Below are 57,671 nucleotides of genomic sequence, written 5' to 3' on the forward strand. Positions count from 1 at the left end.
TCTACTGCCTTGACCGGGTTCATTTTTGGTCTGAAACTTCAGTGATGCTGAATATATTTATTGATGCTGACGGATGCCCAGTTAAAGAAGAAACCTACAAAGTGGCTGAGCGCTATCAACTGAAGGTCTTCGTCGTCGCCAACAAATACCTCAACGTCCCGCAAGATTCCCGCATCGAAATGATTGTGGCCTCGAGCGACTTTGATGCCGCCGACGATTGGATCGTAGAACACACGCAAGCCGGTGATATCGTCATTACCGCCGACATCCTGTTAGCTGAAAGATGCGTAAAAAAACAGGTTCGAGTCATAGGAATCAAAGGTATCGAATTCACCGAAGACAGCATCGGCTCTGCCGTTGCCACCCGCGAACTAATGCAAAATCTAAGACATATGGGAGAAGTTCGCGGCGGTCCGGCACCCATGGACAAAAAGGACCGTTCAAAGTTTCTAAGCACTCTGGATCAGGTCATTCAACAGCTTAAACGCAAATAAATGAGCTACTCCAGCACGTCCAGAGCATCACCCAGCTTAATCACGCCGGTGTTTTCCGGAATCCACAACGTACCGAAAAATACGGAAGTTCCCTCGCGACGATAGCCAGCCAGGGTTTTCAAAGGCTCAGGCCCGTTGGCAACACCTGTCGCCTGATCAATCGTGGTGATCGTGCAGCGCGAACAGCGCTTGGGTTGCGAAAACACCACGTCCCCGATGCGGATCTTTTTCCATTTGTCTTCCTCGAACGGAACGTTGCCGGAATAAATGATGTTGCCGCGGAAGCGATCCATGGTGACCGGGGTTTCCAGTCGAGAATTCAGTTCATCCAGACTTTTGGTGTTGATCAACTGAACAGGTCTGCCGTCAGCAAAGCGCACTTCCGGTTTCCATGCCTTGTCAGTAGAAAGCACACGGCGCTGGGAATACGGTGCATAGCGCACCAGACGGCAGTTCACCCCCAGATACTGGGACAGGGCCTGGGAATACAAGTCCGGCTCTAAAGCCGCTTCAAAGGTGTCGTTCCAGACCTGCACCTTGACCTGACGTTTGAAAGAATTGTTGGTGGAAATTTTAAAGAACATCTTTTGAAATCCAACGGTCAGGGCGGTGTCTTCATAAAACACCTCGACAGTCGCAAGCTTTGGAAGCGTGCGCTGGGAAATAAATTTACCGTTTTCATCCACCAGCATCCACTGACGATCCCCAACCGGCCCCTCATGGGTCATGGTCATCTGGTTGATCTTTTGCGCACGAGCGGATTTCAGAGGATAGATGCAAAGCTGTTCAATTTTCATGGGACTATGCTTTCTCTTTGCAGTCCTTATTGCAAGCCATGACTACCCGCCGCCATGTATGGAGCCATTCTGTCCCCTGAAAGGCTGGCCCCGCAGTTGCAATAAATCCTCTTCGCCACTGGGAGGGGCAAAAAAATGAAAACCATCATTTTCACATTGATCCTTGGAATCTTTCTTCAAGCCACAGCTTTTGCACAAAGTGAAGGCACACTGGAACAACGTATCGCCGACCTGCAGGCCCGCATGGAACAGGCACAGAGCACGGATGAAATGCTGGCTCTTAGTGATGAGCTGATCGCCTTGACGGATGAATACATCGCCCGACACCCGGTCAAACCCGCCCCCGTTATCCCCAATGAAGTTCGCACAGTGAAGGCCGACAAATTCGGCGCCAGCCGCCACACGCTGGATGTCTGGGGTTCTTACCGCAAGATCATCATCCGCTGCGTGGAAGGACAAGTTGTCTTTGAAAACACTCCTCGAGTCATCGCCCAAAGCGAAGAGCGCGTGACCATGAATTATATCTATAAAATGAGAGCCGGTGAAACCGTGGAGTTTGATCTGGGTCACTACACCTTTGATCGCCACTTCGGCCAGAGATACTCTGAAACCCTGGATGTGCGCAGCCTGATTCTGGATATCTCCAGCCCGAACATCATCGGCAGCCGCGGCCGTCTGGAAATCGAATTCGTTCGCTAAAAAAGAAAAAGGGCGCCGCTTCCGGTGCCCTTTTCTTTGATTTCAGAGATTTTCCAATCCCCAATTTCTAATTTTTAATCTCTGCAAACTACTTACCCATTACATAAGCGAAGATCAGAGGCGCAACGATAGTTGCATCGGATTCAACGATGTAGCTAGGAGTTGTCGGAGCCAGTTTACCCCAGGTGATTTTTTCGTTCGGAATCGCACCAGAGTATGAACCGTAAGAAGTTGTAGAATCAGAGATCTGAGCGAAGTAGCTCCACAATGGAATGTCTTCGTGACCCAAATCCTGTTCCAGCATTGGAACAACACAGATTGGGAAGTCGCCGGCGATACCGCCACCGATCTGGAAGAAGCCCACTGGTGCTTTTTTGGAAGCACTCATGTACCACTCAGCCCAGGTTTTCATGTACTCGATACCACCTTTAACAGTGGTGGATTTTTTGATGTCACCTTTGATGATGTGACCAGTGAAGATGTTACCCAAAGTGGAGTCTTCCCAGCCTGGAACAACCATTGGAAGGTTCTTTTCAGCAGCCGCCAGCAACCAGGAATTTTTTGGATCGATCTGGTAGTACTGGTTCAATTTGCCGGAAAGAAGGATTTTGTACATGAATTCGTGCGGGAAGTAAGACTCACCTTTGGAGTCAGCATCCTGCCAGTATTCCAAAACCACGTTCTCGATACGACGGATAGCTTCTTCTTCAGGGATGCACGTGTCAGTAACACGGTTCAAGTGCTTCTCAAGCAATTTTTGCTCGTCAGCCGGAGTCAGATCACGATAGTTCGGGATGCGCACGTAATGATCGTGAGCAACCAGGTTGAACACGTCTTCTTCAAGGTTCGCACCTGTGCAAGAGATCGCGTGAACTTTACCCATGCGGATCATTTCAGCCAAAGAAAGACCCAGTTCCGCTGTAGACATGGCACCTGCCAAAGTCACCAGCATCTGGCCACCGTTATCCATGTGAAGTTTGTAGCCTTTAGCAGCATCTTTCAATGCAGCGGCGTTGAAGTGACGGTAGTGATGATCGATAAACTGAGTAATTGGACCCATGAGTTCTCCTTGTAGCTTTATTCAAGTGGCAAGGAAACTACCAGAAACAAAGCAAAACACAAGTCTAAAAACTTGAGTCCTTTTGGAGTGTTACCCCGTTTCCGGGATTTGAAAACATCAATTCAAAAAAACGACACTACTCTGAGGGTTTACGCGCCAAAAGGGCTTTGGCAAAAAATCCCTGATCCTTATGCAGCCCCTCAAAACCGGCCGCGATCATGAGGCCTTCCATCGGATTTTGGGTGTAGTTTTTGTAAAACGGCTCATGGAAATCCACGGGGAATTGCTCCAAAGCCCACTCAAATTCGTGAGTGTCCTCTGCCTGCAGGGAATCCACCAGCCCATAGGCCCCGCCCGGTTTCAACACGCGGAAGCCTTCGGCAATCACACGACGACGGATTTCATGAGGCAGTTCATGGAACATAAAGCAGGAATAAACCAGATCAAACCTGGCATCCTGGAACGGCAGCTCTTCCGCCGCCCCTTGCACAAAATCCAGGCGGTCAAATTCATGCAGATTATCCTGGGCTTTTTTCAAGTACGGATAACTTAAATCCAACACTGTGATCTTGGCCTTTGGGTATGCAAGCTTCATGAATCTTGTCAGGCGCCCCGTTCCCGCTCCGACTTCCAAAAAATGCAGACCAGCGCCGTCACCAGGGTGAGTCTGTTTTGCCAAGGGGATAATCAGGCGTCTCATGGCATCGGCAGAACCCGAGAACAGGATTTCAACCTGATGCTCGTACAGTTCGGCGGATTCCCTAGTCAGATAGCCTCCGGTTTGAAAGTGGAAGTTTCGCTGATAGTACTCGGGCAGATCCTTCATGAAGTTTTCAGCTTCGCCATCAAAGTCATGGGCGGACTTGTCCTTGCGGCGTTTGGCGATGGAATACCCATCATAAATGATTCGCGGATAGCGCATGAAGTGGCGGGCGACGGTTTCAGGTTTTAAAACCTCCACCGGGTAAATTCCTTGAGCGATATTTTCGCTGTCTTTTTTTAAAAGCCGGAAAAGCTCGCGGTACGCCAGGCGCAGCTTGTGCGGATCGATGTTCTTGTGAGGCTTCTTGCCACCCGTGGTGATAAATTCAAAAAAAGGCAGTGTCCACTGCTGGGCTGCGAACCCCGCTGAACGCGCCAGTGAATACCCCAGAGTGATTTTGTCCTGATAAGGAATCTTGATCTTCATAGACAAGGCCTCCATCCACTATTTTACCGCCGGAGTTTGGGAAAAAACAAGAATCCCCCAGCGTGATTCCCGGTGTCACTTTGGTTTGGCACAAAGGTTGTAAGGCACCTATTGCCCGTCTGATTGTCACCACAAAGGAGATACCTGTGCTTACCAAAACCGCCGCTGTCATTTTGCTGTTGTCACTGTGTTGTACCGTTTCCATGGCCGCCGACGATTCCAAAGTCAGCCGCAGCCTTGATGAAATTTCTGTTGCTAAAGAGCAAACCCGACTGGTCATGGGCCAAGTCTCCAGCCCTGATCAAAAAGAACGCCTGCGCTATGTGACGGACCGACTGAATTCCGCTGAAGAACTTCTGCGTCAGGCTCTGGGTGGAGCCGGCGGCTCCACTCCTCCCCCACCGACTTATGGTTCTGTCGAACTCTTCCGCTCTGACTCTTGTTCTGGCAGCCTGATTGGCACCGTCAGCGCGGCCTCCAGCTGCGAAAGATTTTCTTCTGCCGGTGACACCTGGGGAGTTCGCATCAACGGTCAGTGCCTGAACATCTCGGACACATCATCCGTGAAAGCCTGTGAATCATTCAAGGGTGGCGCAGATCCTCGCGCTGTGACCATTTACACTTCCGACTCGTGCTCAGGCAATGCGATCGCCGCAATCAGCGCCGGTTCTCAGTGCGAAAACTTTGACAGCACCGGCTCCAGCGCTTGGGCTGTAAAAATCGATGGCAAGTGCCAGAACATCAGCGACACGGCACCAGCCAAGGCGTGCGCGGCCTTCAAGGGTGCCAGCACTCCGGGCACAGTGAAAATCTTCAACTCGGATTCCTGTTCTGGAAACATGGTGGCGGCCGTAGACTACAACACTCGCTGCGAAAGTCTAAGAGGCCTGCCTGCTGCGTGGGGAATTGAAGTCAACGGCCGCTGTGAAAATATCAGCGACCTGGATATCGTTTCAGCCTGCGAACGTTACAGACCGTAATTTTTCATCGCCCGAACTGACGACTCCAGTCTTGTTGACATCATCATGATGTCTCAAGCTGGGTCGTTCCCCAACCTGCTGGGAACGAAATACCCGGAAATCTTACGGGTTATTCTAATAAGGCCTCGGATTTAATCCGATAAAATATACCGGAGGCCTTATGAACCATCGGTACGTTCTGCTCTGTCTGACGACAGCGCTATTTTCCACCGGCTGCGTGCTGCAAGCACACCTGACTCCGGCGATTGCCAATGTTGAAAATGAAGTCAATCTGGGATCTTCGCAAGCCGGATTCACCGCCGTCTTCAAAGCGAACAACACACCGCTGTTTGGAATTTATGATGAAAACACGACATCAGCAGTGCTGACCGGCGTCTGTAAACCCGGCGATCTGATCGTGATCCTTGGGGCCGGCGAGGTCGTCAAGAACCCTTCCTTGTTCTGTCCTGAAAATGGTGTGTGGTCGACCAGCATCGACTTGACGATTTACCCTGGCTACAGTTCATCGGACTCAACCCAACCCATTTCAGCAAGCACACGCGGAAGCTCAAATTCTTCTGTTAACATTCATCTGACTTATTCACCGACGGCTATCCCTGCCGCGGGGGCTGGTTCCTACATCTACTTCTCCAACGGAAAGACATATCTCAGCTCAATAGCCGGTGGCGGAACTCAGACCGGAAGTTTTTCCCAGCGCATCTCGCACATCGGTCTGACGCAGAAAATGCAATATCAATATCGCATGGAAATATATAGAGCAGGCTCTCTGCATCTGACTCTGGGTACCAGCACAAGCCTTACCAGCCCCCTAGAAATCACCGCGCCCTACACATGGCAAAATGGCGACACAGTGAAGGTGACACCATTTGATTCTTCCGGTGACAAATCCAGTATCAATGTCGCGATACCGGATCCTGCAGGTGTCAGTATATAATTGAGTTGGAAGTTAGTTTTGAACAGAAGCGGCGGCTGCAGTAGCGGCCGCTTTTCTTTTGGCTTTGCCTTCCTTGTACCAGTGCCAGAAGGTGACACCCAGGAAACCAAAGCTGAACAGAATAATCAAAGTCATCAGAACGAACCAGGCAAGTACAATCATGCTTTAGCCTCGTTCTGCGCCTGAGCGTGGATTTCATTCACGATGTGGGAAGCCATGGCCAAACCAAAAGCCCCCGTCACATAGCTTGCAGTCCCCCAGATCACGTTACGGCTGTCACAGTTGTGCAGATCGTTCTGACCTTTAGGGCATACACATTTGAAACCCTGACCGTGGTCGTATTTCAGCTCTACCGGCTGAATCGGAGTTTCATCAGAGAAGATGCAAGGAATGCCGAAGTTCTTTTCCGGGAAATCATATTTCTGGCGCAGCATTTTGCGCACTTGCGCCGCCATTGGATCAACATACGTGTCGGCCAAATCGGCCTTCTTGATACGAAGTGGATCCATCTTCGCCGCAGAACCACCGGAAGTGATGACTTTGATACCACGCTCACGGCAGGTCGCCAGCAAGTGGGTTTTCGCAGTCAAGTTATCGATAGCATCCACGATATAGTCCGGCTTATGGGACAACATCATTTCAGAATTTTCAGCGTTGTAGAATTCCGGAATCACCGTGACGTTGTTCTGCGGATTGATTTTGCGCAGACGTTCGCCCATCACTTCGGCTTTCTTTTTACCCACCAGGCCTTGTAAAGCATGCAACTGGCGATTGGCGTTGGTGATGCAGATTTCATCAAAATCAATAATGGTCAGCTTGCCGACGCCGGAACGAGCCAGGGACTCAGCAGCCCAAGAACCCACGCCGCCCAATCCAATCACCATCACGTGAGTGTTGAAAAGGCGCTTCATCACCTCATCACCCACCAAACGACCCATACGATCGAAACGGCGGTGCAAAACGTACTCAGTTTCCTGAGGTTGAGGCAAATTAGGTGATTGTGTGGTTTCCATGAAAAAGTCTCCGAAAGTTTGCAGTAGTGATATCTAATATTTCCAGAGGATCAAGTGATTTTAGCTCCCCTATAGTTCTTGCCACCTCCCAGATGCTTTCTGGGGGATTTAGGCGGCCTTTATAGGCAGGAGGCCCCTGATCCGGGCTGTCACTTTCAATTAAAAGCATTTCCAGCGGAACTTCACGCACCGCCTGATGCAGCTTCTGATTGTCCGGGCGACACACCGGGCCCCCAACGGACAGCATAAGGCCCCTTTGCAGGAACTCCTGCGCCTTATAAGCACTGCCGTTGAACGAGTGTACCATGCCTTTTTGCTTTGGCAGCCCCCACACGTCCATGATCTTAAGACCTTCCTCGTGAGCCTGTACCAGATGCAGAACCAACGGCTTCCCCGTGATATGCCCCAGTTCCAACTGTTGCTCAAATACGCCAATCTGGCGCTCCATCGAGTCTTTCATGATATGCGGGCGAAAATCCAAGCCAAGCTCCCCCAAACCATCGGCTTCAGGCAGGGCCTGCGCCAGCAGATCCAGAGCCTGCTCACATTCATCGTCTTCATGAGCCGCCACCCAATACGGATGCAGTCCAAAGCAAAGACCGATATGGCGGGGATGGCGCGCTTTGATTTCACGCTGGCGCTGCCAGTCTTCGGGGTCCACGCCCCCTTGCATAAAGAAGGCGATGCCCTTTGTGCGGGCTTCATCGATAATAGTATCCACCTGTCCCTGCCATCGCAGGTCCGCAAGGTGTCCGTGAGCATCGATCCAATAGCCAAATCCAACCATAGGTCTAGGTTATATCCCGAAAACCCGGACTCGAACAAGGCCGCAGTTCAACCGATAACAACAGACATGTAGGAGTATGTATGAAGCATAAAAGCTTGCGTTTGGGTTTTGACGTTACCATGGAAAAGGGTTCCACCTGGAAACCTGTGAAGGTTCAATTCTGGAATCAACCATCTGCTTACGATAAATTCAAAGCGTCTGAGCCATTCAAGTACATGTCTGACGCCTTGGTGGGATTGTCTCTGGTCAAATTGAATCATTACATCAAAAGCCCGGTGGCAACTCCCCACCTGGATTATAATTTTGCGAGCGAAGCCTGGAAGGCCCTGGATCCTCACACCGAGCTTTACGAACGCTCTTTGCCACGCGTACGTGCATTGCAGTCTCACATCGCCGTTGTGAATCCGGATCTGTGTGCCGAGTTTGAAGCTAACTTCAACGAACACTTTGAAACGGCATTGAAGCCCTGGGGCGTGGACCTGACGGCTTTGTGGCCGCTTCTGGACAGCTTCAGCTGGTTTGAAACAAAAATGGGGCAGCCGTTGATGTACAACTTCGGTTTGAACTTCTCTAAACCGTTTGTCGACAAGCTTCAGTATCTTTATTCCTTCCTGTACAACCTGCGCAGCCTGGTGGCGGTGGATCACAACGCTCACGTTGAAGACCCATCCCATGAAGGTGTTAAAGTGGATGCCATCACGGACTATCTGCCGCGCGCGGAATACGTGGTGAATGATGCTTTGCTGTACTGGAACTTCAAAAAGTTCTCTCAGCCGTTTGCGGGTCCTAAAACTCCGGACAGCCGTGTTGAAAAACTGCTAGTGAACCCGATGGAAAAAGCCTTCCATAAGTATTCTCACAATGCCTGCCACCTGGTGGACAATCTGCCGAAAAACTTCATCGAATCTTTAAGCCCGATGGAGCTGGAAGAGGCCTTCTATCTTGTTCAGATGGACTGGTTGCTGGGTTCCCCTGCCGGTTTGTTGTTCAAAATCCGCGAAGAGATCTTTGCCCTGCAAAGTGGTTATGAGAAAATCTTCTGGAAAGATGTCGAGCCTAAATTCCACTCGAAACCAGTCAGTCTGCACCTGTGCTGTGAGGTGACTCCGGAAGCGGTCTTCGGCAGCAATGCTGCTTAATCTGAGTTCATGAATTAAAAACTAAAAAGCCCAGCTTCGAGCTGGGCTTTTCTTTTTAGCGACTGGCAGCGCGGGTCGACCAGCGCTGATGGATCTTCTTGGCAACAAAGTAAATAACTAAAAGACCGATGATTCCGAAAAGAACCAGTTTGAACTGACGCAGGTACTTCAGGATCGGCTCCCCGTAATGCGCCAACAGGTAAATCTGGGTCGGCACGCTGATCAAAGCGGCAATACCGTCGATCACCAGGAACTTCCACACAGGATATCTCAGCATCCCGCAAGCCAAGTGACCTGGGAAACGCAAACCCGGAGTAAAACGGAAGATACCACAAGCATAGGCGCCGTATTTGTGAGTCCATTCTTCCACACGTTTCATCATGTGCTCAGGGAAGAACTTGTGAACTCTGGGGTGATAAAGAAGCTTTCGTCCAAACACCCTGCCTATCACATAGATCAGGGTGTCACTGGCCACGACGGCCGTAAAGGCTATGATGGCGGCGGTATGAACATTGACGACGGGAGCGCCCTCATAGGGGGGCGGAAAATGCGCAGGGTGGGCACCCATAAAGGCCAAAATACCCACGCTAATAAGGGTGACTTCTTCCGGCAGCGGGAAACCAACGGCAGACAATGCCATCATCGCGATCAAACCGGCGTAAACCATCCCCGGCTGATACGCAAACTGAGACATCCATTGAAATATTGGCTCGTTAGCAAACTCCAAACTGCATCTCTCCTTGAGGACCTTACTATGGATGAAACTGTCTCACTTGAACACCCTTGCTACACCGTGCTATGAGTGTTTCTAACAGAAGATTGAAATATGCAGAGTGCCAGAGGATTTGAATACGGAGTTAGACATATATTAAGCCCCCAGGCTGGTGGGCTTTGTGATGTATTATTAGGCAATCTGGAACTTGATCGTGAACAAATTGAATTTCTTCTGCATCTGGGTGCCATTTACCACAATCATCAGCGCACGACAGAAGATTCCTCGGTTTCTGTTGGCGACTATATCAGGGTCCATACAAAACCACGCCGATTCACCGCCAACGACGGTCAATGGAGATCCCGTATCGTCTTTGAAAACGAACACTTTGTGGTGGCCAACAAAATCTCGGGCCTGCCCGTTCACGCCAGCGTTGATAATCTGCATGAAAATCTTCAGTCGTATCTGCAACAGACCTTAAATCAAACCGTGTACGTGACTCACCGGCTGGATGTTCCCACGCGCGGGTTGATCGTCTATGCAAAGACGCCCGAATTCCAAAGCGAATTCAACAAACTGCTGATCGCGCGCGAGATGAACAAGATCTATCGTGCCCGCGTGCAAGGACAGAATCTTTCCACCGGATTGTTGCAGCATTATATGGAACCGTCCCCGCGCGCCCCGAAAGTGGTCAGCAAAGAAATGCAACCCAAGTGGCAGGAATGCCTTCTTGAAATTCTTGAGTTTTCAAAACTGGAAAACGGTCTGGGCGAAGCGCGCATCAAACTTCACACCGGGCGCACGCATCAGATTCGTGCGCAGCTTTCAGCAGAAGGTCATCCAATTGTGGGTGATGTGGCGTATGGAGCTTTGAAAGTCTGGGAAGAAGAAAGAATCGAACTTGAAGCCTGTGAGCTGGCGTTTAAAAACCCGCTCACAGGGGAACATCACGAATTTAAAATCTAGAACAAGAACGCATTCGTCATTACGAAGTACTGAGTGTTCTCTGGCTGACCGAAGGCGATGTCTTTACCGCGATAGGAATTCAGAACTGTTGTATTCGTCGCGCCCACCAGGAAGCTAACGCCACGAACCGGACGAATGCCCACACTCACCTGATAGAACGCTTTGGTCACGTGACGAGGCTCGATGCCTTCGATCGTGGAAGAATGGTACCAGTCTTCTTCAATACCGATACGTGGTTTGAAAGAGAAGTACTTGTTGATATCAGCAACAACCTCTACGAAATGCTCCAAGGAAGCCTGTTTGTTCGCCTGACGAGGATCGGAAACATAGTTCCCGTCATCAAACTGAGGCATGTCATAATTGAAGCTCGCGGTGCGGCTCTGCCAGTAGTAATCAGGTTTGATACCGTAAGAGATCGAAGAGAATCGGCCGATGGAATATTCCAGATAAAGTTCCGCACGGAATTTTGCGATCAGACCGGAGTCTTGAGAGAACGTGCTGGTTGGAAGATAAACTTTCGCGTTACCGGAAAGATCGATGTCACCGATGTAGCCCAGATCGTACATGGAATAAACCGCGTGCACATCAGACAGCATCGTTTCAGATTTCACCTGGTCGCCGTATTCGTTCTGACCAGCAGTATTGAAGATGAACGGAACACGCAAAGAGAACTTTTCATCTGCATTCACTTTATAGTTCATGCTGATGTACGTGTAAGAGTCCTGAGAACGACCGTCAGTCTGTTTTTTACCCGGCTTCATGTTGGCTTGAGAAACCACGTTGAACAAAGTGAAGTTCCAGTTTCTGCGCAGGGAATCACCTACGGACATGACCAGGCTTTCTTCACGCTCCTGAGCTTGAGCGAAAGGGGCAAGACAAGAGAAAACAAGGGACAGTGCCAGGGCCTTTTTAAACATGGAAGCTCCTTAGGGATCAAAATTCGCTGGAAATATGCCATAGTGCGCCACGTTACACAATAGCCAATATTTAGACAGTATGAGTCTCAATAAATTCCTAAAACTCTTTCAACTTGAGTCCCCTGTCCCCATCCCTTACAACTGAGGACATGAAAAATTTACTGCAACTTAAGAACCTGACCCTTGCTCTTCTTCTGTCCCTGCTAGTTGGTTGTGCCGTCACCTTCAAAAAGGCCGAGTTTAGCCTGCCACCGAAGGCCGCTGACGAGGTTTCCGTGATGTCGTTCAACGTCGAAAACCTGTTCGACACGACCCACGATGAAAACCGCAACGACTACACTTATATGCCTTTGGCGGTGAAACAGAAGGATCCAAAAATCGTTCAAGCCTGCAAAGACACCAACGACAGCGCTTACCGCGTGGGCGAGTGCCTTTCCACGGACTGGAGCGAGGAACAGCTGGATAAAAAGCTGCAAAACCTTTCCAAGGTGGTTCTGGGCGTTGACGGCGTGGGCCCTGACGTTTTGATGCTGATCGAAGTCGAAAACGAAAACGTTCTGAATATCTGGAACAAAAAATACCTTCAAAAAGCCGGCTACAGCACCGTGATCCTGATCGAGGGCCCGGACAAGCGTGGTATCGATCTGGGCTTGATGTCCCGTCTGCCTGTGGTTGGAAAACCGGTTCTGCACCCCATCCCTTGGAAGCCTAAAAACGACGAAGACAAAAAATGGATGGAAGCATCCCGTGGCGTCCTGGAAGTGACCCTGAAGGCTCCTAATGGCGATCCTATCACCTTCCTGACAGCCCACTTCCCGTCCCAGGCCAATCCGACTTACTGGCGTCAACAGGCTGCGGAGTTCGTGGCTAAATTGATCAAAGACAAGGGGCCGGACACCATGGTTATTGCCGGCGGTGACTTGAACATCACCCACGAGGAAGAAAGCAAAGAACACATCTTCCGTGACACCTTCAGCCCGGTGGGTGACGTTTCCCACTTTGTAGGCTGCAAAGAGTGCCCGGGCACACATAACTATCGTAAGAGCTGGTCTTTCCTGGATGCGCACATCTATTCCAAAGCGCTTCTGGAAAAAGGTTCTGGCAGCTATAAAATGGAACCAAACACCATCGATGTGATCCGCTACGACGACGTTCACCTGAAAAAGGGCAAATACCCTCTTCGTTGGGATTACGACCGTCAGATCGGCGTGGCCGATCACTTCCCGCTGTATGTTCGTCTGAAACAGCGTGGCCCGGCGAAAACTCCTGTTAAGGATGAAGCCGCCGCAAAAGAAACAAACCCCGCTAAAGACGCTAAAAAGACGAAAAAGAAGTAGTCTTCAGACGCTCAAAATAAAAAAGCCGCTGATCAAAGATCGCGGCTTTTTTTATTGCCGAATCACGCACCATTCTGCTCCCCAAATCGAATCTATTCTTCCTCGCACTTCCCCCACTTCTTGCAAAATCTCCTTATTGAAAAAGTATATACATTGTATTACACTAAGGAGGTCGCTTTGGAATTCGAGTGGAACTCGTCCAAAGAGAGGATTAACCACAAAAAGCACGGCATCTGGTTTGACGAAGCGAAGACCTGCTGGTCAGACAGCCATTCACTGGAGTTCTATGACGAGCCTCACAGCCAATCCGAGGATCGCTTTTTAAAGCTAGGGTACTCATTAAAAGGACGCCTGCTGATGACATCCTTTTGTGAGCGTGTACATGGCAATACAATTCGTCTTATCTCGTCCCGCAGGGCCACCGACAAGGAAAGAGGATTTTATGAAGAAAGAATATGATCTTAAAAATCTGAAACAAAAGAAAAGCCGTACTGTCTCCAAAGACGAGGTGGGCAAGACACTTATCAGCATGCGCATCAACACCAACGATCTGGTTGATCTTAAAACTGAAGCTGATCGGCTTGGTATCCCCTATCAAACTCTTATGGGAAGCATACTGCATCGATATATAACCGGAGAGCTCCTGGACAAAAAAGGCGCAGAAATCCTAAAGATGATCAAAGACGTCTCTTAAAAATAAAAAGCCGCAGATCAAAGATCGCGGCTTTTTTTGTTCAGACTCTATTCCCAGCGAACCAGACTATTGAGTTCTTGTATCGCCTTATTTACTGCAACCTGTAAATTTCCAGGTAAGGTATTAATATCAAGCGACTTTAAGACCACTTGAGCTTCGCCAACCAGTTCGCCCCCGGTTGAGGCTCCTTCAATGGCGTCCTTAAGAGACCGGGCTTCTGTCGACATCCCGGCCTTTTCCAGCAAGTCCACTATTGTGTAGAGATTCTTGATATGTTGCACGGACCTAGTAGATAAGCATCAAAGAAAGATCAATCGTCGGACGCGCGCCACAAGCACCGTAAGTGGACTTGAAGCTGGACTGAGTTACTTCAATGCCTTCAGCTGTAGAGATCATGTTCTTCGGGTTTTTACCCTTCATCACGGTATCAAAGATCGCCACGTTACAAAGACCCTGAAGCTCAACAGACATTTTTTCGGCCTTCATGGAGGAAGTCCAAGGTTTCTTGCCTTCTTCTTTGATGTAGTCCAGTTTCGCATCAGCCTTTTTAACTGTGGCCTTGCCCGCCAGAAGTTCTTCCAAAGAAACTTCCAGTTTTTCAGAGAACTCATACTGCTCGCGTGTCGCCGCGTTTTTCAGACGACCATTGATAACACCTTTAGCAGTGATGCTGACTTTCAGAACACCGTTTTCATTCAGGGCTTCAACAACTGCTTCGTCTTCGTTCATGTTCACGAAGGTTTTTTCCAGATTCTTCTGATCCAGAGAATTGCGGGATTTTTTGGAAACAGCTTTCACCGTCGCCACCTGACCATCAACATAAGTCACATCGATGTCCCAGGTTTTAGTCAAAGTATTCGCGAATTCACCTTTGGATGTCGTGTAAGCTGTAACCACTTTATCAGCCACCAGTTTCACAGTGTCGCCACCGTCATCACGCTTGGTCACTTCCGCCTTGTAAACAGACTTGTTAACGTCCTGGGAATCCAGAGCGTAACGAAGCACTTCCAGACCTTCCAGCTGCTTACCTACGATAAGTGTGGTGCTGGAGAAAGAGCCGAACTGGAACTTGAAGCCCTGTTGGCCGGCTTTTTTGTTCTTATTGTTCTTGCGTTCGTTCTGCGCGATGATTTTTTTACGAACGGCATCAGAAGTAACCGCTTCGTCTTTCGGCGTACAGGCTGTCGTCAAAAGTGCAGATGAAATAAATAGGACTGAAAGTAGTTTGGCTGTTTTCATGGAAAAGGAATGTAGCCGGAAAGGACCTTTTCCGCCAGTGGGTCCGTCGATTCCTTCAATAATTCTAACCAATTCCTGAAAATTTACAGACGTGTCAAAACAGTGAACAGGCAGCGCAAGCCGCCATTGTTGATTTTAACCTCTTTAAGCAGTTTATAGCCTGCTGGCACCGTCCCAAGGCGCTCTTTTTCAGGGTAAAGAATACCCAGCTTCAGGGGATTATGACGCTCACAGAGAAGCTTGGCCAGGGCCTTCAGGCCCCCGCTTCCAGCCACCGGAAGACGTTCTCCGTAGGGCGGATTTACCACCAGCCACGAAGCCCCGACATCCTCACTGACCTCCAAAGAATTGCCATGGATGAACTTGTGAGGCGCTTTCACAAATGCCGCCTTTTGCACGGCTTGAAGCTGACGCTCGACTTCACTGAAGTTTCCTTCCGCCGCCGGAATCATGTCGGCATCAATATCCAAGCCCACATAAGCCCTAAAAGGATGCGCTGCTGGCAGCTTGTAATTCAGAGCAAAACTGGAGGACTGGAAAAGCTTCGGGGCGCGCTTCCATTTTTTGAAAGCAAAGTCCCGGACAAACTGACCGGCCCACAGGGCGCGCGCCTCGCACAGGAAGGTGCCTGAACCCATCATTGGATCCAACAATGTGATCTGAGCTGTTTCCGCAGGGCTGCTGTTACCGATGATTTCTTTCAGCAGGATCGCCGCCAAAGTTTCACGCAAAGGAGCTTCACCTTTAAGTGTCGCCCAGCCGCGCTTGTGCAGATGCTCGCCCGTGGAATCAAGGCTGATCGTGCAGGTGTCATCATCCATGCGGATATAAATGCTGGCGCAGGTTTCTTTGCCTTTAACACCTTTGAACAACTCTGTCAGGGCCGCTTCGGCACTTTCCTGCAGACGCTTTTCATTATTCAGACGACTTTTTTGCGCAGCCACTTCCCACTCGACATGGGCGTGCGGCAGGAAATCAATCCACGGCAGGGATTTGAATTTCTGATAGAACTTGGGCAGATCTTTCGCCTTAAACGAAGTCATGCGCAGTAAAATACGATTGGCCGTTTTCAGGAAAAAATTCAGCTGCAACCCAATGAACAACTCCGTCTCGAACTCGAAACCACCCTCAAGCACAGTGACTTCCGGGAACGGCAAAGAGTGAGGTTTGGCGTCTTTCCCCAACAGGAACGGCCAAACTTCTTTCATTTCAGCCAAAGCCAACTTTTCAAAATCCAATGGTGTTGCAACGAAAAATCTCATGGGATCAACCTACACTGGCCGACGCACCATCGCCAGAAAAAACAACCAGGCACCTTTTCAAGGCCCCAGATGCAAGGCGGAGGAGGCCCGCGCAGCGAAGGCGTGCTTTCGGCACGTCGTAGCGAGCAGGCCGAACGACAACGCCGTCAGATGGGGTCTTGGCTGCACTCAGAAACGCCAGTAGGCATCGAATAAAAGGTAGTAGCCGTCTTCCGGGGCGTATTTTAGCGAGGTGATGTCGGTCGAGTTCAGCGAGAAGCTTAGATGGAACTGGTCCCAGATCTTAACATAGCTGAGATAACCCCCGACAGCTTTGGATTCGAAGTTGTACGACGGCCCCAGCAAGACGCGATCCCAGTCGTCGAGAATAAATTCATAGCCCGTCTGGAAAGAGCTTGTTCCCAGGGACTTGATCGCGGTGGCATTGGCGGCGTCTTCAAAGCTGAACAGGGCCACGGACAAAAGCGTGTGCGAAACCACACTTTCGGAAGAAATCGAATCCCAATAGATATTCAAGTTCAAGGTCGAACGGTTTTCATTCGGAATGCGCGCAAAGTTCAAACCGCCGGCAAAGTTGTTGGAAGCGGACTGATACAAGCGCGTTTTGATCGTGGCATTGTAGGCACCCAGAATGTCCGCCGGGATGATGGAAGAAACCGTCAGCCACTCTTTCCAGCCATAGTTCACCTGACCAAACCACGTGATCAGGAATTCATCCTCCCACAGGGTTTCGGCCGTCTCACCCACCGCAATACCTTGGGTGAACAAAGGCTTGTATTTGGACGAGGTTTCTTTCGTGCCCTTTTTGATAATCAGGTCGGTAGTGCCTTTATAACGATTGTTTTCAGAGCTTAAATCCAAATGCATGACCTGATCGCCAATCTGGATAAAGTTCATGCGGGACTGGCGCTGAAGCTCGCAAATCAGCTCATAGGTGCCGTCTTGCTTGTTTTCGATACCGGTCACTTCAACAAAGCCCACGATGCCCACAGAAGGCGTCTGGGATTCAATGGCCACCATTTCACCGATATACCAGTCACTGGCGGTGGTAACCACACGCAGGGTCTTATTATCTATGAAGGAATCAATGCGCCCGCGGGCTTCGGGCTGGGGCTTTGGCATTTCCATCGCGGGTTCGCGCAGAATAATAGGAACCTCTTCATCCATCGAGGATGAAGCCTGTGCCATAAAGGACACAAAACAGATTGTCAGCACCAGAATAAGCCGCAGCATGTTCCGGAGCCTAACCTAGTTTTCCACCTTGTTCAATTGGTCCTTGAGGGTGCCGAAAAGACGGGCGATTTCCATGCGCTGGGCATCGTCGATGCCCCACATCTTTTTAAACTGGAAGCCAGCAATGCCGCCCGCCCCCGGAATTTCGCCATAGAACACCAAATGCGCAAAACCTTCCTTGATCAGGAACTCGTAGGTGCCCGGATTCACCTTTTTAAAGAAGGACATAAATCTTGGCGCCGAGGCATAAACTTCGTCGACGGACAGGCCCTGGTTGTTGTCAGTGTCGTAAATCACCATGATGGTTTCAATGTAGTGTAAAATCGTGACCATCGTGCGCACATTGGCGGTTTCAATAAGGCCCGGACGCTGAGTTGGCGTCACTGAAGCTGCCAGGACATAGTCAAAGAACTGCTTCCATTGCGCGGCATTCAATCCGCGCACATAGTTCACCATGCCCGGCATGTTCGCGAAATACACGCCAATGTGTTTGCGCAATTGTTCACGGAAGCAGTCTTCTTTGTAGTAGTTAAATCCAAAGACGTCTTTTTCCTCAATCGCGCACTGAGCCAGCTTCATATGATCAGACACGGCATTGGACGTTCCAAGACCGGCCGAGAACAGCGTCGTCACAAATTCAAAGGTCTCTTTCTGGTCCATGCCGTCGTTGCCGTTACCACTGAAGGTGAAGAAATTCGCCTCCAGGAAGCTGCGAGAACCGGAATTCGCTGAGCGCGGGTCAAAGGCCTTCAGATCCAAACCCAGTTCCTGGAAGTCTTCATACCAGGACACCAGACCTTTTTCGCTCATCTGGGACTGGCTAAGGCGGCCGCCGACATTATCGGCATAACCCAGCATCAGCATACGCGACAAAACACGCATCAAGTTGAACTTGGTCAAAGCGGCCCAGCTTTGTTTTGTCTGATTGCCCGTGGCAGAAATGATCAAACGGCCGTCACCATTGAAATTCACCATGGTCGGATTCTTGATCAGGTCGCCAATGTCAGCCCACGCGTTTTCCAAAGCCTTTTGTTCAAAGGCGTCGTCGGTCAGACCTTTTTCAATCACATAGGATTTATTGAACTTGTTGTAGTATTCAATCAACTGCTTTTGCGTGACTCCACCACCCAGCTCTGCCATCGGAATATTGTCGATAAAGCTCTGATGCAGGCGGAAGATATTCAGTTCACGCTGGATGCTCATAATGTGCTTTTTCTCAAGCCCCAGCAAGCTGCGGGAATCCGCCACGCGCGCCGGATCCAGAATCTTCATCAGCACGGCTTTATAGGTCTTAATCAAAGACTTCGGCTGAATCATGTCGGTCGCGGAAGGCAGTATCTGATTGATCAGATTGTCGATGTCTTCCACGGGAATGCGGCCCGAGGCCTTCATCTGGTGAGAGTTCAACAACAATCCCAGCCCTTGCGTCAGGAACTGGCTGGTCTGACGGACTTTGGCGGCATTCGTGAATTCAAAATCACCAATGACATAATGATATTTCAAAGCCAGCTCGTACAGATCCAATAAAGTATCAAGACTTTCACTCCACTGATAAAGGCCGGCGAAATGCGCACGACGACCCATCAATACGACTTTAACGGATTCCACCATCGGAACCCACTGACTGTATTTCTGGTAAGGCGCAAAGGGTTCTTCACCGCGAATGAATTCGGCAAAGCCAGACAAGGCTTTTTTGGCATCTTCGAAGCTGTAATCAGACTTGGCGATCTGGGTTTTTTCCAGCAGACGCTGCAAAGATCTGCGCAACTGATCCACGGCCGCGGAAATCTGTTCCCACTCGGTTTTGTCAGACTGATTTTGATTCAACAGCAATTTTACGTGCGGCGACAGCTCGATGGATTCATCACGCAAAAGCCCCAGGATTTCAACCAGACGCACGATCTCGTCTTTGGTGATATGACTGGTGGATCCACCCAAAAGCGCACGTTTGATTTTCATCAGCTCGGCCGCAAATTCCGGGGTCACGTTGTTCTTTTTCAGGAAGTACTTGCCAAAGAACCGGCGCATTTCCTCGACGGTATAAGCGTTTTCCAAAGAGCCAAAAGTTTTTTTATTAAAGTAATTCAAAGCATCCGTCATACAGTCAAAGCCCTGACGAATTTCTGATTCCTTGGCTTCACCGACCGAGAATTTTTCCAAATGCTGTGGAATCACCTGAAGACAGGCAAAACGAGTATCCGAGAATTCAATCACTTCCGGCTCAGCCTTCTTCCCATTCAAGAAGTCACTACAGCCCACAGAAGACAGACCAAAAGAAGCAACCAAAACAAAACCAACCACACGCCAAGAAATGGCCATAAAGGCCTCAAATCCAAGGCGCAAGGAGAAAGCCGTACTCTTGTACGGCGCCGACGCAGCAACGCCGGAGTTGAGGTTTTTAGGACCGTTTCGCTTAGAAGACATAAGCGGCTCCTAACATCAGGCGGTCGTTGTTTTCGAATTGGGCGATATCGTTTTGATTTTCCTGGCTTGCGGGTTCCGCCTTCACCATCTGCATTTCGCCAATGAAGGACCACAGGCCTGACAGGCGGAATCTGGCGCTGACACGGATCAGATCAAACTTGTTTTTCTCGGAATGAGTATAGCTGACCTTGGTGATCAGCTTCTTCGTGCGTTTGAAGCTGAAGTTCCCCATCAACGACAACTGCGTTGCCTGCTGATACGGGTAACGGGTCATCAATGGCGCGCGGTTTTCATTGGCAAGTTCACCCTCTTCAGTGACTTTGCCGCCATAGATTTCCAGGTGCTGCAAGGCCACGCCGAAATAAGAGTTCGTCCACTCGACAAACGGGCTGACCAAAACGGCGTCTTCAAATGTCGGATGGGTCCACTTTTCTTCAAAAATCTCGTCTTTACTTGGCTTGTCGTACAGGCCGCTGATACCCACGCGCAAACGGTCGGACTTATAACTGATATCGCCACCCACCAACGAGTGATAGAAGACCTGAGGCTGTAAATTCACCGCACCTTTAAGTTCGGCGACATTCAGATTTCCTTCATAACCGATGGCCAATTGATTGGATGGTTTATAGGTATAAGCCAGCTGTCCGCGCAGCCCTTGCGGGTCGCCAAAGGCCAGCTTCAGACCAAAGGAATTTTGCAAGACCACTTCAGTCTCTGACGGTTTTTCGAAAGTATAATCAATGGCGGTGGCTTCTTCCCAGATACGGATGCTTTCTGGCGGACGGCGGAACCATGGGTTCCCCTTCACGAAGCTGCCATTTTCAATATCAAAGCTAGGCCCCTGATCCGGAATATAAATGGGTGAAGCAAACAACAACAGTGTGTAATACGGCTTATCAACCTGCCAGAATATTCCGGTCAGACCCTGGCTTTCGGCGTTCAATGGATTCCACTTGAATAAAGGTTCCCACACACCCAGATCCCAGCGGGCATCCAGCTCATTCCACAGCATTTTTTTGCGACCCATATAGAAATTCTCAGTTTCACTGAGTCGCGTTTCCAGATAGAACTCGGAAATATTCAGGTAATTCAACAACGGAGCACCGATTGCCACCCCACCAGAAACGTCCATTTTAAATGGCGCTTCGCTAAAGGTGTCGCTTTTTAACTGGGCTCCAACAAACTGATAATTGGTCTTTTCCGCGGCCTCAAAGGTCGGGCTGATGAAAGAATCCGAGAATAAACGCATCTCGGTCTGCACCTGCGCAGACGCAAAAAACGGGGTCAAAACCAGCAGCATGAACCCGATTAAAGATGTGTTAAGGGTCCCCAAAACGGGGACTTGTTTGAAAGCCATGGGCCTCCCATCAATGAGCTTTACTTCAATGCCCATGCCCGGCCAGAACGCCTATAGGCGAATACCCTTTCCACCTTTTAAACAAGTGACCTTTTTCGGCGCCTTTGATAGATTAGTCCCATGTTGGTACGGGACCCTAATAGTGCTAAATTTTTAATCATTCGCTTTTCCAGCTTTGGAGATGTCGTTCAGACTTTGAGCGTTCCTTCGGCTATCAAAGAAACCTATCCGAATGCAGAGATCCACTGGGTCACTCGCAAGGACATGGCCCCTTTGCTAAAAAATCATCCCAACATCCAACGCATTTGGGAGTTTGACCGCAAGGCGGGCTTGTCAGGCCTGATCAAACTGTGCCTGCAAATGCGCAAGGAAGGCTTCACGCACATTTACGACGCTCACAACAACATGCGCTCACGCGTGATTTCCTGGATTTTGCGTCCCCTGGGAATCCTGGGCGTGGGTCCGAAATTCATCCGCCGTTCGATCCGTCGCTGGAAGCGTCTGCTGCTGTTTAAATTCCGCATCAACACTTTCGAAATGCCCTTCAATGGCCAGCGCGATTTGCTGGAACCACTTCAACCCTGGGGCATTTCTCGCAAAGCTCCGGCGGCTCCGCAAATCTTCCCCAGCGAAGAAAGTTTTCAAAAAGCGCGCGAGGTTCTGGGGCACTATGCCGGTTCCGTCGCATTAGCTCCGTCAGCGGCGTTTTTTTTAAAACGCTGGCCGAAAGAATACTGGCAGGAACTGATTCTGCTCTGCCCGGATCAGCGCTTTGTTCTGTTGGGAGGACCGGAAGATTCCTTTATCGAGGACATCAAAGCCGCCGCCCCGGAAAGAGTTTTGAATCTGGCCGGCAAATGCTCTTTGCAAGTCAGCTCCAGCGTTGTGGGCTTGTCTGCCGCGCTGATCAGTAACGACACAGGTCTTTTGCACGTGGCCGAACAACTGGGTCAAAAGACCATTGCGCTGATGGGCCCGGCTCCGTTTGGATTCCCGTCACGTCCATCCACCAAGATTCTTGAAATTGAACTGAAGTGCCGTCCATGCAGCAAGCACGGTCAGGGCCCTTGCGTGAATAAATTCAAATATCACCAGTGTCTGGTCGACATCACACCACAACAAGTGGCGATGGAACTAAAACAACTGCTGCAGCGGAACCAGCCATGAGCGTTTTGATTTTCTATTTCTATAAGTTCGCCATCGTGCCTCTGGCTTATTTGCTGTTACAGCTTTTGCGCCCGTTCCTGCAGGGTAAACTGCGCGAGATGATCGAGGACAAGAACAAAGGCTTTTACAAAATCAAGATCAGCGGCAATGAAGCTGAAATTGCGAAACATCGCCCTTTCTGGATTCACGCAGCCAGTGGCGAAATCGAATACGCCCGCCCGGTGATCCGTGAACTCAAGAAACAGCATCCCAACATTCCGGTGCTGGTGACGTATTCTTCCCCGTCAGCAAAAAAGATTCTGGAAAGCCTGCACGACGTTGACGTATGGTGCGCACTTCCGTGGGATCTGGATTTCCAGATGCAGGACTTTATCAAACGCTGGAACCCGCGCGTTTTGCTTTTCTCGCGCACGGACGTGTGGCCCGTACTGGTTTCTGTGACTCACAAAATGGGTATTCCATCGGCGCTGTTTTCGGCGACCTTTGCGGATAACTCTTCCCGCCTGAAAGGGATCACCCGTTATCTGACCCGTTATTCTTTGAATCATCTATCCGAAATTCACTGTGTGTCGGCTGAAGACATTCAGAATCTGGATACGCTGGGCCTGAAAGTCCCGATGCTGGTCAGCGGCGACACACGTTTTGATCAGGTCTTTCACCGTCTAGAAAATCCAAAGGCCCTGAAAAACCACCTGATCCCAAGCCCTGAAGATTTCGTCTTTATCGCAGGTTCCACCTGGGGTGAGGACGAACTGGTTCTGCTGCCAGCCCTGGAAAAGATGAAGGGCATTTACATGCGCGTGATTCTAGCACCGCACGAAACCACCCCGGCTCACATGGAACATCTGGAAAATCAGATGAAGGCTTTGGGGCTTTCCTATGTCCGTTATTCCCAGGCTGATGAATGGCCGGCAGGCAGTATTTTGCTGGTGGATCAAGTGGGCATTCTGGCTGAACTGTACACCTGGGCGGACATTGCCTTTATCGGCGGCTCTTTCAAAAAACAGGTGCACAGTGTGATGGAAGCACTGGCCGCAGGTTTACCTGTGATGGTTGGACCACACCACCGCAACAACCGCGAGGCTTTGTTCTATCAGAAAAAGAATTACTCCTCAGGCATGATCGTGCAGGTGGTTCATTCCTCAGCAGACATCGCAGTTCTGCTGCAAAGAATGAAAAAACAGCAGGAACAGATCCCGCACATCAAAGAGGAAATCAGATCCGAAATCGGCAAGAATCGAAACTCCACGCAACGAGTTCTTTCCGCCATTGAAAAAGTCATTTCCTGATAATCACACATTGACCACAACGCAGTCCGCCCTCGTAGCGATGGCGGACCGCAGAATTCACTCATCACGAACCGGCTAAAATCAGAATTAGTACATCAAAAACAAAAAAAAGACCGAACATTGCTGTTGGTCTTAGTTTGTTCATGCATTTTAGAAAGACCCCAGTAAGTGGGGTCTATTACTTAATTTACGCAAGTCTATTCAATGTCGATAGCTTCGAAATCAATCGACAAGCCAACGCCCGGCCCCTGATAGTCCCATTTGATACCTTCAGCCAGTAAAATGGAACGAGTCGCAGGTTCGTAAACCCAACCTTCCGTCACACTGTTTGGAATCACTTGAGTCCCGTATTTCACCACGATGGTTTTTTCATTCGGCGTGCGGCTTAGCTTCACAGTGCCCGCTGTACGGCGAACGATATCACGGGCGAATTCCGCCAGTTTCACACCATAGTCCGGAGCACAAAGACTCAGAACATTGGTTTGCGCTTTATCGCCGTTCACAACTGAACCCAGGAATTCTTCAAGTTTCCCGTCAAGATCCTCGCTGGAACGACAGATCTGTTGTTCAGCCAGTTTGTTGATAGCACCGTAAGCAAGAACTTTGTTCGGATCACCCTTCTTGGTGTTCAGGAACTGCTGGAAGTCCTTCGGCGAGAACGTCGACTGTTCTTTCGCATCCGTGATAAAGATCACCGCAAGGAAAGCGTCCTGACGATAGAAACCCGCATTGATGCCGGTCTCAAGTGGCGGGCTCAAGGCCGAGATCACCGGCGAGAACATCATCTCGTTATAATCCCCGTCTGTACCCACCATGATTTTGCGCGCCAGCGTGCTGACAAGGTCCGGCGTCGTGTTTTGCACGAAGGACGGAATCCCCACCAGTTTGCCGCAGGCATTGGGCTTATTGGTATAACTGCAGGACATGTCTGTCGTCAGAACACCGATGTGGTAATCCAGGATGGACACCTTGGAAATACCATCAGCAAAGGCTGCGGCATTTCGGCTTAAGTTATTCTGAGCCCCGTCCATACTGCCGGAGTTATCAATGACAAACAGAATATCAACCTTCGGATTGAAGATCGCAAAGTCCGCCGGTTTTTCAGAGACTTCCTCTTTGTTGATTTTGGCCCTGGGCACCAGCTTCGTGGATTCGTTTCCACAAGCTGTTACCATTGCAAAAGCCATCAGCAGGCTCAAAGCCTTGATTGAAGACTTCATCCTTACTCCTTCACGCTGTCTTTAGCACAGCCCTTTTTCACGTCGACTTTGAAATTGGAAAGTTCGTCGAACCAGATTTCCTTGTCGTTGGAGAAGCTCATCGCGTACTTGCCAGAAGCACCAGTGGAACCTTTTTTGGTTTCAACTGCACCGGCGTGTTTGATGAACTTGCTGGCAGAATCCACCTGCTGGATCATCTCAACTTCCACAATGCGCAGACGCTGCATCACTTGTTTGGAATCTTCAAGCTCGGCTTTAGCCAGTTCCTGCACGCGCTGATAACCCGCACCCTGGGTCATGTCTGCACGGGTTTTTACCTGATTTTTCAGGGTTTCAAACTGACCTTGCAGATTTCCGAAGGTCAAAGAACGCGCATACAGCTTTTCCGCCAGATCCGCCTCTTGATTCATGTACTGATGTCTTTTCACCAAAAGGTTCAAAACCTCATCGCGCGATGCCACTGATGGCAAAAGATGAGCGTCTTTACCCAGTTTCGCTGTACCCACCGGACCTTGCGCCAAAGCCTTCATCAGGTTTGCCACAGCCGGTTGATGAGGATCGGCACTTAGTTTTTCAAGTGCGATCAGGTGTTCGCCGAACTGACCTTTGATGGACTTCATTGTCGCCAGAACGCCCGTATAGTCACACACCTTCAGACTGGTGAAAGAGTTCAGCAGGTAAGACTCAATACCCACCCAGCCTTTGAAGTGCGGGTAAGTCAAAGTCTTGGTCAAAGCCATTGCGTTTTGCGGCTCGCCTTTTCTCATGTAAGCCCAGGCCATTTCTTCCTGTGCCTGGAACCAGTAATCCGATTTCTTGGTGATCTTTTCGTAGTACTTCAAAGATGCATCCAGGAATCCGTTTTGATAAAGCAAACGGCCCGCCGTCAGGGTCATCAGATCCTTGTCGATCGGGTTGTTTTTGGCTTTCATCAAATGTGCCAGAACCTGTGCGGCCTTGGAAGAGTCCCCTTTGATCCCAAGATTCAAAACCAGCTGCCATTGCAGGATGTTTCTTTCCTTGGAATCAACCGGGGTCTTCTTGATCAGCTCTGTCAAAGCTGCGATGTCTTCGGTGACATAGCTTTTTTGCAGAACCACAGCCATTTCCGCCGCCTGACCGAAAACTTGAGTCCAATAAGGGTTCCACGTCACCTGAGCCATGCCCCAGACCGGATCCTTGTCGTTCAGATTTTCTTTCCAAAGACTGATCACGGTGGCATCAATCTTTTCAGGATTGGAAATTGCCAAAAGGTTTTCCACGCCTGTCAGCTTCAGACCGTTTTTGTAGTTCAGGAAAGCTTCAAGCGCCTTGCCTGTTTCCGTCATCTGGAAAGCGGACTGATTGAAAGCCTGGCTCCACTGGAACAGGGCTTTTTCATAATTCTTTTCAACCAGGAACTGGAAGAAGATGTTCTGCTCAGCTGAAGACGGGTTCACCGCTTTTTTCAGCTTGGCCACTTCTTCGCTTTCCACGAACTGAGCTTGGGCAGTGCTTGTTTTGCCTTCAAGGATGCTCATCAGGTCGTCTTCAGCAAGAGCGACGCTGTTCACACCCACCAGCAAAGAAGCCACTGTCAGGGATTTAATCAACATCATAGCATCCAACCCATTTGCACAGAGGCAACGTTTGTCATCATGTTTTCTGTTTTGTCGTAGTACTCAGCTTTGTACTGTTGAGCACGGTACTCGATACGAGTCGTCAGGTTGTTGCTCAGCCAGAAGCCGAAGCCCACACCCAAAGTCGCCGCTGGAGAAGTTCCGGTGGAAAGCTCCATCTGGCCATAACCCGCAGTCAGGTAGGTGTCGAAGTGCGCCACACCCAATCTTCCGAAGCTCAGCTTCCCCACAACCGGATACCAGTTCACAAGACCCAGCGTTTCAGACTTTGGATAAACAACCTGAGGGAACAGGTATTGTGGATCCTTCGGGTTGGCTGCCGCCGCCTGGTCGGCTTTGGAAACCATCGCCTTGCCTTCCGGAGTCAGAGTGTTGAAGGAATAGTTGTATTTCACACCCACACTCCAGCTTGGATTGATGTGGTAGTGAGCGTTCAGACCCACGTTGTTGGTTTTATTGTAAGAATCCCCGCCGAACACTCCGGAAAACTCCGGCGCCAGTTCCACACGCTTGGTGCGGTTGATGAAACGGTTTTGCACCACTTCATTTTCAACTTCCGGGTTCAGGGCTTTGGCTTTCATGTACAAAGCCTCGTTGCCACCAAAAGAATCCACTTCCTGCTCGACCTGAGCATAGGAAACAGAAGACAAAAGAAGAGCAAAGATAATGCTTACTGATTTCATGGATTAGCCGCCTTTACGTTGATACGAAGATTGTGAGTGTTGGTTGCGGTCTGGATGGAGCGCGGGGAAACACTTTCGACCTTGATAGTCACAGTCAAAGTTTTTGCTGCCGTCGTCGCATCCGTTTTGATCAAACCAGCGCAATCCAGCTGAGAGCTGCTGCCATAAGCTTTTTTGCAGGTCAAAGAGCTGCCAGGCAAAGATGTTGCCACATCGTCCATGGAAACCAGGCGGATGTTGGCAAAGTTCGCCGGATCATAGATAGAGAACGCCACCTGCATGGATTCACCCGCAGTCAGGTTCGGAAGTGTTTCCATGGTCATTTTTGTCGGACGCAAACGCGGCTCAACAGTCACTTCACGTTTGTAGAAGTCAGACGGCACGCCGTGCTTGGAAACCGCCACCAGGCCAAAGCAGTAAGTACCGTATGCCAGAGTGTCTGCGTTGTTCAGATTCACAACCACAGTGCCGGTGTACTTGCCAGTGGAACCAGTCACATCCCTGATGTTCTTCACTTCAACAAAGTGAGAGATGGAATCAGTGGAATAGCTGACGGCACAGTCACGCACCTGTACGGACACGTTTTCTTTTGCGTAAGCGTCGATATCTTCAAGGGTCACAGTCATTTCGTAGGTTTTGCCAGCGATCAAAACGCCCGTGCTGCCTTCGATCGTGTTCACGATCGGCTTGGTGTAAGTGTTTTCGATGAAGAAACGAACTTCATGATTTCTTACTGACACAGTCGGATGAGTCGGAGTGGAGTCGGTCGCCAGAACCACCTTCAGGCTCATCGCCAGATTCGGCAGGCTGCCAAGCAAAGCTTTTGATGGAGTCCAGAAGAACTCTCCGGTGCTTTCATCAAATTTTGCACCCGGGAAATCCGCCAGATTCAGAACCATCATTTTGAAAGTCACGCCCGGAACCATCACGCGGCCGCCGACTTTGAACTGAACTTCAGAACCCACGCGAGCGTTCACACGTTCTGGCGCATCCACCAATAGTCCATCCTGCGGAATTGGTTTTTCCGGAACCGGTTTATTAGTGTCCGGCAGGTGTCCGTTACGAACCTGATCGGAAGCATTTGCCAATGGATCCTGCTGCATTTCGCAAGCAGTAAGGAACAAAACGCTGGTCAATAGTGCCAACAATACTTTCATTTTTTACCCCTGACCTTGTCTGCGCAAAACAAATGGATAAGTTACTTTTACATCCACGCCCCCTTGAGGCAGTGGGAACTTCCAGGTTTTCAAACGCATGGTAATACAATCTTCAACACCTTTATTCGCCATGGAAGAGCTTTCCACAGACGCGGACTTCACCAAACCGTTGCCGCCGATGGTAAAGCCCATCGCCACACGACCACTTAAGCTTGGAGTCCCCTGCAGGGCCTGCTCGTAACAGAAACGAACCTGCCCCAGGTTGCGACGGATGACTTCATCAATCGCAGAACGATCCAGACCTTGTGCCACTTCAGCTTCGGCACCCAATGGAACCGGAGCACCGCCCGCAGATCCCACCAGAGACAAGCTGCCGTAACCAGCCTGACCGCCGCCTTTACCTTTGGTGCCGTAACCGCCACCACCGGCAATGTTAGCTCCAGGGCCCAACGGAGCCGACGTGATGCCTTTGCCGTACAAAGACGTCTGCACACCACCGCTGCCGCCAGTGCCACCCAAGCCGACACCGGCTGTGGTGTTGACTGCACCCAGATTCAAACCGCCACGCTGCTTGCCGGAACGAAGGCTGCCCAAGGCAGACAAAGCACCGGAACGCTTCACCAGTTCCGCACGTTTTACCGGCATCTTGGTTGCCGTTGGATCCGCCATCATATTCGTGGTCGGAGCCACAGTGCGTTTGTGCTGTTCTTTGGCCTGAACGATCTTCACGACTTCCTGCTTTAGCTGTTCAGTCACCTTCGCGTTTTCTTTCGGAGCCAGCTTGAAGATGGAAAGAAGCAACAACAAGATGGCAATCGCCATCATCACGGAAGCTTTCAGATCTTTTTTGTCGTCAGTGCGAACCAGCAGATCCGCGGGAACGGCTTTGACTTCCTTCACCAGGCGCATCGAACCGAATTTGCCCAGCTGGACCTTCTTGTCTTTCATTTCATCAAAATCAAGGTCGGCGATGACCGAGAACTTGATTTTGTTTTTATCCAGAGCCGCTGTGTTGGTCACAACTTCCAGGCGTTTGGTGTCAAAGCGCTGAATCACCTGCGCTTTTTTCTCCGTCACCGGAATCTGGCGGGTCACATTGCCCAAATTGTCTTCAATTACCAGTCTTAAACTCATGGATTTTTCACCTCACCAAGGGTCGCAGATTGTTTCATGCGATCCTTGAAGTCTGCTCTGACGCCGATAAGGCTGTTCAGAACTTTGTCCTCTTCCACCGTGGTCACAGCTTCATCAGAAAAGTGATACTGACCGCTGACCAGAAGGTCTTCGAAGTTCACGTCCTGATTCTTTTTGGGTGCCATTTTATCAGATGCTGCTTTTTCAGGAGCCGCCTGGACGGAGCCTGCCATCACAAGCATCATCAATACGTATTTCATCATTGCTGCTTCTCCTTCACTTCGGTGTCTTTCTTAGCCAGAGTCGCCAGACGGCCTTCCAGGTATTCCACCATGGATTTGCGCTGGGCTTTTTTCTCAAGAACCAGAGCCTCTTCGATGGCGCTGGCCACGAATGGATTCTGCTTCAAGTTGGTGCGGGCTTTTTCAAGCTCGACCAGAGTTGGTTTTGTTTGTGCGGATTCCTCCGCTTTGATCTGGGCTACCGCCGCAGTCCAGGTGGCTTTTTGAGCCTCTGGCGCGATTGCCGCTACGGCTTCCACTTCCTGGGAAGTGTACTGCGCCCACTCAGAGTTCTGAGTCGCAAACGCTTTGTAAGATTCCAGGGAACCGCTTTGTGCCCAGAACTCTTTGACTTTGGTTTCAGCCATCATCGCCGTATTCTGATTCGGAGCCACCTGCTGGGACAGGATCGTCAGGTATTCGTTTTCCTGTTCCGGAGTCAAACCCGCAGGCATTGGCAAAGACAGGGCTTCATTATAGAAGCGCGTGTTTTCTTTCGCCACCATGTCCAGAGCCAGCAACTGAGAAGACCAATCACCCGTGTTGATCGCACGGTTCGCCAAAGCTTCGGCTTTTTCAAGCAGCTTCACGCGCGCCTTCAGGCCAAGCGCAATGGTGTTCTGGTTTTTGGTGTCAACAGTGTGTGCCGCCAACGGGGCACTCAACGCCTTCAGATCCGCCAGGAAGACAATCTTTTCGATCATCACAAAGGCATCCTGTTTGGAGGCGCCTTTTTCCTTCAACGCCAGATCCAAAGCTTTGCGGTCTTTGGTGCGACCGTAAACTTCCAAAGCAGCACGGGCATAAAGGCCGTTGTTGCTTTTAAAGTACAATTTGTAAGTCTCAAGATCCTTCACCGGATTTTTCGACAAACGAATCAGTTGGGACGCAATCAAAGGCTTTTTGCTGTCATCCTTGGACTGTTTCAAATACTGGGAATAGTACTGCTGCGGGTCTTTATCCGCCAGCTCGGAATACATCGCAAGCTTCAGGACTTTGTCATCCGCCGACAGACCGGCAAAATTCATTTGTTCTGCCGTCTTCAAAGCAGTCGCAAAATCCAGTTCCAGTTCTGCGAACCAGACTTTGCGGCCCAGGGCGAATTCACGCTCTTCTGCAGTCAAAGTCTTTTCACGCAAAAGATCCTCGATCGCCACGCGGGCTTCGGTGATCTTGTTCAGTTTTTCACTCAGAAGAATCTTGTTCTTCAGGTAAACCTTGCGGTCTTCAGCACTTGCCGAAGCCGCATGGAAAGAACCCAAAGCAGCCAAAGCCTGTTCCGGCTGGTTTTCCGCCAGTTTCGCAGACTGAGTCAGGATGGATTTTTGCTGGATTTGCTGGAAGTCCGCTTTTTTATCAGCAAACTTGCCCGCGTATTCTGCGGACCATGCCATAATGCGAGCGTCGTCTTTCAGCAATGCCAAAGCATCCAGAGAAAGTTCCGCAGCTTGTGTACGAATCGCAGCACTGCCTTGCGTGTTCAAAGCCAGTTGTTTCAACTGGTCCGCCGCAACGGCATAGTCGCCTTTCTGATAGATCGCATAGGTCTTCTGATATTGAACATCGAAGGACTTCTGTTTCAGAACCGAGTTCTGAAGATAGCCATCCTGAGCCGCAACCAACAGACTTGCATCTTTGGATTTTTCAGCATTTTCGATGCCCAAAAGCAGGTTCTTCTCAAGCTTTTCAGCTTGGGATTTTTTAGCTGCCGCATCTTTTTCAACATTGTATTTAGCCAGGATCACTTTGTTCGCCAATGCAGTCCACTGCGCCGCCTGGGCATAGCTGCCTGCTGTCGCCGCGGCCTGAGCACCCCAAACATACATGTCTTCATCTTCAGCAAACACCTGGAAATATTCCTGGTACGCCGTCAAAAGCTCTGCACTTGGCTTGCTGTTTTCCAGACGGTTCCAGCCCACGATGAATTGACGAAGACCTTTGGCTGATTCTTCGCAGGTCGCAGCCGTACAATCAGTAGCGCCCCAAAGGCCCAAAGCCGTCTGATAGGATTTTGCCGCAGCTGAAGTGTTTTTAAGATCGAAGTTCAACTGCGCCATACGCACCTGGGCTTCCAGACGCATTTTTGGATCGCTTTGTTTTTGGTAAACATAGTCCCAGGTTTTCAAAGCCTGGTCTTTTTGTCCCAGACGCAAGCCTTCGCGGGCCAGCATCGTCACCTGTTGCAGCTTGAACTGTTCCGGAGAAAGGCTGTACAGAGTTTCTGCATCGCCGTCCTTGATTCCGCGCGCGGCCATGAAGGTCGCCATATCGCGGGAAACTTCTTCCAGGAACTGCACATCAGCCACACCACGGGAAGCCGCCATGCGGGACTGCAATTTCGGATTCTTCAGAATAACCTGAAGCTGAGCGATAGAAGCATCCATGTTCCCCTGACGGAAAGAGCACCAGGCACGGCGGTATGCCGCCAAACCTTGAGAGCTCGCCCCTTCAGTTGCCAGAACCTTGTCATACAAACCCGCAGCTTTTGCAAAGTCAGACTGACGGAAAGCCATTTCCGCCAAAGACAGATTGGCTTCAGCCATCTCAATTGCCGTGGTCATGCCAGCATTGGCAAGCATGGCCTGATAGCTTTTTTCCGCAAGGTCATTACGGCCTTGAAGCTCGTACAGGTGGCCCATTTGCAAGTGAACCTTCGCCACGGAAGTGGGAGGAACTTTGGCAAGTGCTTCTGTATAATAAGTCAGTGCTTTATCACGGTCTTTGCCACCGGCGGTACAAACCGTGCAGCCGTCAGCAAGTTCCTTCATGGAAAGCTGGCGACTGCGTTCAGCGTGAAGATCGGCCAGGCGCAAAAGCACAGCGGCCCGGGCCGGATCTGCCGGCGCCAAGCCCAATTGCACTTGAGTCAGTTTTTGGATCAGAAGGTCTTGAGTCGACCCCGAGGCCATGGCGTGAGGGGCCGCAGCCACCCCAACAGTCATGGAGAAAATTAAAAGTCCTTTTTTCATTGTCGAGACCCCCTCTGTCTCTAAACTACTTGGCAGATTTTACTGAATGCCTATTTCATGAATTACTTCATGAGTTACTTCATAACTACGGCAAACTTGATATCGCTGTAGCCCGCTTGATTCATGCCCAGAATAATCTGGTTCAGGAAGTCGTACTTCACACGACGATCCGCCTGGATGGTCGCGGTTCCCGGGAACTCCGTATTCGGATGCAGCTCCTGGTACTTTTTGCGGATTTCAAGCAGCTCGGCGGTGATCGTGTTGGCATTCACCAGTTTGTCCTCAATGAAGATTTTGCCGTCTTCAACTTTGATAACCGGATTTCTTTCCAGTACGTCAGCCATGTGCGCTTTAGGAAGTTCCTGCCCCTTGCCGATCATCAGAATGTCGCCCGTACTGGAGAAATTCATCAGAAGGAAGATCACAAGAATAGAGAAAGCATCAATCAGTGCAGTCAACAATAGATCCGCAGCGATCTGCCTTTTCATTTTGGCGCCGCGCGGACTGATCGTGGATTGCCCCTCGATCATTCCGGTCAGCACTGAATGTTTTAAAATTCCATCAGTAACCACAAAACCCCCACTATAATGGAGAAACGCCAAGATCTGTCATGCCGGTTTTCTTAAGCTTGTCCATCACGTCGATGATTTCCTCGTACGCGGTGGAAGCTGTCGGCTGAATCAGTCCTGTGTTCAAAGATGGCTCGACCTGTTTCAGATTGGTCAAAGCCTTTTCCAACCCTGCCCAGTTCACTTGTTTGCCCTCGTGAGCAACGCGAAACTTGCGCAAAGATGCCGGCACCAGAGAGCTTTGCTGCACCTCCAGATCCAGATCTCCGGTGGCCGTCATGCGAACCCAGACCAGAGGACTTTTCTTAGTGTCCTCCTGAGCCTGCCCGCCAACCGCCTGTTTCACGTTCATCGATCCGACGTTCAACCACACAGCGGTGATCAAAAGAAAACAGATCGATACCGACAGCAAGTCGATGAACGGAATAAGGTTGACCTCAAAATCCAGATGCTTCTTGGAGTGTTTCATTGAACCCCCTTAAAAACTAAGCATCCAGCTCAGCAGCGCGCTCGGATTTGGAAGTTTTGATGTTGTAGGAAGTCATTGGCTCGTAAGAGTAGCTCAGCCAATTGTAAACTTTTAGCCCCGCCTGATTCAGGTCTTCTGCCAGACGATTTGCACGGTTCTGAAGGATTGCGTAAGCAACCAGAGCCGGAATCGCAGTGATCAGACCGTAAGCAGTCGCATTCATCGCCTCAGAGATACCCGCAGAAAGCAAAGATGCTTTTTCAGCAGGATTGGCAAACGCCACGGCTGCGAAAGATGCGATCATACCAGAGATCGTACCCAACAAACCCGTCAGGGTCGCCACGTTACCGAACATTGTCAGGAAGCCTGTGCGGTGATCCAAAGCTGCGTTTTCCTGAATAAGAACTTCATCCATTTTACCCTGGATTTCTTCTTTGCCACCCAGGTTGCGAGCCGCAGTTGCACCTGCTGCAATCGCGCGAGCCACTGGATTTGTTGCCATAGCCGCTTGGGATTTGGAAATCACGGCATCCATTTCACCGCGACGGATGGACTCTTCAAAGCCCATTGCAAAGTCAAATTGAGTGATTTTACGACGAACGAACAAAGCGTAAGCTCTTTCGATCATGATTGCGATAGACGCGACTTGAATAAGCAAGATTGGCCACATCCAGAAACCACCGTGTTCGAATGCTACTGCCATTTTTGTCAGAAACTCCATGTGTTACCCCCTCATTAATGTAACGTTTCAATTACAGACCATGGTCGAGCAAATCGTAAAGAGACAAATGCAAGATGACACAACACAATATTATTTTTAGGTCAGGGAATAGTTGGCGAAACGAACGATTTACTCCTCCAAGCAAGTCGCGATCCTCTTACTGTACAAACAAGTTTCTCGAATGAAAAATTGCTTTTATGCAGTTTCCGATTTCACGCTTCTCCACCCCCAAGCCCTCGCCACACATGGCGGAACAAAATTATTTTTATGTTGGTGCATATTATAGATATAAATCCATGACACACCGTTTCGATGCAAAGCCTCATGCATTGACCCCTCACAGTGACAGGCGGAAGTTCTGTCGCACTGTCTGACCGCCTGGGAGTTTTAGTGTATTCAAATGAGTTGAAGCAACGTCGTCGTATTCTGTTAATCTGTGTTTTGAGCTGTCTGGTGGCTATCGCCAGTGTTCTGGTGGCAAAGCTGCTGCTTTTGGGAATTGCCCTGTTCACAAACCTTTTCTATTTCCAAACATTCTCTGTGGCAGAAAGCAATCCCGCAGACAACACCCTTGGAGCCTGGGCTGTCGTGGTGCCGGTCATCGGTGGTTTGATTGTCGGAGCCATGGCAAGATTTGGATCTGCCAGCATCCGCGGTCATGGCATTCCTGAAGCCATGGAAAACATCCTGCAAAAAGAAAGTCGCATCCCCCGTCGCATCACATTCCTAAAGCCCTTGTCATCAGCCATCGCCATTGGCTCCGGCGGCCCTTTCGGCGCTGAAGGCCCGATCATCGCCACCGGCGGCGCCCTGGGATCCTGGCTGGGACAGATTGTGCCGGTCAGCGCTTACGAACGAAAAATCATACTGGCCTCCGGCGCGGCGGCAGGGATGACTGCGATCTTTGGCACACCGTTGTCGGCAGTCTTGCTGGCAATCGAACTGCTCCTTTTTGAATACCGTCCCAAATCTTTTGTTCCCGTGGCGCTGGCGACCGCGGTGGCGGCGACTTTGCGTTCAGCCTTTATGCACACGGAAGCTTTCTTCACCATGCCACCTATTCAGGCCCCGGACATGACCGGGCTGCTGACATATCTGGCGTTTGGCGCGGTCATGGGATTGCTGGCGGTCGTTGTCACGAAGTCCATTTACTGGGTGGAAGACCACTTTGAAAAAATCCCGGTTCACTGGATGTGGTGGCCCGCACTGGGCGGACTGGCGGTGGGCATTATCGGCCTGATTGAGCCACGCTCTTTGGGTGTGGGCTATGGCAATATCTCGCTGAGTCTTGCTGGCAGTCTTACTGTTGGCGCCGCCGCAAGTATCTTTGTATGGAAGTTCCTTGCCTGGGCCATTGCACTGGGAAGCGGAACATCCGGCGGGACCCTGGCGCCACTGCTGACTTTGGGCGCCGCTTTCGGATTTATCATTGGAACGCTGCTGGCTCGATTCGCTCCCGAACTGCACACGGATGTAAACACCATGGCCCTGATTGGAATGGCCGCCCTGTTTGCCGGATCTTCACGTGCACTCTTGGCATCCGTCCTGTTCGCCCTGGAAGGAACCAAACAACCCGTGGGTCTGGTTCCGTTGCTGGGGTGCTGTTGTATTGCTTATTTGATTTCCACCGTGATTATGAAAAACTCTATCATGACTGAAAAAATCGCACGCCGGGGCCTTAAGGTTCCCCATGAATACTACGGAGGATCCCACTCATGAGTCAGCAACGCATTCAAGCCACCGCCGGCAGCGATCATGTCGAGTACGGCACCGCCGACATCCGCTCGTACTCCCCGCGTGAAGTTCTGATCAAGTCATTGCAAAAGTTAGGAATGTTCTGGGGCCTGGCGATTTTCAGTATTCTGCTTCCAGTGGCGCACTTTGTTCTGACGCCTTTGTTTTTTATTCTGGGAATTTATCTGTCTGTGCGCGCGCGTAAATTCCGTCACGAGATCTTGTCGGGCTCGATCCACTGCCCGCATTGCAGGACGCCGGTGACAATTGGCAAAGCCGCTTTTTTTGAGGAACACACGGAAATCTGCCAGAACTGCGCATCGGTTGTCCGTATTTCAATACCTGAAGCCTAGCTAGCCATAAAACGTCACTGGCATTATAAAAATTCACCTTGCTGAATTTTCACGGGCACCATGGGGGCGACTTTGATAGATTTTGCCCTTATGGCAAAAATCCTGATCGCCCTTATCATCAGCCTTTCTTCTGTTGCGCAAGCAGCAGACCCACTCTGCTATCAAAAAGAGCGCAACCCGAACACCCGTCAGGCCTTTGCCAGCGCTGATGAATACGATGCGTTCCGTTCTGACTGGGCTGACCAGAATCCTGGTGCTGGAAACCCGTTTTCTTTGATCAAGGCCTACAACGTTTACAAGAGCGAAAAAACCAAGGCCGAAAAGATGGGCACAGACAAACTGGCTCATTGTTACATTGGTTGCCGTATTTCTCAGGAAACCAGCTATCACACAGCGGACTATGTGGGCTGGCTGAAAGAAGACCGCGACATCACCGACTGCAATTATAAAACCCGCTTTGATGAAGACGACTACAAGGCCACCGCTCGTGGTGCACAGTTTGGCGAATCCGCCAGAGACGCAGCGGCCTGCGAGAGCTCTTGCAAGCAGGTCTATAAGTAAAAATAGAACTGGAAAATTATTGTCCTTCAGAGCTTACTTACTTCTATTTTCCTAAGAGCTCTTCAGTACAACCTATATCTTGGCTTTGATGCCAATTCCCATCCGTCTGGCTTCCGCCAGATTATGCGTGCGACAAAGCACCCTCAAGTTTTCAGCTCTATCGCTTCCACCCAGCGCAACAGGAATGCGGTGGTCAATTTGAAGCTGATAGCTGCTTTGGCATTTCTTCCCGCTGAAGGTGTCTCTGTATTCACAGCGATATTGTGCTTTTTTGAACAGTTCACGCCGCAGCCCTCGGGGCAGATAACTCCGGCTCCTTTTTACCCCGGTTTCTCTGGGCTCTTTAGGTTCGTCGTCCTCAGCTCCATTCCCAACGCAGTCCGCCGCCGCTACGATGGCGGACTGAGTCACGGCGATCCTCCCTTCCAACTTCTTTTTATTAAAAACTTCAGCGAGCTTTCCGATAACTTGAGCCCAGGTTCCTTCTATGCAGACATGACTTAGCAGACTTTTTGACAATTCCAGTTGGGAAAAATGTTCTTTCGTTAGCGTGACTAAGAGTCGAACGGAGTCATCCCGCTGTGGAGTTAACATTTCATAACTCTCAATGGGCACATTCATCTCTTGAGCCAAAGTCTTTTCTGTTTCAAATGTGTTTTTATCTTCAATTTTTTGAAGGACCTCCAAAGTCTTGGTCACCGTCAGGATTTCGCCCCTGTCCTCGCTTTTAGCAAGGCACTTTTGCATCTTGGTCAATTGGCTCAGGTTCAGACTGCCGCTCTCAATTTTATTTGCGATCTGCGGAACCTGCGCCAGCAGCCGTGCAGAGTGCAAGCGACGATAAGCCGAGCCTTCAGAATAACCCAAACCACGGGTAAGGTAGGGAAACATTCCGTCATACCCCAATTCCGCATAAAGTTTACGGGCTTCAATTTCGGCAATATGCAAAAGAATCAAATGAGTGATTTTCCGCTCCGTCCTTACAAGATTCTGCATCCTGGACAAAAGCTCACTGTTGGAAATAAGGCTGAGATTGATTTGCGAGGCTCCCACTGCAGCTACGACTTCGTTCATTTCTCCCCCAAAGAACTTCAACGGTGCAAAGGGGCTTTCTCTCTCCGAAACACCTTAGTGTCATTTACACTTATCCGAATTCGCTTCCCGGACCCTTTTCCTGATTGTGAGCCCTTGTTGGCTTTTTTACCTGGCTGTGACAATTGAGGGCACACTGTCCAAGGCCTTTCTATTAAGTCTTATATCTTTGAAATGGTAACGCCAAACCCGCGCACGGAACTTGAAATGATGTGGGTAGGAATATGGGGTTGGCATGAAAAGAACTGCATTATCAACACTTTGTCTCATTCTGATACTGACGGCGCAAAGCTATGCGCAAAGTCAGATCAGCGCAGCTATGCCTGAGACCAAAGAAAGCAGCCGCTTCGATGCCGAGTGGAGACTGCGCCTTGCAGGCTCTGACGTGCACGATGAACGCAGCCAATCCAAAGTCGTTGATATCCGTACCGATATCAAAGCCAAATACCTTCTAAGCCGTTCCCTGCAACTGGATATCCAGCCTTCTTTGCGCCTGCAATCAGGCCAGACTCAAAGTGTGGATGGTGCTGACAGAGCTGAAAATAAAATCATTCTGAACCAGGCGGCAGCTCATTATCTGCCATTCTCTTTCCTGCGTCTTTCCGCAGGGGCATTGAATCAGCGCCACATGCATACAAATCTTCTGGTGGACGGCATTGCATTCCCGGCAGCACGCCTGGAAGCCCTGATGAAGGCAGGCCTTACTAAAACAAGCCTTTCTGTGGAATCCGCAATCCCCACTTCAACTTCTTTGAGCACAAACACCAAGGAGCTTGAAAAGACCCCGTCCTTGAACACAGCGGCCCTGAAGTTCCAGGTGCAAGCTGCTCAGAATCTATTCTGGAAATCCTCGGTTGGATACTTCATGTATAACAACCTGCCGTCGGCGGTGGCTCAGCAGTCCAATCTGCTGGGGAATGAAGTTGAAAAGCTTTCTGAGGCCCAGTACGCATTCATGTATAAATACGAAGGCATCGAGGCCGCGACTGAATTTGAATTCCCGGTGTTTTCTCTGTTTGATTTCAGAGCTGGTGGCGAGTATCTGCAAAACACCAAAGCTCCATCTGATCAGAACACCGCAACCCGTTACTTTGCCGCTGGTGAGTTCCACTTCGGCAAAAACACAGATCTTGTTATTGAAGGCAGTTATTTCTCCATCGCTCCGGAAGCAGCGGTGGCTTACTTTAACGCTGGGGGTTTTGAAACCAACCGCGTTGGCTATTCCGCTGAAAGCTACCTGTCCTTTAAAAAGGAAGGTTTCAATATCGGCGTGAAATACACGGATTCTGAAGTGATGTTTAATCGCGATCCCCAATCCCGCGAAAAGACTTTGATGATCAAGCTGGAGACTTTCTATGCAAACATCTAAACTGACAATCCTTAAAGCCATCTTAAGTCTTTACGCTTTGTCACTGGCAGGATGTAATCTTCCTTCTCCGCAGGACAAAGAAAGCACGGGCACGGGTGCCGCGACTTTCACGGCGCAACCAATGGCTGACAAATCCAAAGCTTTGGAAGTCAGTGTCCAGGGCGACTTTGCCCTGCCTTCTTCCAAAGTTTTCAACCTTCAGGCCTGTATCAAAGACGTTGCTTACGACAAGGTCGTGGCTGGTCATGATTTCATGGTGGAAGAAACTCAGCAGAAAGTTACAACTGATAAAGCCGGCTGCCTGACTTGGGCAGAACGCGTGAGCTTTAACTTCCTGGCAGAATCCCAGTACATCCGCATCGAAAGAACTATCAAAGGCACGGGCGTTCACCGTGGTTCTCAAAAAGTCGCTTATGCGATCAACCCGTGGTCCCATGGCGAAACTTTGACTCCGGTTTTGAATCCGGATGATGGCAACAACATCCCTCGCCTGGTGGACAACCAGGAACAGGGCAAATTGGCTTTGAAAGGCCTTTCTGCTGACAACGCTCAAGCAACACGCCCTTTGTGGGTGGAAGATGGCCGTCTGTTCGTAACAGAACAGAAAATGACTGCGGAGGGAGTGACCCTGCTGGTGGAAATGCGCCCGAATCCATCCATTCAACTGACTAAAATGAACGGTGAAATGTTCCTGCGCGCCCTGACGGCGGGATCTTTCAAAGCGCGCATGAAGCTGATCCATATCTATCAGCACGACAACCAGGAAATCCGTCGTCAGATGTCTGAAACATCCCTGATGGATGTAAAGATGGAAAACGGCTCTTTGGCGATCAAATCCCCAATGCACCTTCCGGCTTTGCCAACTCGCGGTCAGATCATGCTGGGTCTGGAGCTTTCTCCAGTAAACGGTCCTCAAGGCCTGACAGCATTTGATGGCGTTTACTTTCTGGGTGAATACGATCAGATCAAAGGTTCTTCCTTCCTGAAACTGAACACGATTGTGGCTCAAACCAAGGGCTTCAAGATCAGCAACTATGTAAATGCTCAGATGCAGGAAGTGGCGCAAGTCACTCCGGCTGGCAAAATGAACGAAGACACTTACCAGAAACCAAAAATTGAAGTGTCCCAGCTTGAGTTCCGCTTTATCCGCGTGGGTTCTGAAACGACATCCACTCGTGAAGTGTTCTATAATATCAAGGCCTGCGTAAGAAACGGCCTGGATCAGAAGAACACGCGCGCTCACACCTTCAAAGTCACGAAGTTCCGTCAAAATGAAGCCGAGACCTCTTCTTCTGTGTCCTTGAAAACGGACAACAACTCGTGCCTGAGCTGGGATGAAAGCATTTCTTTCAAGTACTTCGATTGCCAGCGCTATTTGAAGGGCTATGTTCAGATCGAAAACGAAGACCTCGGCATGAAGGAAAAACTGGAAATCATCGTGAACCCATGGGAATCCTGGGGTCAGGTGGCTCGTGACATGCGTTATGTGGATCCAACTGAAAAGCTGATCCTGAGCTGCGAAAAAGAAAGCCGTCCCCGCACACAAATCCTGCTGGATAGCTTCAGCTACAACACTTTGTCCTATAACTACAACGTGGATGCTCAGCTGAATCTGACTGTGACCAAGAAGATCCAGTTCAAGATGGACCCGCGTCTTTTGATCTATTCCAGTCTGGCCAACGGCCGCGCGGAAGCTCAGAAACTGCGAGATGGTGTTTACCTGATGAAACTGGCGATCGTGCAAAACCGCGACTATGACCAGAAGAACACTTATGTTACATCCGCAGACCGCTTCGTAAATGTGATGAACGGCCTGATCAACACGGACGTGACTTTCCAAACTCAGGATCTTAAAGCGCTGGGTAACCGCAACAACATCCTGGTGGAACTGCATCCGGTTGATGAATCCAAAGTCGTTATTGAAAAAGGCGAAGTGCGCCTGAAAGACGCTTCCCAGAACGTGGACTCTGCAATTGATGCAGGTTCTGTTTTGGAAAATCCGACTTTCATCGGTCCGATCACTTTGAATATCGACGAAACCACTCGCCCGCTGAGAATCATGGACCCGGCAGCGATCAGCACTTACCTGCTGAAGGGTAAAGGTGAAAACAACACGTCTGAAAAGAACGTGGTGGCTCGCATTGTGGCGGAAGGTTTTAAGGTAAAAGCAGAAATCACCAGCAACATCAAGAACCGCTCTCAGGCGGCGAACTTTGCCAAAGAAAACAACCTGGATCTGCTGGCTTTGCCACACCTTGAAAAAGAACAGCCACTGGTAAAAGCGCTGGTGGGTTCTACCAACCTGGCGGACCGCCTGATTGTGACGAAGTCTGATTTGTATTCACTGGTTTCCACAGGCAAGTTGTCCAACGAGGCCGCGCAAAGAATGTGTGCCTTCTGGGCCAGCGATTACATGAGAAAAATGTACGCTGCCAAAGGCGGCGCGATCATGCCTAATATCGCTCCGGCGTTTGGTATGGACTGCTTCCACGCAGTTAAAAAAGACGCTTCCAGGTTCTTCATGGTTGAAAAACAGATGCTGATCAAAGAAGTCGGCAACACTCAATATGTAAAAGGTCTGAATCAGGGTCTGACTGTGGGCACAAGCTTCTCTTTGAGCGCCTCCCACTCTAAATCCGTAACGACTTCCACCAGTGTGTCTGCGAAGATTGGTCTGTCCAAGAAGTTCATGGATCTTTTGTCTGTCAGTGCGGATCTGGGTTACACCATGTCCTGGGCCACAACGGACGCGAAAGCTTCCAGCAACTCGATTTCTGTGAATGGTTCCACTTCCATGACGGTTCAACAGAGCCAGATGAAAGTTCGCGTGAACAAATACGAGCAGTGCGCGATCGTGCGCCTGAACCCGACGTTGTTCATAAAGGACACGAAATCCTGGTTCGGTCGCAAAGACTATCTGTCTGTTCTGAATTCCCAGCTGACCGAGGCTGAAAAAGCGGCGGCAGTCACTCGCGGTATCATGGTGTGTGACGGTGTGACTCACACTGAGCCAGTGGATATCACTGAAAACTACTATCTGATCGCGCAGGAAACCAGCAGCTCTCAGATGCAGGACAGTGGTGATTCCCGCAACCGTAACTTCTTTATCGCGCTTAGATCCACGCAAGACTTCAACCGCTTCGTGATCGCAATGCGCGGTAACGCTGGAATGCCTCAGGGTGCGGAAAAAGACGAAGATCCCCAGGTTCAGGCGACCAAGATGATGGAGCAGCTGTTCCAGATGCCCGCTCCAAGCTATCCGGGCATGTACCTGGTTAAATAGTCTCATTTTGGGAATTCCCTCACGACTGCTTTGCCGTCTTAGGGAATTCCTTTTATCCTGAAATCATGAAAATAGTTCTGTTTGCCGGCATGTTCATGTTTGGAATACACGCTTCTGCGTCCCAGGAGCTTTCGCAAGTCATCGCCTGCCACGAAGCGCTGGACGGCAAATCTGACGCCCGCACCTTTAAACTGGAAACCACGTCCCCCACACCGTTCACTCTTATTTCCGGAAAAAGAATCTATTTCATCACGGATCATTCCGTCAGTGTTCTGGATCACAAATACGCCAACCAAAGCATGACTGTGAAACTGGAAGAAAAAGGTCAGCCCTTCTATCGCACCATCAACTTCCAAAAAGACGGCACGGTCGGCAACGTTTCTTTCGAGGATACCACCAAGGAAGCCAAGGCCCAGGCGGTAACCCCGAAAGCTCAGCTGGATCCGGATTCCATTGCGTTGATCAAAAAAGAGCTGTTGCGCCAGATGAACAGCGTCACCGGCGAATATCAGAACAAGTACGATCCGGAAGATACCCTGCACGCGCTGAACATATGCCGTCAAGTTGAGTCCAAAGAGCTTGCCGCCAGCATCGACAAACAGAGTGCCTTTTATGAAAAGCTGCTGCATCGAAAGGCTTCCTACAAATACCAAAAAGCCAAAGCCGGCCACAAATAAAAAAACCCGCGAAGTTCGCGGGTTTTTAGTTTCAGGCCTTCAAATTTACAGACTCAGCTTCATTTCCTGCGCGGTCTTACCACTTTCATCCACCAGTTTCAGGTGAACTGTTTTGGCTTTCCAGTCCCATTCCAGCAGACCGAAGTTAAAGGCTTCCAAAGCACCACCCACATAGTGGAAGTCTTTTTCGCGCGGGCTGGTTTCACCGTTCATCGGCCCCACGGTCAGATCATACAGAGGACCATACCCTTCCAGCAGATCCACTTTCCCGACAGAGCCAAAACCACGATTGCCGCTGACGATCACCACTTTTTGGGCGTTAGTGGCGCGTAAAGTATCAAAGAACTTCTGACGATCCAATGGGAACAAGCCCCAACGTTCCTGGCCACCAGTGTTGGCTGCCATCTGCAGCGGAGACACGATCACGCGGTATTCAGCCTCTTTACGAAGTTCGCTTTCAAGCCAGCTCCACTGCCCGGTTCCCAACAAGGAATCTGAACGGTTCCAGTTTTTCTTAAACTCGCCATCCACGCCAGTGTCCAGCCACGGAGTCGCATAGAAACGCGTGTCCAGCATGATAATCTGCACGCGCTGACCTGGAGCGCCCAAAATCACCGAGTGTTCAACACCCTTGGCGGATTTAGGCTGAAGTTTCGGGATGTAATTCCAATAGTTCAGGAAAGCTTCGCGGCTTTCGTATTTGCCTTCAAAGCCCGAGTCCCCGTGACGAAGACCGAAATCCAGTCCGTCCCACACCGCCATGAAAGGCGCTTTGCCACGCAGTTGACGGTAACCTTCAATTTGATCCAGCTTTTTGTACTGGGCACCCAGTGGTTTTTCGTCATAGCGAACCGCACTGACGCTGTTGCCGGTAAAGACCACGACATCGGGATTTTTCGCCGAAACCTGCTGCCACAGATTTTGTTCCTGTTGTTGATGCGCGCAGCAGACAAAGGCCACACGCTGAACTTTTTTAACTGATTTCAGATCTTTTTGCGCAAGCTCGGACTGATAATTGGTTTCAGCCTGCATTCGCATCATTTTTAAGGTCAAAGATTCCGGCGCCTGGCTTTTTTCAGCACATGAAGCCGTAAGAATAGTTGTCAAAGCCAGCATTGAAGCCCGGGCAGTCACAGAAGATACAGTCATTACAGTTCCTTCCAATAAATCGTGAGATTTTATTGTATATCAACAACTGCAACTGTCACTGAGAACTCGAAAACACCAGACCTACTTCTGGAGATAGGCTTCCTTCAAAAACTCGATACTGCGAACACCGAACCAGGAATAAGACTCCCCGTTGACGATGGCGCCATCAATATCCAGAGCTTTCAGATCCGCGATCTTTTTTTGGAAGGGGAACGGTTCAGAAGAAAACAAATAGAAGGCATTGCCGAAGTCTTCCAGTTCCACCACCGGGTACTTATCGCCCTCGGGAAATGCGGCCACCTTGGCGCCCAGCTTTTCCAGCACCGAACCAATGTAGGTTTCGCGGCTGACACTCATCCAGGGTTTTTTCCAGATCAGATAAAGGACCTCGTCATAGCTTTTTCCCGGCGGGCGCACCCACTCCAAAAAGCCCGGGATCTTTTGCATATCCCATTTCAGCGGTGGCGCCTCGACCAGATCCAAAGCCTCCACGGACATCTCCATCAACTGCGAATTTTGAAAGTGCTCCCCTAGGCGGGCCAGCTCTTTTTGCAGGGATTCCAGAGAATGCACATGGGTCGCCAGATAAGGCACCGGGCATTCTTCGGCCATTTCCAGGGGGTTTTCTTCCTGATCCAGCAGAACTAAATCAGGCTTTAAATCCGCCACCAGATCCCATGACACATCCTTGGTGCCCCCCACGATCGGAATATTGGTGATCTGCTTCGGGGGATGAATGCAAAAACGCGTGCGTCCAACAACCTGAACGCCGGCTTTTAAAAGTGTCTCGGTCCATGACGGAACCATACTAACAACTCGCACAATATTCCTCCGAAAACGCCATTCTAAACGCCCCCCAGCGCCCAAAGCAATAAAAACGGCCCACAACATAAGCACCCTGCGGTGTATTTTGAACTGCCTCTAGTCAAAACTTGACCCCGCTGGCAGAGAGGACAAGTATGTTTTTTTTCTATTTGAGTGAGGTATTTATGACGCAACTTTTCCCTCTGAACGAGAAGCCATCCCTGAGCCCGTACAAAAAAGGCGATGTCCTGGTCTTGTTCGGCGAACTATTCACTCGCGGATATGCCAATGGTTTGGTTGAAGAAGCTGAACGCCGTGGAATGACCATTGTCCGTGCCACTGTCGGCCGCCGTGAAAAAGACGGTTCTTTGCGCGCTTTAAATGCAGAAGAAACTGCCAACATCCCTCGTCCATTCATCAACGTGCCGATGGAAGCCGGTTTTGACATGGAACCAGACTCCAAAGGCGTGACTCCTTGCCAGCAATTGGAAGGCGTTAAAATGAGCGAATGGGACAAGGTCAACTTGGACTGGGCTTCCATTGAAGAATCCCAGAAAAACGGCACCGCTCGCTTCAAAAAGAACACCGAACTTTTCCTTAAAGAGCTGGAACAGTACATCCCGGCAGGTGCCAATGTGTTGTTTGCACACTTGATGGCCGGCGGCGTTCCGCGCACAAAAGTGATCATGCCAGTTTTGAACCGCGTTGCCAAAGGCACCGGGGACCGCCACATTTCATCCCAGGCTTTGATGGATTCTGAAATCGGCAAGCTTTGCCTGAAGAACTTCCAGGACGTCACCGCGGATACCTTCAAGCACCTGATTGATCTTTCCACCCCGTTGCGCAAAAAACTGGAAGCTTCCGGCAGCCACGTTTCTTACACAGCTTACGGATACCATGGCGCCGAAGTCCTGATCCGTGGTCAGTACAAGTGGCAAACTTACACGTGCTACTTCCAGGGTTGGGCAAAAATGGCGCTTGAAAAACACGCCGAAGACTTCGCCAAACAAGGCGTTCACTGCTGCGTTTACAACTGCCCAGAGATTTTGACGAACTCAAGCTCGATCTTCCAGGGTGTTGAAGTATCACTTTACCCTTTGATCGCAGCTATCCATAAAGACGCTGGCGACAAGAAACACGCTGAGCAGGTTCTGAACGACTGCAAAGCGCTTCTAAAAGATGACGTAACACTTGAACAAATCATCAAAACCACTGACGACTACTTGACCAATGATCTGACTTTGGAATTCACCAAGTTCGACAAATGGCCTCAGCATTCCCGTCAGGATCAAATGGAGTACATGCTGAAAAATTCAGATGCATTGTTTGATATGCACAAAGATCCAAAGAATCTGCTGACCGCAGTTTTGTCTGAAGTGGTGTTTAAATCCTGTGGTTATGTGATGCTTCACGACTCCTGGGCTCCAAAAGCTCCGGTGGCGTGGATTGGTCACGACCTCGTAGCCCGCTGCATGTAATCGTATGTCAGTTCAAGCCGGAGAGAGTTGGAGTTACAACAAGTACAAGTTCCATGGACTGTCGCTGTCAGGAATCCGCACGGCGATTTCCATGCCCGAACTCTCTTTGAGCTTTGATGTCGCACAAGGCTATCCGTTCCTGATAAACTTAAAGCAATTCTTTATCAGTCACGGCCATCTAGACCATGCGGCTGGGATTCCGTACATCATCTCGCAGAAAGCGATGAACTCGATGCCACCCGGAAAATTCTATATGCCGGGCACGCTGGTGGAACCTTTGGATAAGATCATGAAACTCTGGGAGCAGATTGAAAACCACCAGTACAAGTACGAGTTCATCCCGGTTAAAGCCGATGACGAAATCCCGCTGAACCCGCAGGCCTTTATCAAGGTCTTCCCGACCACCCACCGCATCGAGTCCTACGGCTACACTCTGTTTGAAGTTCACAAGAAACTGAAAAAAGAATATCTGGGCTTGAAACAGGACGAGATCGTGGACCTGCGCCGTCAGGGTCTTGAGGTCAACGAAACCACCAACATCCCGGTGGTCAGCTTTACCGGTGACACCCAGATCGAATTTTTGGATTCCCGCCCCTGGGTTCGCCAAAGCAAAGTCCTGATCATGGAATCAACTTATCTGGACGACAAAAAGTCCGTCGAGCACGCCAGAACCTGGGGTCACACCCATATTGACGAAATCATCCCGCGCCTTAAAGACATCGAGAGCGAAAAAATCGTTATTATTCATGCATCCAGCAGATATTCAGACAAAGAGGCTTTACGCCTGCTTCAAGAAAAAATCCCGGCAGAATACCGGGATCGTGTCGAACTGTTTCCAGGTCGTTAACTAGAACAAGTCACCCAGATCAAGCCACAGCTTGCGGGTTTTCAACTTCTTGCTGCGGAAGTGCTCCACCCACTCAGAAGACGTGCGCTTTTGCCAGTTGCTGGCCAAGTTTGCAGTGAAAATCAGCGGGCTGTAACCCTGCCCCACGATATCGCGCGGAGCACGCAAAGCCGTCAGCATTTCCGGGCCATAGAACCCGATCACTGGGAACAAGCGGTCTCTTTCACCCAGCTCGCCGATGATCAATGCACCATGAACCTGCCCCAGGACAGTACGACTCAACGGACTGGAAACCTCCGCAGGGCCCGGGCCACCGGCAGCACCCACGACAACAAGACCCGAATCGGCTTTCTTATTCAGAAATTCGACCAGTTCTTTGTTGGCTTCGTTGGCTCTCATGTTGAAATCAAAGAAAACAAAAGCGGCGTTGTCCGGCAGGGATTCCACACGATCTTGCAGGGAAGCCATGTCGACTTCGCCTTCTTTAGTATAAGGAGTGTAATTCAGAATCTCGCAGGATTTGCAGGACTTCACAAAGTCAGCAAATACAGGCTTAATCTTCAATTCGAAATCTTCAGCCTTATTCTGACCGAAATAGATCACCGTGGTTTTAGAGGACGGCAAAGCAGCCTGAGCCCATGTTGCCCCGCAGGAGGCAAGGACCAGAAGACTTCCCGTCAGGAATTTTTTAAGACTTTTGATGTCCAGAGATATGTTGCTTAATGCCATAAAGTGAGTGTGCCCTCCCCCTTGCTTTGCTGTCGACTTTTTTAATAATTTAATGAACAATTGCGACATATGGAGTCATGGAGCCAAGTTCAAATTTTTCACTCAGGTGACGACTTTTTTTTAAGTCTCTCCCAAGATATAAGACAGGCTCGTCGTAGCGTCACTATTGAATCGTACATCTTTGCTGAAGATAAGCTGACCAAGGCCATTTTGCAGGAATTGACAAACGCGCGCGAGCGCGGCTGCACCGTTAAAATCGTTGTCGATGGTTTTGGTTCCTACACCACAATCCCTTATCTGGACCGCTTTTGCACGGACAACGGCCTGGAGCTTCGGGTTTTTCATCCGCTGCCGTATCCGCTGATTTGGGCACATCAGTTTGTACTGAAATATTCCTGGCGCGGGTCTTTGCTTTTCAAACGCCTGAATCGCCGCACCCACCGCAAGATTGCGATCGTCGATGAAAAACGCGCCTATCTGGGCAGCATGAATTTCACCCAGGAACATTGCGCAAGCTTCGTCGGCGACAAAGCCTGGCGGGATACCGGCGTTTGGGTCGAAGGCGAACCGGTGAAGCGCCTGGTTTTGGCTTTTCAAATTTCATATTTGCGCACCTTTATGAAAGGCCTTTTGACGTGGGTCGGACGCTGGCGCATCAATGAAGATATCGCCCACAGTGTGCTTCGATTAAACACCACCCAGCGCACGCGCAAAAAACTTTATCGCGACCTGCTTCGCCGGATCAGCCATGCTGAAAACCGCATTTACCTGACCACGGCCTATTTCCTGCCACGACGATCCCTGCTGCGTGCTTTACTGAAGGCCGCGCACCGAGGGGTCGATGTGCAGCTGCTGATTCCCGGAAAGTCTGACGTCCCGATGGTTAAATGGGCGGCATTCTATATCGTCCGCCTGCTGATCCAGCGCCAGATCCCGATTTTTGAGTATCAAAAATCCATTCTGCACGCCAAAACGATGATCATCGACAACGAAGCGTTTGTGGGCTCATTCAACCTGAATCATCGCAGTATCCTGCATGATCTTGAGGTCGAAGTGATTCTGAAAGACCCGGCGCTTTTACAAAACATGCTGGAGCAATGGCATATGGACATCGAAAATTCCAAACCTGCCTCAGAAAAGGATTTTGCCACTCCTTCATGGCTGACCAGAATCCTGTACAAGATCGCCTTCCGATTGCGTTATATGCTCTAGTTTTTTGTTTTGACCTAAGGACCGTTTATTAGGGACCATAGAGGTATGAATTCATACGTCAAAGTCGCGATCACCGGAGGCCCTTCAGGGGGAAAAACCACACTTATCGAAGCTCTGAAAAAAGAGCTGGGCCAGCGCTGTGCCATCGTGCCGGAAGCGGCCAGTATTTTGTATCGCGGAGGTTTCCCCCGTTACAAAGATCCACAGACTGTCGTGCATGCACAAAAAGCGATCTATGCAACTCAGTTCGAACTGGAAGCGATGATTTCTTACGTCAGCCAAAAAAGCCTGATCGTCTGTGACCGTGGGTCTTTGGACAGTGCTGCTTACTGGCCGACATCTTTGGGAAGTGATTTTTTCACCAGCATGAACACCACCAAAGAAAAAGAACTTGCCCGTTATGACTGGGTTATCCATCTGGATACTGCGGCGGCTGATGACTATGACGGTTCAAATCCCATCCGCACCGAAACCTATCAGGAAGCCTGGGACCTGAATGATCGCATTAAAAACGCCTGGGACGGACATCCCCGCCGCGTGGTGATCACTCACAACGCCGACTTCCTTTCCAAGATGACAACTTCCTTAGCTGTGATCAAAGCGATCATGGCCCATAAAAGCGCTGAAGAAATCAAGAAGGAGCTACTGTAATGAAATCCGCCCTGCTTGCATTGTTAAGTCTTTCAATTGCCCTTCCGGTGGCGGCACAAACCCGCACAAGCCGCCTGAAGCCCATGTATTTTCAGGCCGACAAAAACAATCTGCAGGTTCTGCCTCAGCGCTTTGAATACACCTTGATGGATGAAAACCGCCTGAAGGTCGGCGACATCCTGATTGATACAACCGAAGTCACTTTTCAGGTGGAACCATCTCCGTCTAAAAAAGGCTCTTACCGTATTCGCTTCTCTTGGCCCGCAGGATTAATCAAGGATGGCGAGCTGGCGGTAAAAAATAATTCCGGCAAAGCCATCTTTAACGCCGTTCTGGACAAGAACAACGTCAAAGTCACCACCGACACCCTGCCTGCCGAAGAAGGAGACCTTCGTTCGGAAAAAGCAGAATTCGTGGTGGAGGAAATCGAAAACAATCTTGTCGACGACATGAAGTATCTGCCGTTCATGACGTTCTGTATTTACCGTGAAAGTGAAGAGACTCGTTTGTATCTTTGCTCGAACGAACTTTACCTCAGTTCACAGCAAGGCCAGATGGCGGTGAAAGCCCGCACCAGCACCAAGAAAGCTTCACAAATTGAAATCAATGGCAAGGTCGTGGGCAATCAGGGGATCATCTATCTGAATGATCGCAGCGAAAACGTGGCGTTTAAAGCGGCCACCCGATCTGGAGCCTTCCTGGAAATTGAAACCCGTAAAAAAGACGTGGACTTCAAAGACGTGGTTGTTTCTGATGATGGTGAAAATCTGATTCTGACCGCTTCCGGTGCCGAACCCGTGGATGCCAAGAAAGTGAAAAAGCTTTCTGCGACCGACTGGCAGATCTCTTTGCCAAAATCCCGACCGGTTTTATATTTGAAAGGCGATGGCGACATCCCAATGCGCCAGGAATTCTATATCCGTGGTCAGTTGCCACGTGAAAAGAACCGTCCTTATCTTTCCAACCGTTCGGCCGTGCGCACTTACTCTTCGTCCCTGAGCTTTGCAGGGGTGGCACCAGAAGGTGTCACGGTGAAAGTACTTGATTCCGACAAGGCCGCAAAATTGGAAGGCACTAAGAAGAATCAATTTGCTTGGACCATTGATGACATCCCAGCCGGGGTTGAAAACCGCCGCTATCTTTCTGTGACTGCCGACAGCCACACGTTTGTTGCCGGCAATGACGTCTTCCGTGGTCAGCCTTTCGGTTTGGGCTTGGGGGCTCGATATCAAACTCCGTCTGGTATTGCCTTTGGCACTATTGAGTTCCAGTGGTGGATTGAAAACTTCCTATGGATGAATTCAGACTGGTCAAGGTTCCACTGGGGCTTGTCCATCGAGCGCCAGCAGCATTTGACTGAAAACGACGATACCGCCAAGGTCGATCTGACGACAGTGGAATTGATGTGGCGTGCTCAGGAAGGTTTTAACCTGGTTGATGCCACTTGGGGCCTTACGGTGCCGCTGCAAATGGTGGCGGGTGAAAGCTCCAGTGCCACAGCATACGGGCTGGGGGCTTATATCATCAAAAAGCCGGGCCGCTGGTTGCGACCATTCATGGACTGGTCTGAATACAAGGTGCAATACTATGCAGGTTCTTCCGGAAGCGATTTCAAAGTGAAGTCCGCTTACAATCTGAAGGCGCAGGCTTATTTGCAGTTCGCGAACCAGTGGTTCTGGCGCTATGGCGTGGATGTTTCGGATTATAAGTTCGACCCATCTGCCGGCAAGGAAGACATGCAAATCGGCCTGTCGACAAGTCTTTACTGGAAGTTTTAGTTTCTGACGAAGGACCTTATGAAAAGCACACTTTTGATTTTTACAGTTTTGCTTTCATGCTCATCGGCCTTTGCCGAAGGTCCTTCGCGCGTTTTGCTGTTGGGCGATTCCCACGCTTACGGCCGCTATGGTTCGGTGCTGGATGCGCACTTTAGAAAGGGCGACACTCAGGTCACATCTTTATCCAGCTGTGGCTCGTCCCCGTCCACGTGGACAACCAGTTCTGAAAACTTTAAAAGCACCAACTGTGGTTTTTGGAAAAAGAACGCCAAAGGACAAGAAACCCGCGTGACCAGTCACCGCCTGCCCTCGTTCGGCGAAGAACTTGCCGCTACGAAACCCGATCTGACCGTGATCACACTGGGAACGAATTTCCTGGCAAGCCCTGGCAACATCAAAAGCGAAAAAGCCCACGTTGAAAAGATGATGAAGCAGATCCATGCCGCGGGTTCTGCGTGCATCTGGGTGGGGCCTCCAGATCTGAAAAAAGATCCTTTCAAAAAGAATCTTGAACTGGGTGTGAAGGAACTGAAATCCTGGGCTGACGCCAACAACTGTCAGTTCATTGATTCCACCAAGTTGACGAAATATCCCGGTGGCAAATCCGACGGCATTCATTATGGCCCGAAAGACTCGGCCACCTGGGGCGAATCGGTGGTGAAAGAAATCAGTAAATTGAAGGTCCATCCCCCAGCCAAAGCTGCTGCCCCTAAAGGCGCGGAAGCTCAGAAAAAGACCGGGACCAAGTAAAGGTCCCTTTCGTCCGAATTCCCAGAATTCAGAATCCACAACCGGACAATCCGGACGCTAGATCGATTTTAAGCGGTTTATAGCCCATAAACCTGCCGGCACGGAACACGCAATACCTCCTCGCAACAACACTTTCCTGAGGAGGAAAACATGAAATCCAAAGCTATCTTTTTCGCATTTATCGGTCTTTTGCTGGCTTCCAACGCTCAGGCTGCTGACTTGGAGCTGATCAACAAGCCTGAACAAAGCCAAAAGCTTGCTGCCAACTCTTGGAGCCAAGCTGATGCCCACGACAACAAACGCCTGGAACAAAAAGAATCAGAAGAGATTCCAGACGATCGCAAGGAAAAGTTCTATTCCCCGCGCGAACACGCTTGGTTCTAATGAAATCCGCTAAGTTCTTCCCCCTGCCACCGGCGGATATTCATTTCGGTCATTCTGGTATCTCTGTTCGAAAGCAAGACGCACGACACGCTAAAATTGTTTTTGAAAAAGTACAGGCACAAAAAGAAAGACTGCAAGAGTTCCTAAGTTGGCCGGTACAGATTAACAGCCTAAAGGACCAAACGAACTTTTCACAGAAAGCCGACATGCTGTGGGCTGCTGGACAGGCTTATCATTTTCAGATTTTTAAGGACGAAGAATTCGCAGGAGCTATATCCATCCATTCACTGAACTACCTAGCCCGCAGTTTTGAATTCGGATACTGGGTGGATTCAGAGTCAGAAGGTAAAGGTTTGGTAAAAGAAAGCCTCCAAATTCTGATGATGGCCATGGCGGACAGAGGTTGGAAGCAAGTCAAAATCAGAACCACCCATCGAAACATACGGTCGCAAAAGGTAGCAGAAAAGATCGGAATGACCCCTGACTCGCAAACCGAACACTTTAAAACTTATAGCAAAGCATTGAACCCGCGGTCCTAGGAGAAAATATGAAATCCAAATCTATTCTTTACGCTCTTATAAGTCTTACGCTGGCCGCATGCGCCCCAACGACTGAAGAACTGGCTGATATCAAAAAATCTTACTCTGGTCCCAAGGTTGGGATTTCAGGCCTGGTCGTCGTTCGACATGCAGCCGTCAATCGAAGATCTCCGGATCTGCCCAAGCAGATTTCAGTGGAATTTGAACGTGAATCAAGCCCGGGAAATCACCTCATACTGACAGGGTCCCTAGTCCACCTTCGAAACTTTAGCGCAAACGAAGGCATCGTGTCCTTCGGCTGCAATGAAGACACCGACATCACACAGCTGCCAGCCAAGTTGACCGTGGACACCCTGAAAATTTGTGGCAAGCACAAGATCGAACATACAAGCGTTGTCATTAACGCGAAAACCGTCATTATGGATAATACCACGTTGGAGTTCATTCCCCATAAAACCCTGCAACTTGAAGAACAGATTGAATTCATTTCTGATGAGTTCTTAATTGAGGGGGAAAATAATATCACGATTCAAGGAGCTGCCACCGCCGGAGGCCGCGAATTGGCGCCGACGTTGTACTTGGATACTGGACCTGTCAGAGGCGCGGGACATTTGAAAGTGTATTCCAAAGCGAGCATTTACACGGTGAAGCTCTAATTTTTTTGGCTTACTATTGCCCCGCTTGAAGCATCGCGGATTCACCCAGATTGCTTTCATGCTGATGTTTTACGTTCGCCCAGATCTTCTGACTGACGGGGCCAGGAAGAAGGCTGTTGATACTGGATTCCGCGGAGGGATCTGCGGCCGCCCAGTTGTGAAGAGCTTCTGCCTTCACCCCTGCCAGCACTTTGCGATCCATTTCATTCACAGCGCTGTTTTCCACAGTCGCATCAGCCACCACGTTTTTTAGCACTTCAATCGCGGCGGATTTCATATCGGTGTTCAGGGCTTCGAACACAAAGTCCAAAGCCGAGTTTTGCATCTGCTGGGATTCTTCATCGTTAGGAGCAGTCTTTAACAAAGCCTCCAGGCTTTTCAGAAAGTCTTCGTCTTTTAGCAGACGTCGTTTGACGATCTTGTCAGGCTCAAGCAACAGGGCCTTGCGGCTCAGATCCGCATATTTCTTAAGATCTCTGGCCTGCTTGAATTCCTTAAACACCACCGGCATCGGCTGGGAAGAAGTAATCACGTCCATCGCAGCAGGTTTTGTCCCTGCTGCGATGGCGGTCTCTTTTTCAGTTTCAACGGGGTTTGCCGCCGGAGCTTCCTGAGTCGGAGCCGCTTGGGACTCCGTCTCTGGTTTGCTCTTTTCAGTCATCACGGTCAAACCCACACCCAGGACAGTTATCGCACCTGATAGCATCACTAGTGTTCTGATTCTCATTTGCCAAACACTCCACGGGTCATGTTGTTACGGAAGATGGTTCTGTTCATTTCCTTCGCACCGGCATTCTGGAAGAATGCCGATCCGTTCAGGTATCCATTGATCAGCACCACGTTTTTATGAGGCGCATTGGACTGAACAAACACGTTGTACACCTTACCGAAGTACTTGATCTCGTTGATGGAAACAATCGCATCCAGTGTTCCACCGCTTTGAACCAGGGACTCGCCAACTTTGAATTCTTCAGCCACTTTCATGGAACCGTCCTGGCTCAGGACCGGGTGATTTTTCGTCACACGCAGTTCACGACCGGACTTCATTTTGAAGACCAGAATCTCGTGGTCGCCGTCCACCAGCTCTGTCACCCACTGATCCACTTTGGTTTTCACAACCGCATTCTTGTTCAAAGAATCCGCGGACTGCATTGTACCAACATAAGGGGACTGGGAAGTCAGAGCATCAAAGAAGGACATGTATTTCAGCTTTTTGCTAACGACCTCTTCAGCCAGGATCTGTTGTTCTGGAGTCGCGCATGAAGACACGCACACTGTCGCCACGTAAGCCGTCGCAGGCATTGTACATGGAGCATTGGCTTTCTTCGGAGCGATCCATGCTTTTTCAGGACTGTATGCACGATCCATGAAGGTCGCATAGATTTCCTGACCCGCAGAACCCAAGCCCACTTTTTTACCACCGACAGTCACTGTCACATTGGCAAAGTTGGTCAGGAACTCCTTGATTACTGGCAACTCGTTTTGACATTTCACCATCCAGTCATAACGGCCTTTGGCTTCGGTATTGCTCAAGCTGTCGTGAGAACAGCGTCTAGCCACGTAGTCACGGCAGTACTTTTCCTCAACCCAGGCACCTGGAACCGCCACTTCGCTTTCCAACTGAACAGAGTGTTGGATACAAGCCATGGTCTTGGTCGTGACAACCTCACGGGTTTTAACAATCACACCAATTTGGTTTGCCGGACAGGTCGCAGATGAATTGGCTTCTTCGATGGTTGTTACAGAAGACTGGCTGCGAACCGCTTCAGGGTTTGCGTCACACAGACGCTCTTCCACTGGTTTCACCTGGTCCGCACAACGGCTGTCATCAACCGTCACACCTTTATCATCCACGCAGACAAAGATACGGTTCTGCTTGCCGCCACAATCCGCGGTACAAGCTGTGAACTTGTCAGTAGGAACATATTTGTAAACCGGACATTTACCGGCTTCTTTCATCGTGCCCTGACGAGTGTTAGAGCTGATGATCTGACCATCGGTACAAGTCTGATCCGAGATTTCATTATAAAGGTCAAAGAATCCTTCTTCATTGAAGGAACATTTCAATGGAACTTTCGTTTCACCTGTGATCACACCGGTTTTCACAGTGCCATGGGAACCGAAGCTGCCGCAACCCTCGTGACAAGTCACCTGGTTGTGAGTGCTGGAACCGGACAGAACACCGTTAGTACAAGTGCGGGATTCGCTGACGCTCGCGCAAGAACCCACTGGAGTCGAACTGGAATAAAGAACCTGGGAAGCCCCGTGCGCCAGCAGACTGCCATCAGGCAATTTACAAGACTGGCCTTCACAAGAACCTTCGTTGGTGATCTCTTTGGTACGAGACACTTCCACCCAGTTCAGTTTTTCAACCACAAGCTTACATTCTTCAACCACACGGTCACGGTAAGAAACAACCTTTTTACCATTCACACCGCAGGCCACTTCTTCAGAGCTCAGCTCACCCTGGGATTCACGTGTTGCACCCGCAACAGTACAAGCCATCGGATCCACTGGAACCTCTGGTTCCGGTTCAACATCAAGATCCTCGATCACTCGAATGGAATGATCCAAAGTCACCCAAGGTTCCTGATTGTCACCCAAATACAAAGTCGCCGTCACAGCATAAGTGCCCACCGCCTGATAAGCATGAGTCACAGACTGATTAGCCGCCGTACCACCGTCACCGAAGTTCCAGCGAACAGCACCGACTTTATTTACCAGACACACTGGCAGATAAACGTGCATCATCGTAGCAATTTTAACTTTCGCTTCGTTGGCACCGGAAATACGCAAGTCTTCCAAGCAGTCCATATCATCAATCACCGTCATCACGGTCACACGATGACTGGCCACTGTGACCTTGCCATCAGCATCAGTCACTGTGGCCTGAACCTGATATGTACCAACATTAAAGAAAGAGTGTTCAACTGTTCTGACGTTGCTGACAGTCGCAGTGCCGTCATTAAAGTTCCAAACGATGGACTGAGCATCCAAACCGGAAGGAATCACAAGTTCAAAACTCATAGGATTAAAAACAAAACCGGCTTGTGGCCCAGAGATCTTTAGATCCTCTTTCACAACCGTCGTCACCAAAGAAAGGGAGATATCTTC

Annotated in this window: 56 protein-coding genes (1 of these 56 only partly in view); 26 read left to right on the top strand and 30 right to left on the bottom strand. The window is 50.0% G+C overall.

Going from position 1 to position 57,671, the window contains the following annotated elements:
• Positions 1–44: 44 nt before the first annotated feature.
• Positions 45–494, top strand: a complete 450-nt coding sequence (locus BDT_RS11520) for a YaiI/YqxD family protein (protein ID WP_015091420.1) — start codon at positions 45–47, stop codon at positions 492–494.
• A gap of 5 nt (positions 495–499) precedes the next feature.
• Here BDT_RS11520 and BDT_RS11525 read toward each other — a convergent pair whose 3' ends face one another.
• Entirely contained in the window at positions 500–1,291 is a 792-nt protein-coding gene (locus BDT_RS11525; RefSeq protein ID WP_015091421.1) for an MOSC domain-containing protein, read from the bottom strand.
• Between the two features lie 135 nt (positions 1,292–1,426).
• Between BDT_RS11525 and BDT_RS11530 the strand changes: the two genes are divergently transcribed.
• Positions 1,427–1,990, top strand: coding sequence for a hypothetical protein (locus BDT_RS11530; protein ID WP_015091422.1), 564 nt, complete (start codon positions 1,427–1,429; stop codon positions 1,988–1,990).
• A gap of 88 nt (positions 1,991–2,078) precedes the next feature.
• On the opposite strand, the gene BDT_RS11535 is transcribed toward BDT_RS11530, so the two are convergent.
• Positions 2,079–3,050 (bottom strand): deoxyhypusine synthase family protein, encoded by a 972-nt coding sequence (locus BDT_RS11535; RefSeq protein ID WP_015091423.1) that lies wholly within the window; start codon positions 3,048–3,050, stop codon positions 2,079–2,081.
• A 136-nt stretch (positions 3,051–3,186) separates the two neighbouring features.
• Positions 3,187–4,239, bottom strand: coding sequence for a class I SAM-dependent methyltransferase (locus BDT_RS11540; RefSeq protein WP_235046100.1), 1,053 nt, complete (start codon positions 4,237–4,239; stop codon positions 3,187–3,189).
• Positions 4,240–4,385: 146 nt separating this feature from the next.
• Between BDT_RS11540 and BDT_RS11545 the strand changes: the two genes are divergently transcribed.
• Together BDT_RS11545 and BDT_RS11550 are read left to right on the top strand one after the other, a co-directional pair.
• The gene (locus BDT_RS11545) at positions 4,386–5,219 is read left to right on the top strand and encodes a hypothetical protein (RefSeq protein WP_015091425.1); all 834 of its coding nucleotides are present in this window, start codon (positions 4,386–4,388) and stop codon (positions 5,217–5,219) included.
• A gap of 160 nt (positions 5,220–5,379) precedes the next feature.
• Positions 5,380–6,153 (top strand): hypothetical protein, encoded by a 774-nt coding sequence (locus BDT_RS11550; RefSeq protein WP_051026303.1) that lies wholly within the window; start codon positions 5,380–5,382, stop codon positions 6,151–6,153.
• 12 nt (positions 6,154–6,165) lie between these two features.
• On the opposite strand, the gene BDT_RS19335 is transcribed toward BDT_RS11550, so the two are convergent.
• The 3 genes from BDT_RS19335 to BDT_RS11560 are packed head-to-tail and all read right to left on the bottom strand — an operon-like array spanning position 6,166 to position 7,953.
• Entirely contained in the window at positions 6,166–6,315 is a 150-nt protein-coding gene (locus BDT_RS19335) for a hypothetical protein (RefSeq protein ID WP_015091427.1), read from the bottom strand.
• Positions 6,312–7,166 (bottom strand): tRNA threonylcarbamoyladenosine dehydratase, encoded by an 855-nt coding sequence (locus BDT_RS11555; protein WP_015091428.1) that lies wholly within the window; start codon positions 7,164–7,166, stop codon positions 6,312–6,314. Before BDT_RS11555 ends, BDT_RS19335 begins: the two co-directional genes overlap by 4 nt.
• Positions 7,144–7,953, bottom strand: a complete 810-nt coding sequence (locus tag BDT_RS11560) for a TatD family hydrolase (protein WP_015091429.1) — start codon at positions 7,951–7,953, stop codon at positions 7,144–7,146. The genes BDT_RS11555 and BDT_RS11560 overlap by 23 nt, the downstream gene beginning before the upstream one ends.
• Before the next feature lie 80 nt (positions 7,954–8,033).
• Between BDT_RS11560 and BDT_RS11565 the strand changes: the two genes are divergently transcribed.
• Entirely contained in the window at positions 8,034–9,092 is a 1,059-nt protein-coding gene (locus BDT_RS11565) for a hypothetical protein (RefSeq protein WP_041577744.1), read from the top strand.
• A gap of 55 nt (positions 9,093–9,147) precedes the next feature.
• Here the strand turns inward: BDT_RS11565 and BDT_RS11570 are convergent, their stop codons facing one another.
• Positions 9,148–9,786 carry a DedA family protein gene (locus BDT_RS11570; RefSeq protein WP_015091431.1) on the bottom strand — a complete coding sequence of 213 codons (639 nt, stop codon included), beginning with the start codon at positions 9,784–9,786 and terminating at the stop codon, positions 9,148–9,150.
• Between the two features lie 132 nt (positions 9,787–9,918).
• Here BDT_RS11570 and BDT_RS11575 point away from each other — a divergent pair, with 132 nt between their 5' ends.
• Entirely contained in the window at positions 9,919–10,770 is an 852-nt protein-coding gene (locus BDT_RS11575; RefSeq protein ID WP_015091432.1) for an RluA family pseudouridine synthase, read from the top strand.
• Here BDT_RS11575 and BDT_RS11580 read toward each other — a convergent pair.
• Positions 10,767–11,687 (bottom strand): hypothetical protein, encoded by a 921-nt coding sequence (locus tag BDT_RS11580; protein WP_015091433.1) that lies wholly within the window; start codon positions 11,685–11,687, stop codon positions 10,767–10,769. The two genes, BDT_RS11575 and BDT_RS11580, sit on opposite strands and share 4 nt — an antisense overlap.
• Positions 11,688–11,836: 149 nt before the next feature.
• Between BDT_RS11580 and BDT_RS11585 the strand changes: the two genes are divergently transcribed.
• From BDT_RS11585 to BDT_RS11595, 3 genes are all read left to right on the top strand, one after another.
• A complete protein-coding gene (locus BDT_RS11585) occupies positions 11,837–13,024 on the top strand; it encodes an endonuclease/exonuclease/phosphatase family protein (protein WP_015091434.1) in 1,188 nt (395 codons plus the stop codon).
• A 177-nt stretch (positions 13,025–13,201) separates the two neighbouring features.
• Positions 13,202–13,483, top strand: a complete 282-nt coding sequence (locus BDT_RS11590; RefSeq protein ID WP_041577746.1) for a BrnT family toxin — start codon at positions 13,202–13,204, stop codon at positions 13,481–13,483.
• Positions 13,467–13,718, top strand: coding sequence for a hypothetical protein (locus BDT_RS11595; protein ID WP_015091436.1), 252 nt, complete (start codon positions 13,467–13,469; stop codon positions 13,716–13,718). Before BDT_RS11590 ends, BDT_RS11595 begins: the two co-directional genes overlap by 17 nt.
• 47 nt (positions 13,719–13,765) lie before the next feature.
• On the opposite strand, the gene BDT_RS11600 is transcribed toward BDT_RS11595, so the two are convergent.
• The 6 genes from BDT_RS11600 to BDT_RS11625 form a co-directional block, all read right to left on the bottom strand.
• Entirely contained in the window at positions 13,766–13,945 is a 180-nt protein-coding gene (locus BDT_RS11600; protein WP_041577748.1) for a hypothetical protein, read from the bottom strand.
• A gap of 58 nt (positions 13,946–14,003) precedes the next feature.
• Positions 14,004–14,957: a hypothetical protein gene (locus tag BDT_RS11605; RefSeq protein ID WP_015091437.1), complete on the bottom strand. Its 954-nt coding sequence runs from the start codon at positions 14,955–14,957 to the stop codon at positions 14,004–14,006.
• A gap of 83 nt (positions 14,958–15,040) precedes the next feature.
• Entirely contained in the window at positions 15,041–16,219 is a 1,179-nt protein-coding gene (locus tag BDT_RS11610) for a THUMP domain-containing class I SAM-dependent RNA methyltransferase (RefSeq protein WP_080602389.1), read from the bottom strand.
• A 168-nt stretch (positions 16,220–16,387) separates the two neighbouring features.
• A complete protein-coding gene (locus BDT_RS11615) occupies positions 16,388–17,452 on the bottom strand; it encodes a hypothetical protein (protein WP_015091439.1) in 1,065 nt (354 codons plus the stop codon).
• Between the two features lie 15 nt (positions 17,453–17,467).
• On the bottom strand, positions 17,468–19,876 hold the full coding sequence (locus tag BDT_RS11620) for a hypothetical protein (protein WP_235046101.1): 2,409 nt from the start codon (positions 19,874–19,876) through the stop codon (positions 17,468–17,470).
• Positions 19,866–21,233: a hypothetical protein gene (locus BDT_RS11625; protein WP_041577752.1), complete on the bottom strand. Its 1,368-nt coding sequence runs from the start codon at positions 21,231–21,233 to the stop codon at positions 19,866–19,868. The genes BDT_RS11620 and BDT_RS11625 overlap by 11 nt, the downstream gene beginning before the upstream one ends.
• Before the next feature lie 195 nt (positions 21,234–21,428).
• On the opposite strand from BDT_RS11625, the gene BDT_RS11630 reads away from it, so the two are divergent.
• Together BDT_RS11630 and BDT_RS11635 are read left to right on the top strand one after the other, a co-directional pair.
• On the top strand, positions 21,429–22,400 hold the full coding sequence (locus tag BDT_RS11630) for a glycosyltransferase family 9 protein (RefSeq protein WP_015091442.1): 972 nt from the start codon (positions 21,429–21,431) through the stop codon (positions 22,398–22,400).
• Entirely contained in the window at positions 22,397–23,689 is a 1,293-nt protein-coding gene (locus BDT_RS11635; RefSeq protein ID WP_015091443.1) for a 3-deoxy-D-manno-octulosonic acid transferase, read from the top strand. Before BDT_RS11630 ends, BDT_RS11635 begins: the two co-directional genes overlap by 4 nt.
• A gap of 197 nt (positions 23,690–23,886) precedes the next feature.
• Here BDT_RS11635 and BDT_RS11640 read toward each other — a convergent pair whose 3' ends face one another.
• The 10 genes from BDT_RS11640 to BDT_RS11685 form a co-directional block, all read right to left on the bottom strand.
• Entirely contained in the window at positions 23,887–24,909 is a 1,023-nt protein-coding gene (locus tag BDT_RS11640; protein WP_015091444.1) for a VWA domain-containing protein, read from the bottom strand.
• A gap of 2 nt (positions 24,910–24,911) precedes the next feature.
• Entirely contained in the window at positions 24,912–26,507 is a 1,596-nt protein-coding gene (locus tag BDT_RS11645) for a tetratricopeptide repeat protein (protein ID WP_041577756.1), read from the bottom strand.
• The gene (locus BDT_RS11650) at positions 26,504–27,211 is read right to left on the bottom strand and encodes an outer membrane beta-barrel domain-containing protein (protein ID WP_015091446.1); all 708 of its coding nucleotides are present in this window, start codon (positions 27,209–27,211) and stop codon (positions 26,504–26,506) included. Before BDT_RS11650 ends, BDT_RS11645 begins: the two co-directional genes overlap by 4 nt.
• Positions 27,208–28,368 carry a hypothetical protein gene (locus tag BDT_RS11655; protein WP_015091447.1) on the bottom strand — a complete coding sequence of 387 codons (1,161 nt, stop codon included), beginning with the start codon at positions 28,366–28,368 and terminating at the stop codon, positions 27,208–27,210. Before BDT_RS11655 ends, BDT_RS11650 begins: the two co-directional genes overlap by 4 nt.
• Positions 28,369–28,371: 3 nt before the next feature.
• The gene (locus tag BDT_RS11660; protein ID WP_015091448.1) at positions 28,372–29,502 is read right to left on the bottom strand and encodes an AgmX/PglI C-terminal domain-containing protein; all 1,131 of its coding nucleotides are present in this window, start codon (positions 29,500–29,502) and stop codon (positions 28,372–28,374) included.
• On the bottom strand, positions 29,499–29,765 hold the full coding sequence (locus tag BDT_RS11665; RefSeq protein WP_011164794.1) for a hypothetical protein: 267 nt from the start codon (positions 29,763–29,765) through the stop codon (positions 29,499–29,501). Before BDT_RS11665 ends, BDT_RS11660 begins: the two co-directional genes overlap by 4 nt.
• Entirely contained in the window at positions 29,762–32,752 is a 2,991-nt protein-coding gene (locus BDT_RS11670) for a tetratricopeptide repeat protein (protein WP_015091449.1), read from the bottom strand. Before BDT_RS11670 ends, BDT_RS11665 begins: the two co-directional genes overlap by 4 nt.
• 74 nt (positions 32,753–32,826) lie before the next feature.
• Complete coding sequence (locus tag BDT_RS11675) at positions 32,827–33,324, bottom strand: ExbD/TolR family protein (protein ID WP_235046102.1); 498 nt, start codon at positions 33,322–33,324, stop codon at positions 32,827–32,829.
• Positions 33,325–33,334: 10 nt separating this feature from the next.
• Entirely contained in the window at positions 33,335–33,790 is a 456-nt protein-coding gene (locus BDT_RS11680; protein WP_015091451.1) for an ExbD/TolR family protein, read from the bottom strand.
• Positions 33,791–33,806: 16 nt separating this feature from the next.
• Complete coding sequence (locus BDT_RS11685; RefSeq protein WP_080602390.1) at positions 33,807–34,511, bottom strand: MotA/TolQ/ExbB proton channel family protein; 705 nt, start codon at positions 34,509–34,511, stop codon at positions 33,807–33,809.
• A gap of 390 nt (positions 34,512–34,901) precedes the next feature.
• Here BDT_RS11685 and BDT_RS11690 point away from each other — a divergent pair, with 390 nt between their 5' ends.
• The 3 genes from BDT_RS11690 to BDT_RS11700 all read left to right on the top strand — a co-directional run bounded on the left by BDT_RS11690 (position 34,902) and on the right by BDT_RS11700 (position 37,159).
• Entirely contained in the window at positions 34,902–36,230 is a 1,329-nt protein-coding gene (locus BDT_RS11690) for a chloride channel protein (RefSeq protein WP_015091453.1), read from the top strand.
• Positions 36,227–36,598, top strand: a complete 372-nt coding sequence (locus tag BDT_RS11695) for a hypothetical protein (RefSeq protein WP_015091454.1) — start codon at positions 36,227–36,229, stop codon at positions 36,596–36,598. Before BDT_RS11690 ends, BDT_RS11695 begins: the two co-directional genes overlap by 4 nt.
• Before the next feature lie 90 nt (positions 36,599–36,688).
• Positions 36,689–37,159: a hypothetical protein gene (locus BDT_RS11700; protein ID WP_235046103.1), complete on the top strand. Its 471-nt coding sequence runs from the start codon at positions 36,689–36,691 to the stop codon at positions 37,157–37,159.
• Between the two features lie 72 nt (positions 37,160–37,231).
• On the opposite strand, the gene BDT_RS11705 is transcribed toward BDT_RS11700, so the two are convergent.
• Positions 37,232–38,233 carry an HNH endonuclease gene (locus tag BDT_RS11705; protein WP_015091456.1) on the bottom strand — a complete coding sequence of 334 codons (1,002 nt, stop codon included), beginning with the start codon at positions 38,231–38,233 and terminating at the stop codon, positions 37,232–37,234.
• A gap of 253 nt (positions 38,234–38,486) precedes the next feature.
• On the opposite strand from BDT_RS11705, the gene BDT_RS11710 reads away from it, so the two are divergent.
• The 3 genes from BDT_RS11710 (at position 38,487) to BDT_RS11720 (ending at position 43,580) form a co-directional block, all read left to right on the top strand.
• A complete protein-coding gene (locus BDT_RS11710) occupies positions 38,487–39,620 on the top strand; it encodes a hypothetical protein (protein WP_015091457.1) in 1,134 nt (377 codons plus the stop codon).
• Positions 39,607–42,903, top strand: a complete 3,297-nt coding sequence (locus tag BDT_RS11715; RefSeq protein WP_015091458.1) for a hypothetical protein — start codon at positions 39,607–39,609, stop codon at positions 42,901–42,903. The genes BDT_RS11710 and BDT_RS11715 overlap by 14 nt, the downstream gene beginning before the upstream one ends.
• A 65-nt stretch (positions 42,904–42,968) precedes the next feature.
• The gene (locus BDT_RS11720; RefSeq protein ID WP_015091459.1) at positions 42,969–43,580 is read left to right on the top strand and encodes a hypothetical protein; all 612 of its coding nucleotides are present in this window, start codon (positions 42,969–42,971) and stop codon (positions 43,578–43,580) included.
• A gap of 45 nt (positions 43,581–43,625) precedes the next feature.
• On the opposite strand, the gene BDT_RS11725 is transcribed toward BDT_RS11720, so the two are convergent.
• Positions 43,626–44,729 (bottom strand): alkaline phosphatase D family protein, encoded by a 1,104-nt coding sequence (locus tag BDT_RS11725; protein WP_051026304.1) that lies wholly within the window; start codon positions 44,727–44,729, stop codon positions 43,626–43,628.
• Between the two features lie 81 nt (positions 44,730–44,810).
• Positions 44,811–45,551, bottom strand: coding sequence for a helical backbone metal receptor (locus BDT_RS11730; RefSeq protein WP_158320235.1), 741 nt, complete (start codon positions 45,549–45,551; stop codon positions 44,811–44,813).
• 167 nt (positions 45,552–45,718) lie between these two features.
• Here BDT_RS11730 and BDT_RS11735 point away from each other — a divergent pair, with 167 nt between their 5' ends.
• Positions 45,719–47,011 (top strand): enoyl ACP reductase FabMG family protein, encoded by a 1,293-nt coding sequence (locus BDT_RS11735; RefSeq protein ID WP_015091462.1) that lies wholly within the window; start codon positions 45,719–45,721, stop codon positions 47,009–47,011.
• 4 nt (positions 47,012–47,015) lie between these two features.
• A complete protein-coding gene (locus BDT_RS11740; RefSeq protein WP_015091463.1) occupies positions 47,016–47,858 on the top strand; it encodes an MBL fold metallo-hydrolase in 843 nt (280 codons plus the stop codon).
• Here the strand turns inward: BDT_RS11740 and BDT_RS11745 are convergent, their stop codons facing one another.
• Positions 47,859–48,587: a hypothetical protein gene (locus tag BDT_RS11745; protein ID WP_015091464.1), complete on the bottom strand. Its 729-nt coding sequence runs from the start codon at positions 48,585–48,587 to the stop codon at positions 47,859–47,861.
• A gap of 69 nt (positions 48,588–48,656) precedes the next feature.
• Here BDT_RS11745 and BDT_RS11750 point away from each other — a divergent pair, with 69 nt between their 5' ends.
• From BDT_RS11750 to BDT_RS11780, 7 genes are all read left to right on the top strand, one after another.
• Positions 48,657–49,799: a phospholipase D-like domain-containing protein gene (locus tag BDT_RS11750; RefSeq protein WP_080602391.1), complete on the top strand. Its 1,143-nt coding sequence runs from the start codon at positions 48,657–48,659 to the stop codon at positions 49,797–49,799.
• A 45-nt stretch (positions 49,800–49,844) separates the two neighbouring features.
• Complete coding sequence (locus BDT_RS11755) at positions 49,845–50,450, top strand: ATP/GTP-binding protein (protein WP_015091466.1); 606 nt, start codon at positions 49,845–49,847, stop codon at positions 50,448–50,450.
• Positions 50,450–52,228, top strand: a complete 1,779-nt coding sequence (locus BDT_RS11760) for a hypothetical protein (protein WP_015091467.1) — start codon at positions 50,450–50,452, stop codon at positions 52,226–52,228. Before BDT_RS11755 ends, BDT_RS11760 begins: the two co-directional genes overlap by 1 nt.
• Before the next feature lie 18 nt (positions 52,229–52,246).
• Positions 52,247–52,978, top strand: coding sequence for an SGNH/GDSL hydrolase family protein (locus BDT_RS11765; RefSeq protein WP_015091468.1), 732 nt, complete (start codon positions 52,247–52,249; stop codon positions 52,976–52,978).
• A gap of 150 nt (positions 52,979–53,128) precedes the next feature.
• Positions 53,129–53,362 carry a hypothetical protein gene (locus BDT_RS11770; protein WP_015091469.1) on the top strand — a complete coding sequence of 78 codons (234 nt, stop codon included), beginning with the start codon at positions 53,129–53,131 and terminating at the stop codon, positions 53,360–53,362.
• Complete coding sequence (locus BDT_RS11775) at positions 53,362–53,901, top strand: GNAT family N-acetyltransferase (protein WP_148278816.1); 540 nt, start codon at positions 53,362–53,364, stop codon at positions 53,899–53,901. Before BDT_RS11770 ends, BDT_RS11775 begins: the two co-directional genes overlap by 1 nt.
• Positions 53,902–53,909: 8 nt before the next feature.
• Positions 53,910–54,557 (top strand): hypothetical protein, encoded by a 648-nt coding sequence (locus tag BDT_RS11780; protein WP_015091470.1) that lies wholly within the window; start codon positions 53,910–53,912, stop codon positions 54,555–54,557.
• Between the two features lie 13 nt (positions 54,558–54,570).
• Here BDT_RS11780 and BDT_RS11785 read toward each other — a convergent pair whose 3' ends face one another.
• On the bottom strand, positions 54,571–55,284 hold the full coding sequence (locus BDT_RS11785) for a hypothetical protein (RefSeq protein WP_051026305.1): 714 nt from the start codon (positions 55,282–55,284) through the stop codon (positions 54,571–54,573).
• Positions 55,281–57,671, bottom strand: partial view of a PKD domain-containing protein gene (locus BDT_RS11790; protein WP_041577764.1) — the 3' portion only. Its footprint extends 351 nt past the window's final position; only the last 2,391 of its 2,742 coding nucleotides appear in the window; the start codon falls outside the window, past its right edge; it ends in the stop codon at positions 55,281–55,283. Before BDT_RS11790 ends, BDT_RS11785 begins: the two co-directional genes overlap by 4 nt.

The sequence above is a fragment of the Bdellovibrio bacteriovorus str. Tiberius genome, assembly GCF_000317895.1.
Lineage (GTDB): Bacteria > Bdellovibrionota > Bdellovibrionia > Bdellovibrionales > Bdellovibrionaceae > Bdellovibrio > Bdellovibrio bacteriovorus_F.

Coding starts and splice junctions, on each gene's coding strand:
- BDT_RS11555 (WP_015091428.1), bottom strand. CDS start 7,166: ATGGAAACCACACAATCACCTAATTTGCCTCAACCTCAGGAAACTGAG.
- BDT_RS11760 (WP_015091467.1), top strand. CDS start 50,450: ATGAAATCCGCCCTGCTTGCATTGTTAAGTCTTTCAATTGCCCTTCCG.
- BDT_RS11580 (WP_015091433.1), bottom strand. CDS start 11,687: ATGTTTAAAAAGGCCCTGGCACTGTCCCTTGTTTTCTCTTGTCTTGCC.
- BDT_RS11715 (WP_015091458.1), top strand. CDS start 39,607: ATGCAAACATCTAAACTGACAATCCTTAAAGCCATCTTAAGTCTTTAC.
- BDT_RS11650 (WP_015091446.1), bottom strand. CDS start 27,211: ATGAAATCAGTAAGCATTATCTTTGCTCTTCTTTTGTCTTCTGTTTCC.
- BDT_RS11605 (WP_015091437.1), bottom strand. CDS start 14,957: ATGAAAACAGCCAAACTACTTTCAGTCCTATTTATTTCATCTGCACTT.
- BDT_RS11765 (WP_015091468.1), top strand. CDS start 52,247: ATGAAAAGCACACTTTTGATTTTTACAGTTTTGCTTTCATGCTCATCG.
- BDT_RS11700 (WP_235046103.1), top strand. CDS start 36,689: ATGGCAAAAATCCTGATCGCCCTTATCATCAGCCTTTCTTCTGTTGCG.
- BDT_RS11655 (WP_015091447.1), bottom strand. CDS start 28,368: ATGAAAGTATTGTTGGCACTATTGACCAGCGTTTTGTTCCTTACTGCT.
- BDT_RS11750 (WP_080602391.1), top strand. CDS start 48,657: ATGGAGTCATGGAGCCAAGTTCAAATTTTTCACTCAGGTGACGACTTT.
- BDT_RS11775 (WP_148278816.1), top strand. CDS start 53,362: ATGAAATCCGCTAAGTTCTTCCCCCTGCCACCGGCGGATATTCATTTC.
- BDT_RS11720 (WP_015091459.1), top strand. CDS start 42,969: ATGAAAATAGTTCTGTTTGCCGGCATGTTCATGTTTGGAATACACGCT.
- BDT_RS11710 (WP_015091457.1), top strand. CDS start 38,487: ATGAAAAGAACTGCATTATCAACACTTTGTCTCATTCTGATACTGACG.
- BDT_RS11745 (WP_015091464.1), bottom strand. CDS start 48,587: ATGGCATTAAGCAACATATCTCTGGACATCAAAAGTCTTAAAAAATTC.
- BDT_RS11780 (WP_015091470.1), top strand. CDS start 53,910: ATGAAATCCAAATCTATTCTTTACGCTCTTATAAGTCTTACGCTGGCC.
- BDT_RS11685 (WP_080602390.1), bottom strand. CDS start 34,511: ATGGAGTTTCTGACAAAAATGGCAGTAGCATTCGAACACGGTGGTTTC.
- BDT_RS11565 (WP_041577744.1), top strand. CDS start 8,034: ATGAAGCATAAAAGCTTGCGTTTGGGTTTTGACGTTACCATGGAAAAG.
- BDT_RS11680 (WP_015091451.1), bottom strand. CDS start 33,790: ATGAAACACTCCAAGAAGCATCTGGATTTTGAGGTCAACCTTATTCCG.
- BDT_RS11600 (WP_041577748.1), bottom strand. CDS start 13,945: ATGTCGACAGAAGCCCGGTCTCTTAAGGACGCCATTGAAGGAGCCTCA.
- BDT_RS11770 (WP_015091469.1), top strand. CDS start 53,129: ATGAAATCCAAAGCTATCTTTTTCGCATTTATCGGTCTTTTGCTGGCT.
- BDT_RS11645 (WP_041577756.1), bottom strand. CDS start 26,507: ATGATGTTGATTAAATCCCTGACAGTGGCTTCTTTGCTGGTGGGTGTG.
- BDT_RS11525 (WP_015091421.1), bottom strand. CDS start 1,291: ATGAAAATTGAACAGCTTTGCATCTATCCTCTGAAATCCGCTCGTGCG.
- BDT_RS11665 (WP_011164794.1), bottom strand. CDS start 29,765: ATGATGAAATACGTATTGATGATGCTTGTGATGGCAGGCTCCGTCCAG.
- BDT_RS11695 (WP_015091454.1), top strand. CDS start 36,227: ATGAGTCAGCAACGCATTCAAGCCACCGCCGGCAGCGATCATGTCGAG.
- BDT_RS11570 (WP_015091431.1), bottom strand. CDS start 9,786: ATGTCTCAGTTTGCGTATCAGCCGGGGATGGTTTACGCCGGTTTGATC.
- BDT_RS11585 (WP_015091434.1), top strand. CDS start 11,837: ATGAAAAATTTACTGCAACTTAAGAACCTGACCCTTGCTCTTCTTCTG.
- BDT_RS11640 (WP_015091444.1), bottom strand. CDS start 24,909: ATGAAGTCTTCAATCAAGGCTTTGAGCCTGCTGATGGCTTTTGCAATG.
- BDT_RS11520 (WP_015091420.1), top strand. CDS start 45: ATGCTGAATATATTTATTGATGCTGACGGATGCCCAGTTAAAGAAGAA.
- BDT_RS11535 (WP_015091423.1), bottom strand. CDS start 3,050: ATGGGTCCAATTACTCAGTTTATCGATCATCACTACCGTCACTTCAAC.
- BDT_RS11625 (WP_041577752.1), bottom strand. CDS start 21,233: ATGGCTTTCAAACAAGTCCCCGTTTTGGGGACCCTTAACACATCTTTA.
- BDT_RS11785 (WP_051026305.1), bottom strand. CDS start 55,284: ATGAGAATCAGAACACTAGTGATGCTATCAGGTGCGATAACTGTCCTG.
- BDT_RS11575 (WP_015091432.1), top strand. CDS start 9,919: ATGCAGAGTGCCAGAGGATTTGAATACGGAGTTAGACATATATTAAGC.
- BDT_RS11560 (WP_015091429.1), bottom strand. CDS start 7,953: ATGGTTGGATTTGGCTATTGGATCGATGCTCACGGACACCTTGCGGAC.
- BDT_RS11610 (WP_080602389.1), bottom strand. CDS start 16,219: ATGAGATTTTTCGTTGCAACACCATTGGATTTTGAAAAGTTGGCTTTG.
- BDT_RS11725 (WP_051026304.1), bottom strand. CDS start 44,729: ATGACTGTATCTTCTGTGACTGCCCGGGCTTCAATGCTGGCTTTGACA.
- BDT_RS11755 (WP_015091466.1), top strand. CDS start 49,845: ATGAATTCATACGTCAAAGTCGCGATCACCGGAGGCCCTTCAGGGGGA.
- BDT_RS11670 (WP_015091449.1), bottom strand. CDS start 32,752: ATGAAAAAAGGACTTTTAATTTTCTCCATGACTGTTGGGGTGGCTGCG.
- BDT_RS11705 (WP_015091456.1), bottom strand. CDS start 38,233: ATGAACGAAGTCGTAGCTGCAGTGGGAGCCTCGCAAATCAATCTCAGC.
- BDT_RS19335 (WP_015091427.1), bottom strand. CDS start 6,315: ATGATTGTACTTGCCTGGTTCGTTCTGATGACTTTGATTATTCTGTTC.
- BDT_RS11660 (WP_015091448.1), bottom strand. CDS start 29,502: ATGAGTTTAAGACTGGTAATTGAAGACAATTTGGGCAATGTGACCCGC.
- BDT_RS11550 (WP_051026303.1), top strand. CDS start 5,380: ATGAACCATCGGTACGTTCTGCTCTGTCTGACGACAGCGCTATTTTCC.
- BDT_RS11530 (WP_015091422.1), top strand. CDS start 1,427: ATGAAAACCATCATTTTCACATTGATCCTTGGAATCTTTCTTCAAGCC.
- BDT_RS11620 (WP_235046101.1), bottom strand. CDS start 19,876: ATGTCTTCTAAGCGAAACGGTCCTAAAAACCTCAACTCCGGCGTTGCT.
- BDT_RS11635 (WP_015091443.1), top strand. CDS start 22,397: ATGAGCGTTTTGATTTTCTATTTCTATAAGTTCGCCATCGTGCCTCTG.
- BDT_RS11735 (WP_015091462.1), top strand. CDS start 45,719: ATGACGCAACTTTTCCCTCTGAACGAGAAGCCATCCCTGAGCCCGTAC.
- BDT_RS11740 (WP_015091463.1), top strand. CDS start 47,016: ATGTCAGTTCAAGCCGGAGAGAGTTGGAGTTACAACAAGTACAAGTTC.
- BDT_RS11540 (WP_235046100.1), bottom strand. CDS start 4,239: ATGAAGATCAAGATTCCTTATCAGGACAAAATCACTCTGGGGTATTCA.
- BDT_RS11615 (WP_015091439.1), bottom strand. CDS start 17,452: ATGCTGCGGCTTATTCTGGTGCTGACAATCTGTTTTGTGTCCTTTATG.
- BDT_RS11595 (WP_015091436.1), top strand. CDS start 13,467: ATGAAGAAAGAATATGATCTTAAAAATCTGAAACAAAAGAAAAGCCGT.